Consider the following 57,671-nt stretch of genomic DNA (forward strand, 5'->3'; position numbering starts at 1 on the left):
GGGCACGGCGACGACCGCGGCACCGGCCGACTTCAGCCCGTCCGCGAGCGCCTTGCCCTTGGCGCCGCCGAGGTGGCCGACGATCAGGTTGACCTCGGGGTCCGGGTCCTTCGCGTACGCCAGCAGCGTGGCGATCAGGTCCTTGCGCGCGTCCTGCCCGGACCGCAGCACGAGCACGCGCCGGCCGCCGAACAGGGACGGGCTCAGCATCTCCGCGACCTCGCCCGGCATCAGCGTGCCGCCCTCGTACTCCCGCACGTCGGCGCCCGGGTCCACCGCCCGCGCGGCCTGGACGGCCTGTGCGACGGCGCGGGCCGACAGCAGCTCCTCGTCACCCAGGACGAGCGTCAACGCAGGAGGATTCGCGGCAGTCACGCGGGACATCGTCGCACGCGGCACCGGGGCACCGCCCTCGGTCACTCTAACGGGGTCCGGGCCGCTCACGGCGTCCCCCGGACGACGACCGCGAGCCCGTCGCGGGTCCGGATCGCGGCGAGATCGCCCTGCTCGTCGGTACGCAACACGCGCGCGCCGTCCCTGCTCAGCCTGGCCAGCAGCGCCAGGTTGGGATGCCCGTAGTCGTTGTCCTCGCCGACCGAGACGAGCACCACGGCCGGGTCGGCCGCCGCCAGGAAGTCCAGGCTCTGATAGGCCGAGCCGTGGTGCGCCAGTTTGAGCACGTCCGCCCGCAGCGCTCCCCCGGCCCGCACCAGCGCGTCCTGCTCCTCGTTCTCCGCGTCGCCCATCAGGAGGATCCGCACGCCGGCCACGGTGGCGCGCAGCACCAGCGAGTTGTTGTTCGGATCGGAGCGGGTGCCGCGCAGCTCCTCCGGCGGCCCGATCACCTCCACGGACAGCTCGCGCGCGGCCCAGCGCCATCCGGCGGTCGCGGCGAGGACCGGCGTGCCGTGCCGGGCCGCCTCCGCGTGCACCAGCTCGTGGCCGGCGGCCGGCTCCGGCCAGGCCGTGGTGACGACCGCGTCGACCCGCCGACCGCGGAACACGCCGGCGACGCCGCCGATGTGGTCCTGGTGGAAGTGGCTGACCGCGAGCAGCGGCACGTGGTGGATGCCGAGGTCGCGCAGGCATCGGTCGACCGGCGCGGGCTCGGGTCCGGCGTCGACGACCACGGCCTGGCCGCCGCCGAGCGGGAGCACGGTCGCGTCGCCCTGCCCGACCGCGCAGCCGGCCACCACCCAGCCGGCCGGTGGCCACCCGGACGCGACCAGCCGCACCGGCAGCGCGCCGACGACCGCGGCGGCGGTGAGCACGGCGACCGCCCGCCGCACCAGCGGGCGGCGGAACGCGAGCAGCAGCGCGACCGTGAGCGCGGCCAGCAGCAGCCCGCCGCCGACGCCGCCGGGCCAGGGCACGGTGCCGGACGGCACGCGTGCGCCGAACCGGGCGACCAGCACCAGCCAGCGCGCCGGCCAGCCGCCGAGCCACGCGGTGAGCTCGGCCGCGTCCGGCCAGACCGGGGAGACCACCGCGGTGATCACGCCGAGCACGGTGGCCGGCGCGACCGCGGGCGCGGCGAGCAGGTTCGCCGGCACGGCGACCAGGCTGATCGCACCGGACAGCCCCGCGATCACCGGCCCGCAGGCGATCTGGGCGGCGGCCGGCACGGCCAGCGCCTCCGCCAGCCCGCCCGGCACGCCGGCGCGCCGCAGCCCGTCCCGCCACCGGCTCGCGAACGCCAGCAGCCCGCCGGTGGCCAGCACGGACAGCGCGAATCCGGCGTCGCCGGCCAGCTCCGGGTCCGCCACCACCAGCACCACCACGGTGGTGGCCAGCGCCGGGACCGCGCTGCGCGGCCGCGACGTGGCCAGCGCGATCAGCGCGATCGCGCCCATCACGCCGGCCCGGACCACGCTCGGCGACGGCCGGGCCAGGATCACGAACCCGACCAGCGCGCACGCGGCCAGCGCGACGGAGAGCGCCGGCCCGGCCCGGAGCCGGCGCAGGGCGAACAGCACGCACCCGATGACGATCGCGATGTTCGCCCCGCTGACCGCGCACAGGTGCGTCATTCCCGTGGTGCGAAAATCCTCCTCCACGGCCGGGTCGAGTCGGCTGGTGTCGCCGACGACCAGGCCCGGCAGCAGTCCGCCGGGCTCGGCCGGCAGGACGGCGCAGGCGCGTTGCAGCCCGGCCCGGAGCGTGCCGGCCGCGCGCTGCGCCCAGGAGGCCTCGCCGTGCGGGGCCGGCTCGGCGTCGACCGCGAGGACGGCCGCGGTGAGGTCGCCGCCGCGCGCGGGCATCAGCCGGCCCTCGGCCTGGACCCGCTGGCCGGGCAGCAGTCCGCGCCAGCGGTCGCCGCTGCCGAGCACCAGCACGCGCACGTCCACGCGGTGCCCGGCCGCCGCGCCCTCCGGCGCCACCCAGGTGAGGCGCGCCGGGACCAGCCAGGTCGGGGCGCGCCCGGTCGCGGCCGACAGCGGCCGGGGATCGTCCCGCACGGTCAGCCGGGCCGTCACCGGCGCACGCTCCCGGGCCAGGCCGGCGAGCGGCTCCGCGTCCCGGATCGCGACGCGCGCGGCCGTGACCGCCGCGCCGCAGGCGACGCCCAGCAGCAGGCCGGCGACGATCCAGCGCGCCCCGCCGAGCCGCCGCCCGGCGAACCGGACGACCGCGGCCAGCAGCGCCGCCAGGCCGGCGACCGCGATCGACGGCCACACCGGCAGGTGCAGCGCGGCGAGCCCGGCCAGCCACGTCCCCACGGCCACGCCGCCGAGCCGCAGGTCGAGCGGGGCCTCCGGGGAGCTCACACCGTCACCAGGTCTTTCAGCTGCTCGTAGCGGCTGTCACCGATGCCCTCGACCTCGCGCAGGTCGCTCACCGCGCGGAAGCCGCCCAGTTTGTCCCGGTGGTCGAGGATTCGCTGCGCCAGCACCGGCCCCACGCCCGGCAGCCCGTCCAGGTCGGCCAGCGTCGCGGTGTTCAGATTCAGCGGTGCACCGGGCGCATCGGCCGCGGCCGGCGGCGGAGCGGCACCCGGGACGCCCGGCGGCGCGCTCACCCCGACCAGGATCAGCTCACCGTCCGTCACCTTCCGTGCAAGGTTGAGCAGCGCCGGATCGACGCCCGGCAGCACGCCGCCGGCGGCCTCGATCGCGTCCGCCACCCGGGCGCCCGGCGGCAGCCGCACCATGCCGGGCCGCCGCACCTTGCCCGCCACCGCCACCACCACCTCGGCGGCGGTGGCGGCGCCCTCGGCGGACGGGTCGGCGGTGACCGGGACCGGCGGTGCGACCACCGCCTCCGCCCGTGGCCGGGCCTGCCAGGCCACCACGGCCGCGCCCAGCGCCACGACCAGCACCACCGCCGCGATCACCCGCACGCCGCGGGCGCCCGGGTCCCACCGCCCGAACCGGCCGCCCGGCCCGAACGGATCACTGCGTCGCTGCTGCCGTTCCTCGTCGTCCACGCGGGCACCGTACGGCCGGAATGGTCCATGAAAATCGATGGCCATCGACTCTGTGGACACCGAACCCGCCTGTGGACGGCCCCCTGATGGTGGACGGTTGCTGCTACCATCCCGGCCCGGCTGGTGATCACGAGACGTGACCGCCGAAGGCATGACGAGACCGAGGTGAACCCAGGTGTTCTTCTGGCGCCGCACCACCGGCAAAGCGCCGCTGACCAGGGAAGACCTGGCCGAGCGGGTGGTACGCCGGCTCCGCCGGCACGGCATCCGGGACGCCCGATTCGACCCCGGCTCGTTCGCCGTCCAGTACGAGGGCGCGGTCCTGTACCTGGAGAACCTCTACGTGGAGATCTGCGCCGCACCCGTGCCGCAGCAGCGCGCCCGGGTGAAGGCGTTCGTGGACGCGCTGATCCGGCTGCCCGCGACGCCCGACGACTGGGACCGGGCGCGGACGATGCTGCGCCCGGTGCTGCGCGGCGCGGCGCCGATGGCCGTCGACCACAGCGCGCCGATCACCCGCCCCGCGCTGCCGTTCCTGGCCGAACTGCTGGTCATCGACCTGCCCGCGTCGATGGCCTACGTGACCGCGGACCACCTGCGCACCTGGGGCGTCTCCGCGGACGAGGCCTACGCCGCCGCCCGGTCGAACCTGCGGGCCGGCGCCGTGGCGCCACCGAAGCCGGGCGAGAGCCTGCCGACGATACTGCACTTCGTGGACGAGGGCGACTCGTACTGCGCCTCGTTCCCGCTGGTCGACGGCTGGCTGGCCGGCCTCGCCGCGCGGCTCGGCGGCAAGCGCCCGGTGGCGTTCCTGCCGGACCGGACGACCGTGGTGGTGACCACCGACGACCCGGACACGCTGCTGGCCACGTTCCCGCTGGTGGAGGCCGAGTTCCTGGAGTCCGCGCGGTCCACGTCGCCGATGGCCTACGTGAGCGACGACCTCGGCCGCACCGTGCCCTACGAGGCGCCGCCCGGCCACCCGTTGCACCACGCGGTCCGGCGCGCCGAGCGACTGCTGGCGCTGCGCGAATACGACCGGCAGCACCGCACCGCCGACGGCCTGCCCGGCACCCCGCTGCCGCTGCGGATGGCACAGCGCCCGGACGGCTCCACGTTCACCTACGCGCTCTGGTCCGGCGAGTCACCCGCGCTGATGCCGGTCGCCGACCTGGTCGCGATCGCGGACGGCGACGGCGGCACATTCTTCGTCCCGTGGGCCGAACTGGCCCTCCGCGACCTGTTCACACCGCTGGACGGCCTGACACCACCCCGCCACCTCGCCAGCGCCTTCCCGGACGAGGCCACCCGCACGGAACTCAAGGGCTGCGAAATACAGCCATAAGATCTTGTTTCCCGCTTCCGGCGTGGTGGCGATCCGCATGCTCCCGCGGGCACCGGTCGTCGCTGGCGCTCCTCCCTGCCGGTCCCGCGGGCGGCCGGTGCACCACCCACGCCGCGGCCTCCGTTCCGGCGGGAACACCACCTGGTGGCGAGCGTTCCGCCCACCGCCGCCGGACCGGCTTGCCGGCGGTGTGATTCCGCGCGCCACGCAAGCCGACCCGCCACGATCGCCGCGTGATCTCCCCGGCCACGCCGGAACCGGCTCCGACGCCGCGAGCGGAGCGGAGCGCCAGCGGAGTCGTAGCCCGCGGCGAGGTTTGCCCGCGGGAGCATGCGGAACCGGGTCACGCCGGAAGCGGGAAAATCGGGGTCCGGGGGTGGCACAGCGCCCGCGGAAGCGGGAGGGAAGGGCCGCTAGTTGTGGTTCGGTGGGACGTCGGGGATGAGGACCTCGCCGTAGGAGGGGTTGTTGGAGGCCGCGAGCGCCAGCAGGGCGTGCACGTGGGCGGCCGCGATGTGGTTGGCGTTGGCCTGGAGGTGGGCGGGGTTGCCCTCGTCGCCGGGCTTGGCCTGGGTCACCCACGCGGTTCGGTCGGCCTCGTAGCCGGCGCGGCCCAGCAGCTTCTCGGCCACGCGGTAGTGTTCGTCGCCCGTCATGGGAACCATGCTCACGTCCCCGGGTTGCAGATGGCGGCGAATTCCGCAAATCACCGCCGGTGCATCACGGTGCAGATGGCGCCGGGGCCGAGGTGGGCGCCGACCACCGCGCCGATCTCGGTGACGTGTCTCTCGCGCAGGCGGGGGCCGAGCCGGGCGGCGATGCGGGACAGCAGTTCGGCGGCCCGGTCGGGCGCGGCCAGGTGGTGCACGGCCAGGTCCGCGTCGCCGTCGCCGGCGGCGTCCACGGTCAGGTCGGCGAGCCGGGCCAGCGCGCGCCCGGCCGTGCGCACCTTGTCCCGCACCACGATGGCGCCGTCCGAGACGCGCAGGATGGGCTTGACCGACAGCGCGGTGCCGACCAGCGCGGACGCTGCCCCGATCCGCCCGCCGCGGCGCAAAAAGTCGAGCGTGTCCACGTAGAACAGCGAGGTGGTGCGCTCGACCGACGTCTGCGCGGCCTTGGCGGCCTCGTCGAGGTCCGCGCAGCCGGCGGCGGCGAGCGCGGCGAAGCCGGTGGCCATGCCGGCCGACCGGGAGTCGATCACGCGGACCGCGTCGCCGAACGGCGCGGCGGCCAACTGGGCGGCCTCGACCGTGCCGGAGAGCCGGGCGGAGAGGTGCACGGAGACGACGCCGGTGGCGCCGCCGTCCAGCAGCCGGCGGTACGCCTCCGCGAAGCGCTCCGGCGCCGGCCGGGAGGTGGTGACCGGGACTCGCCGGTCGCGCAGCATCCGGGCCAGCTCGTCCGGCGGCAAACCGGGCACTTCGGGCAGCTCACGGTCGCCGACCACGACGTGCAACGGCACGACCGTGAGCCCGTCCGTGTCCGGCAGGTACGCCGTGGAGTCCGTGACGACCGCGACTGACATGCCGGGCACGGTAACGCATGCGGGCCGATCAGGCCGGTTTCACGGACTCCACCTGGAGCGGCGTGCCCTGCTGGCAGGTGCTCATCAGGTCCTGGGCGAGCGTGCCGGTGACGGTCACCCGGGCCCCGACCCGGGCCATCGTCTGGTCGCCGCCGATCAGCAGGTACGACGCGCGGCCGTCCGAGATCAGCCGGCAGCCGGGCTCGACGCCGGCGGTCACCTCGCCGGTCACGGTGATCTCCAGCGGCTTGCCCGACTTGCCGGTCATATCCGGCGGCGTCTCGATCGGCAGCCCCGGCTCGGCCGGCCCACCGGGCACCGCCGAGGGTCCGGAGTCCGCGGCGCTGGGCGAGACCGAGGCCGCGGGTGAGACCGAGACCGCGGGTGAGACCGAGACCGCGGGCGAGGCCGACGGCGCCCCGGACTCGGTCGACGACGGGGAGGACGCGCATGCCGCCACCGAGAGCAGGGCGGCGGCCGCGACGAGAAGGGAGAACCGGCGCATGGTCATGATGAGTGGGACGTTACCGGCCCGCGCCGGGTTCCGCTCAGACCGGCGCGGGGATCGCCTTCTCCGGCCACGGCCCCACGTTGTGCGCGCGCAACTGCCAGCCCCGGTTCGGCGTGTCGACCAGCTCGGTCCAGTGACAGTTCTGCAGCGGGCGGATCGCCGACATCACGTCCGACGGCCAGCCCAGCACGTCACCGAAGCCCTGCCGCGCGGCGCCGCCGTGCGTGGCGACCACGACGACCTCACCGGGGTGCCGCTCGGCGATCTCGCGTAGCGACTCGCCGACCCGCTTGCCGACGTCGTCGTTGCGCTCGACCTCGGCGCCGACGTCCGGATCGCCGCCGCGCCACCGCGCGAACGCCTCCGGGTGGGCCTCGGCGATCTCCGGGTCGGTCAGGCCCTGGAACAGCCCGTAGTGCCGCTCCCGCAGTCGCGGGTCCTCGGTCACGGGCAGTTTCACCAGCGTGGCCAGCGCGTCCGCGGTGTGCCGGGCGCGCAGCAGATCGCTGGAGTAGATCGCGGACGGCTCCAGACCGGCGATGAGTCGCGCGGCGGTGGCGGCCTGCGAACGGCCGAGATCGTTCAGCGGCACGTCGGTCTGCCCCTGGACGCGGCCCGCCGCGTTCCAGTCGGTGTTGCCGTGCCGCCAGATGATCAGTCTGGTCACGCCGCGGAACCCGCGCCCGCCTCGGCGTCGACCAGGTCGCGGTCGACGAACGGGACGATCGGGCAGTCCTTCCACAGGCGGTCGAGCGCGTAGAACTCGCGCTCCTCGGAGTGCTGGACGTGCACGATGATGTCGTTGAAGTCCAGCAGGACCCAACGACCGGATCGTTCACCCTCCTTGCGGACCGGCTTCGCCTTCTCCGGCAGCTTGAGCAGCTCCTCCTCGATCGCGTCCACGATCGCGAGCACCTGCCGCTCGTTCGGCGCGGAGGCGATCACGAAGGCGTCGGTGATGACGAGCTGGTCGCCGACGTCGATGACGACGACGTCCTCGGCCTTCTTGTCGGCGGCGGCTTGAGCGGCGGTCAGGGCCAGCTCGAGGGCGCGCTCGGGTACCGTCACCCGGGCTCCTTCCATGGGTACAGCAACAACCGTTCCAGGGTCTCACAACCGAGGGTCGATCGTCTCCTCACTTCATCCCCAGATCGGACAGAGGGGGACAAACTACCCAGCGTACAGGCCTCGTTTGGCGATGTACTGCACCACACCGTCCGGGACCAGGTACCAGACCGGCTTGCCGGCCACCACGCGCGCGCGGCAGGCGGTCGACGAGATCGCCATCGCCGGCACCTCGACCAGGCTGACCGCGTCCTCCGGCAGGTGCTCGTTCGACAGCTCGAACCCCGGTCGGGTGACGCCGACGAACCGGGCCAGCGCGAACATCCGCTCCGCGTCCTTCCAGGAGAGCATCTTCGCCACCGCGTCCGCGCCGGTGATGAAGAACAGCTCCGCCTCCGGCCCGTAGATCGCACGCAGGTCACGCAGCGTGTCGACGGTGTAGGTCGGACCGGGCCGGTCGATGTCGACGCGGCTGACCGTGAAGCGCGGGTTGGACGCGGTCGCGATCACGGTCATCAGGTAGCGGTCCTCGGCCGGGGTGACCGCCTGCCGCCCCTTCTGCCAGGGCTGCCCGGTCGGGACGAAGACCACCTCGTCCAGCCCGTACCGGTCCGCGACCTCGCTGGCCGCGACCAGGTGACCGTTGTGGATCGGGTCGAACGTGCCGCCCATGATGCCGATCCGCCGCCCAGGTTCCGCCACTGAATGATCTTCCCTCGCGACACGCCGTCCGGCAAACCGTCCAGGACCTTCGAGATCAAAGGCAGCGAGGGTACGGACGGCGTCCGCACCCTCGTCGCCGGAAATCCTTCGTCAGAGGCCTCGCGACCGGAGCGCGCGGCGCATGTCGTCATCCGCGTCCGTCACCGCGCGGCGTACCGCCGGATGCAGGTCCTCGCGCGCGAGCAGGCGCGCCGACGCCGCCCGCGTCTCCGGCGACACCGCGTACGCCGGGAAGGTCAGCGCGGCCAGCCGCTCCGCCGACCACCCGGACCGCAGCGGCGCCGCCTCCGGGATCTCCGCGAAGTAGCGCTCCACGTACGGCGCGGTCAGCTCGCTCTGCTCCGGCTGCCAGAAGCCCTGCCCGTACGCCACCAGCATGCGGTTGGAGAGCGTCTCGTCCGTGTAGAGCCGCTGCCAGGCCCGCTCCTTCGCCGCCGGGTCGGGCAGCGCGGCCGTGCACGTGCCGGCCCACAGCTCGCCGGCCGCGCTGCGGTCCCGCTCGGACTCCGCCTCGATCTCCGCCGCGCCGGCCTCGCCCAGCACCACCAGCGCGGCCAGCAGGCGCCAGCGCAGGTCCGCGTCGACCGCCAGCCCTTCCGGAACACCGCGGCCGGCCAGCCAGTCCCGCAGCCGGGCCGTGTCCCGGGTGGAGCCGATCAGGCTGCGCGCGGCCGCCAGTTGCAGCGAGTGGCCGGGCGGCGCGGCGGCCAGCAGCCGGTCGCAGGCGGTCGCGACCAGCAGCAGCGCGTCCTCCCGGGCCGCCGCGTCCAGGTAGCGGTCGACCAGCCGGCCGGTGAGCAGCAGCACGTCCTCCACGATGATCACCTCGCGCTCGGCCGGCAGCGCCGCGAGCACCAGCGAGACCAGGTCCGCGACCGGGCGGTCCGCGTCCTGCACCGCGTCGATCGTCGCGCTCCAGATCACCGCGCGGGTAAGCGAGTCCTCCAGGCCGGGCAGCACCAGCGGCACCGCGGACGCGGAGGCGTCGTCGAGCCGCACCTTCGCGTACGTCAGGTCGCCGTCGTTGAGCAGCAGCAGGTCGGCCGCGCGCGCCCCGGCGAGCCGGTCGAGCACGGTGCGGCCGCCGTCGGTCTCCGGCGTCAGGTCGGTCTCGAACCGCTCGCGGCACACCACCTCCGCGCCGACCCGGTCGTAGAGCCCGACCCGGATCCGGTGCGGGCGCAGCGTCGGGTGGTCCGGCGGCGCGGTCTGCCGGACGGCGACCTCGGCCCAGGTGCCGTCCGGGCCCGGCGTGATCTCCGGGGTGAGCGTGTTGACCTGGGGGCGGCGCAGCCACAGGTCCGCCCAGCCGGTCAGGTCCCGGCCGGCCGCGCGGCTCAGCGCGTCCAGCAGGTCGGCCAGCGTGGCGTTGCCGAACGCGTGCGCCCGGAAGTAGTCGCGCAGGCCGGTCAGGAACGCCTCGTCGCCGAGGAACGCGACCAGCTGGCGCAGCACGGCCGCGCCCTTCGCGTACGAGATGCCGTCGAAGTTGAGCAACGCGAGCGCGGAGTCCTCCAGCTCGGCTGGCGCCACCGGGTGCGTGGACGGACGCTGGTCGGCCGCGTAGCCCCAGCCCTTGCGCCGCATGCCGAACGTGGTCCAGGTCTGCCGGTCGGTCACCTCGGCGATCACCCGGTAGCCCATGTGCTCGGCGAACGACTCGTTCAGCCACAGGTCGTCCCACCAGCGCATGGTCACCAGGTCGCCGAACCACATGTGCGCCATCTCATGCGCGATCACGGTGGCGCGCAGCTCGTGCTCGGTCTCCGTGACCGCGGAGCGGAACACGTAGTCGTCGCGGAACGTGACCAGGCCCGGGTTCTCCATCGCGCCGGCGTTGAACTCGGGCACGAACGCCTGGTCGTACTTGCCGAACGGGTAGCGCACCCCGAACAGCTCGTGGAACCGGTCCAGGCAGCGGGCCGTGACGTCCAGGATCTCGGCCGCGTCCTTGTCCAGGTCGCCGGCGAGCGAGGCCCGGCAGTACAGCCCCAGCGGGATGCCGTCGTGCTCGCCGGTGACCAGGTGGTACGGGCCCGCGATCAGCGAGAAGAAGTAGGTGGCCAGCGGCCGCGTCGTGGCGAAGGTCCAGAGCCCGTCCTGGCGAGCGGCCTCCGCACCGTTCGCCGCGACGAGCCAGCCCTCCGGCGCGCGCACGGTGAGCGTGAACGGCGCCTTCAGGTCGGGCTGGTCGAACGAGGCGAACACCTTCTCCGACTCGTCCAGGAAGGAGCCACCGTAGAGGTACACCTCGCCGTCCGCCGGGTCCACGAACCGGTGCAGTCCGTCGCCGGTGTTCGTGTACGCCATCTCGGCCTCGACGGTCAGCACGTTCTCCGCGTCGCCGGTGAGCAGCGCGGCCAGCGGCAGCCGGTTGCCGTCCAGCGTGGCCACGTCCAGGTCGGTGCCGTTGAGCCGGGCGGAGAGGAGCCGGTGCGGCTTCACCTCCGCGAAGGTCGGTCCGGGCGACGCGGCCCGGAATCGGATGGTGGTGCTCGATCGGAACAGCTCCGGACCACCCGTGAGGTCAAGGTGGATCTCGTAGCCGTCGACGGTCAGCAGTGCGGCGCGTTCCACGGCCTCCGCACGAGTCAGGCTGCGCATCGGACCATCCTCCCCGCTCCGGCCCCGGCGGCAACTCCGGGTAACCTGTATCCCGCGATGTGACGTGGCGCACGCGGGCCCGGTCACATCCGTCGAGCACCGATCCCCCGCAATCCCAGAACCCAGGGAGACCTCATGACCACGCCTCACCCCAAGGGCGACTTCGACCTCTCCCGCGCGGTGTGGCAGTCGGCCGGGCCGGGCGAGGGCGGCGACGGAAGCTCCGTCGAGGTCGCCTTCGTCGACGACCTGATCGGCATGCGCAACGGCGCCGACCCGGACGGTCCCGTCCTGGTGTTCACCCAGGCCGAGTGGGACGCGTTCGTCGAGGGCGCCAAGGACGGCGAGTTCGACCTGGAGTGACCCGGCCCGGGCCGCTCAGGCGATCCCGCAGGTCGCGCCGTTGACGGTGCACAGCCGGGGCGGCGCGTCCTCACCCGTGCGGTTGAACTGCAGCCGCAGCGAGACGGACGCGCCCGCGCTCAGCGGCACGGTGCTGATGAACGTGTAGAGCGCGCCGTCCCGGCTCATCGTCGCCTGCGGCGCGGACTCCACCCAGAACGTGTGCAGCTCGCCCACGTTGTCCTCGAACTCGATCTGCAGCGACCAGTGCCGTACCCCCGTGGTGGGGTTGGTTATCAGCACCTCGGCGATGAACGAGTCGCCGTAGGAGTTCAGCACGCGATAGGTGCCGGAGGCGTCGGTCAGTTGCCGGCCGGGCGCCTCCGTGCCCGCGATCAGTGAGGTCTCGCCCACGCCGCTCGGCGTCGGGACGCCGAGACCCGGCACCCGGGACAGCTCCGGCGAGCCCGGGCCCGGGTCGGACGGCGTGACCGGCTCATCGGCGCCGGACGGCGTGGCGGCCTGCTGCGCGGCGTCGAACGGCACCAGCGTCAGCGCGGCCACCAGCAGCCCGGTCACCACCACGACCACGCCCAGGACCGGCACCCACGGCACCGACCGGACCCGACCGACCAGCGCCGTCCGCCGCCCACCGTGCCTCGCCGGCATGCGCTCCCCATCCACGTGTTCCGTCACGACCGAGTGAGGGTAGCCGGACGGGAGCCCGGATGAACATGGCGCGTCCCGGATCGAGCCTCGATCGTGGACGGTCGCCGGCGCGTGCCTATGGCCGCGCCTCGATCAGGTCGAGCAGCTCGGGCAGCCCGTCCACGCCCCGCCCGCAGCGGCGCAGCCGGAGCACCAGCGTGGCCGCGGTCAGCACCGGAGGACCGTCCGGCAGGTCCGGGTCGAGCCGCTCGCGTGCCCACGCCTCGACGTCGTCCCAGCTGAAGAACCGTTCCCGGCCCGCGGGCCGCATCGGCATCGGGGACGGCGCGCCCGGCTCCCCCAGCGTGCCGGTCAGCCAGGTGCGGAACCACTCGGCGGGCCGCCCCAGCCGGGCCGCCGCCTCCGGGACCGTGACCTGGTCGCGCGGCTCCACCCGGATCGGCCGCAGCCCGACCCGCTCCAGGTCGTGCGCGGCCGAGACGATCGCGGTGGCGAGCCGCGGCGCCGACCGGTCGAACCACACCACGCCCACCTGCTCCTCCGGCGCGACCTCGACCGCGGGCGCGTCCGGCAGGCCGACCAGCGCGACCGCCTGCGCCTCGGTGGGCGGCGTGTCCACCACCATGCGGAACTGGAACACCGGCATCATCGGCCGCTCCCGCCCCGCCGGCCCGCACGCGCCCGGTGCGTGACGTGGTTGTCCAGGAAGATCATGAGCCGGGTGCCGTGCCGCGCCGGATCGTCCGCCCGGACCGGGACCGAGATCCGCCGGGCACCGGTCGCACACTCGACCCACCCCCAGAGCGGTCCCTGCCCGGCCCGGATCGTGACCAGCCCGGCCCGCCGGCACGCGGCCAGCGCGGCCTCGATGTCGGGGATGGGATGAACAACCGTGACGTTCACCATGTGTCTCCCTCCGGCGGGCGACGCGCCCGCCCGGTAGCCGATGAGCCCGACCGCACCGCGCGGGTCCGGCCGTACCGGACGCGACCCTCGCCCCCGGCACGCACCACCTTCCACCCGCCACCGCCCCTCCCGGAGGAGCCACCGACAGGGGCCGGCACACCACACCACCGCTGGCCCCCCTTTTCTGGCCCCTCCCCGCCGGCGGCCGGCACGGACGGCACCGGCGGGCGGCACCCGCGACGGCCGGCACCGCGGGGCCGGCCCGAGCGGGCCGGACCGGTCGGCGCGGAGCGGGTCAGAGCGCGTCGTCGAGCAGGATCTCGCGCAGGTCGGCGGGGGTCACCAGGTAGACGCCGAGCACGCGCACGCGCGCCGCCCGGCACACCTCGTAGGTGGCGTGGAACCAGGCCCGGTCGGAGGCGCTCACCGCGCCGGAACCGGGCCGGGTCAGCACCATCAGCACGCCCCCGCCGGGCGGCTCGCCGGCGAGCGTGGCCGCGAACGCGGCGACCGTCCCACGCGGGCCGTCACCGTCCGCGAACGGCGGTGGCGCGTCGACCGGGCAGTGCACGCGCACGCGGTTGTCGCGGTCGCAGAGCACGAAACGCACTCCGTATCGCGCCCGGTCGGCACGGGTGAGCACCCGGGTGAGGTGCTCGTCGATCGCCGCCGGGGTGTCCAGGCGCGTCTCGTCCATAGTCGACCATCGTTTCACCGCCGGACGGTCGTCGCCATCCCCCGATAGCGCGCGCTTCGGGCCGTCATTCCCCGATAAATCAGGCCAGAACAGGCAGGCGCTTCTCGAAGCAGACGCTGCGCGGGTTGCCGAGGTATTCGCCGTACGCCCCGATCGGGCGGTAGCCCGCGCTGCGGTAGAGCGACATGGCCACCGGCAGGTAACCGCCGGTCTCCAGGCGCACCACGCTGTACCCGGCGCGGGCCGCCAGCTCCTCCAGCTCGGCCAGGATGGCCCGGGAGTAGCCGCGGCCGCGGAACTCCGGCCGCACGTACATCCGCTTGATCTCGGCGGTGTCCGGGTCGCGCGTGACCACCGCGCCGCACGCCACCGCGTGCCCGTTGACGATCCCCACCAGGTACGTCGCGCCCGCGCGCGCCGGATAGCCGACCTCGTCGGCACCGCTCACCGAGGCCAGCTCCCGCTGCTGCTCGCGGATGAGCGCGTGGAGCTCGGGGTCGGTGCCGGTACGGGGCTCGATCAACATGGTCCGAGGTTAGTCACGCCCGTTTTCTACTAGGTTTCGCGAACATGGCCCGGTGTTGTGGTGATCACTACCACTCACCCTCGGCATCCGCCGCCTTCTCCGACTCCAGGGTCGCGATCCAGGCGGACTCCTCCGGGACCACCGTGTGTACCCGGCGGGCCTTGCGCGCCGCGAGCCGGTCGGCCGCGGTGGGCCGGTGGTTCTTCTCCTCCAGGCGCAGGTCGGTGCCGCGCGGGCCGGCCAGGTACTCGCCGACGTCCGGCTGCCACTCGAACTCCCAGGTGGCGATGCGCACCACGTCGCCCGGGGCGGCACCGGCCTTGGCCAGCGCCTCCTCGACGCCGAGCCGGTTGAGCCGGTCCGCCAGGTAGCCGACCGCCTCGTCGTTGTCGAAGTTCGTCTGGCGCACCCAGCGCTCCGGGCGCGGGCCGCGGACGATCCAGACCGTCTCCTCGGCCTCGGGGTCCGGCTCACCCTCGCGGGTGACCGTGAAGCCGCTGTCGTCCACCGCGACCGGCCTGATCACGATCCGTGACGGCTCGGCCGGCGCGACCGCCACCCGGTTCTCCTCGACCAGCTTCGCCAGCGCGAACGTCAGCTCGCGCAGTCCCTCGCGGGTCACGGTGCTGACCTCGAACACGGTCAGCCCGCGCGCCTCCAGCTCCGGCCGGACGATCTCGGCGAGGTCGCGCGCGTCCGGCACGTCGATCTTGTTGAGCACCACCACGCGCGGCCGGTCCGCCAAGCCGCCGTACTGGGTCAGCTCCGCCTCCAGCGCGTCGATGTCGCTCAGCGGGTCGCGCTCGGTCTCCAGCGCCGCGCAGTCGATCACGTGGGCCAGCACCGCGCACCGCTCGATGTGCCGGAGGAACTCCAGGCCCAGGCCCTTGCCGGTGGCCGCGCCGGGGATCAGGCCGGGCACGTCCGCCATGGTGAACACGCGCTCGCCGGCCTGGACCACGCCCAGGTTCGGCACCAGCGTGGTGAACGGGTAGTCCGCGATCTTCGGCTTGGCCGCGGAGACCACCGAGATCAGCGACGACTTACCGGCCGAGGGGAATCCCACCAGGCCCACGTCGGCGACGCTCTTGAGCTCCAGCACCACGTCCAGCGTGTCGCCGGGCTCGCCCAGCTCCGCGAAGCCGGGCACCTTGCGCCGCGAGTTCGCCAGCGCCGCGTTGCCCCGGCCGCCGCGCCCGCCGCGCGCCGCCTCGAACGTGGCCTCCGCGCCGATCAGGTCGGCCAGCACCTCACCGTCCGGGGAGAGCACCACCGTGCCGTCCGGCACCTTCAGCACCAGGTCGCCGCCGTTCGCGCCGTCCCGGTTGCCGCCCGCGCCGCCGCCGCCGTTCTTCGCCTTGATGTGCGGCCGGAAGTGGAAGTCCAGCAGCGTGTGCACCTGCGGGTCGACGACCAGGCGGACGCTGCCGCCGTGCCCGCCGTTGCCGCCGTCCGGGCCGCCGAGCGGCTTGAACTTCTCCCGGTGCACCGAGACGCAGCCGTGGCCGCCGTTCCCCGCCTGCAGGTGCAGTACCACGCGGTCGACAAACGTCGCCACTTCCAGCCCCTTAAAGATCAAAAACATCCGGGGGTACGCCGAGAGGCGCGCCCGGGTAACTCAAGGATGCACCGTGCCGGTTCTATTCCGGTTCGTGCGCATACAACCCAGAAAGAAAGCGGGCCGGGGCACGCAGCCCCGGCCCGCTTTCGGAAAAGTCGAGATCAGGCCTCGACCGGCACGATGCTGACCGTCTTGCGGCCACGCGTGGTGCCGAACTGGACCGACCCGTGGGCCAGCGCGAACAGCGTGTCGTCGCCGCCGCGGCCGACCAGCTCGCCCGGGTGGAACTTGGTGCCGCGCTGACGGACCAGGATCTCGCCCGCCTTCACGACCTGACCACCGAAGCGCTTCACGCCCAGCCGCTGCGCCGCGGAGTCGCGACCGTTACGCGAGCTGGAAGCACCCTTTTTGTGAGCCATGAGCTGCCGCCCCTACTTCCCGCTGGAGATTCCGGTCACCTTGACGCGGGTCAGCGGCTGACGGTGCCCCTGGCGCTTGTGGTAGCCGGTCTTGTTCTTGAACTTGTGGATCCGGATCTTCGGGCCCTTGGTGTGCTCGGCGATCTCGCCGGACACCGCAACCTTGGCAAGCTGCGCCGCGTCGGTCACCAGGTCATCGCCGTCAACGAGGAGCAGCGCCGCGAGCTTCACCGCGTCGCCGGGCTCACCCACGAGCTTCTCGACCTCGATCACGTCGCCCTCGGCGACCTTGTACTGCTTGCCGCCGGTCTTGACGATCGCGTACATGAGACGCGGACTCCCTGTCGTTGACAAGCGGCGCGCAGAATGACGACGCAACCGCTGGCGGATGGTTCAGTGCTCGCGCCGTGCCAGTGAACGGGAGATGACCTCCGAATGGCGCACGCGAACGCGGCGCACGAAGGTGCGCCAACGGCAAGGGTACGCCATCAGCCCCCGGCCTCCCAACTCGGGTGCCGGGACCGGCCTGGTCAGCCGCCGCAGAGCTCGTCCAGCATCGCCTGGAGCTGCTCCACCTGGCCGCCGCCGATCGCGTTCAGGTCCGCGGTCATGGTGCCCACCTGGGACGCCATGTTGGTCAGCACCGCCTTCAGCCGGGCGTCCGTGGCCGAGCCCGCCTGCGCGCGCAGCGACGCCTCCCAGTCGTCCAGCGCCTTCTCCGCCGCGGCCTGGGCCGTCCGCCCCTCCGGGGTGTCCGGGCCGGCCTGGGCGAGCTTGGACAGTTGACCGACGTACTCCGTCACCGCGGTGGAGCTGTCCTTCGTCACGGTGTCGCAGACCGCCTGCGCGTTGCCGCCGGCCGGGCCGCTGCCCGCCGGGATCGGCACCGAGCCGGCCGGCGCACCGGTCGCGGGCGCGGCGGTGCCGGTGGCGCCCGGCGCGGGCGTGGACGCGCTCGTCGGCGCGGACACGGCGGCGGACGGCGCGCCGGTCGCCGGCTCCTCCTCGCCGGACGAGCACGCGGCGGAGAACAGCAGCACGGACGCGAGCGCGAGCGCCGCGGCGGCGGAACGGGGGCGGGTCATGGGGGTGCTCCTGGGTTGGGGCCGTCGACCGCCGTCGACCCTAGCGCGTGCGGGCCGCCCTCGCGCGGGCACACCGGCAGGCCCGGACCGCGCACGGTCCGGGCCTGCGACGGTATGCCGTCAGGGGCGGGTACGGCGGCGGGTGCCGCGGCGCGTCCGGCGTCGCCCGCCGGCACCGCCCTCGGCGTCGTCGTCCTCGCCGAGCGCGTCCGGGTCCTCGGCACCGGCCAGCCGCGCCGGCTCGCCGTCGTCCTCGTCGCCGTCGTCCTCGTCGTAGGCCGAGTTCTCGTACCGGGAGAGGTCGTAGCCCATGGTGTCGTCGTAGCTCGCGGCCTCGTACGCCGACAGTGACGGCGCCGGGGCGGCCTGCTGCACGATCCCGGACACCCCGCTGGGCGCGGGCGAGATCGGCTCGATCTCGTCCTCCGGCGCGGTCTCCGGCTCGGCCAGCACCGCCTGCGCGGTCGCGGACTCGGCCACCACCAGCTCGGCCGCCGCCTTCCGCCCGCGCCGACGGCCCTCGGACCGGCTCTCCGCGCGCCCGGACTCCTGGCGCGGCGGTGCGGCCGAGGCCACGGCCTTGACCCGGTCGTTCGCGCCGTGGCTGTGACCGTTGCCGTTGCCGTTCCTCGGCTTCTCGCCCACCGGCTCGGTGTGGACGATCAGGCCGCGGCCCTTGCAGTGATCGCAGGTCTCGCTGAACGCCTCCAGCAGGCCCGCGCCGATCCGCTTCCGGGTCATCTGCACCAGCCCGAGCGAGGTGATCTCGGTGACCTGGTGCTTGGTCCGGTCCCGGCCCAGGCACTCGGTCAGCCGGCGCAGCACCAGCTCGCGGTTGCTCTCCAGCACCATGTCGATGAAGTCGATGACCACGATGCCGCCGAGGTCACGCAGCCGCAGCTGACGCACGATCTCCTCGGCCGCCTCCAGGTTGTTGCGGGTGACCGTCTCCTCCAGGTTGCCGCCCGCGCCCGTGTACTTACCGGTGTTGACGTCGACCACGGTCATCGCCTCGGTGCGGTCGATCACCAGGTGGCCGCCGGACGGGAGGAAGACCTTGCGGTCCAGGCCCTTGAGGATCTGCTCGTCGATCCGCTTGTCCGCGAAGATGTCGCCGGTGCCGGTGTAGCGGTGCAGGCGGTCGACCAGGTCCGGGGAGACGTGGGTGAGGTAGTCCTCCACCATGTGGTAGGCGTCCTCGCCCTGCACGGTGACCTCGCGGAAGTCCTCGTTGAAGAGGTCGCGGACCACCCGTACCAGCAGGTCGGGCTCCTCGTAGAGCGCGACCGGCGCGCCGCCCTCCGCGGCCCGGGCCTGGATGTCCTCCCACTGCGCCTGGAGCCGCTTGACGTCGCGGGCCAGTTCGTCCTCGCTGGCGCCCTCGGCCGCGGTGCGCACGATCACGCCGGCACCGTCCGGGACCAGCTTCTTCAGCACGTCGCGGAGCCGCTTGCGCTCGTTGTCCGGCAGCTTGCGGCTGATGCCCGACGCGTTGCCGTGCGGCACGTAGACCAGGTGCCGGCCGGAGAGCGCGATGTGGCTGGTCAGCCGCGCGCCCTTGTGCCCGATCGGGTCCTTGGTCACCTGCACCAGCACGGAGTCGCCGGAGCGCAGCGCCTGCTCGATCGAGCGGGCGCGGCCCTCCAGGCCGGTCGCGTCCCAGTTGACCTCGCCGGCGTAGAGCACGGCGTTGCGGCCGCGCCCGATGTCCACGAACGCCGCCTCCATGCTGGGCAGCACGTTCTGCACCTTGCCGAGGTACACGTTGCCGGCCATGGTCCCGGCGGAACCGCGGCTGACGTAGTGCTCGACCAGGATGCCGTCCTCCAGCACCGCGATCTGCGTACGGTCGCCCTTCTGCCGGACCACCATGGCCCGGTCGACGGCCTCGCGGCGGGCCAGGAACTCGGCCTCGGACAGGATCGGCGGCCGGGTCCGGCGCTGCTCACGGCCGTCCCGGCGGCGCTGGCGCTTCGCCTCCAGCCGGGTCGAGCCGGAGACGCCCTGCACCTCGTCGGCGACGGCGCGCGGCTCACGGATGCGCACGACCGTGTGGACGCCCGCCTCGTCGGCCTCGTCCGCGTCGCCCGAGCCCTTGCGGCGCCGGCGGCGGCGACGGCGGGTCATCGGCTCGCCGCCGTCCTCGTCCTCGTCGTCCTCCGGCTCGGCCACCGGCGCGTCGGCCTCGACCGGCTCGTCGCCGTTGAGCTCGTCGTCGGCGGTGCCCCGGCCACGGCCACGGCCACGGCGGCCACGGCGGCGACGGCGGCGGCCCGCGTCGTCGTCGTCCGACTCGCCGTCCAGCTCGTCCTCGACGTCGTCCGCGGTCTCGTCCGTCTCGTCCAGGTCCGCGTCGGCGGCCCGGCCGCGGACCTCGGTGACCTCGTCCTCCTCCGGCTCCGCGACCTCGGCGCTCGCGCCCCGGCGGCGACGGCGGCGGCGCGTGGTCTCGACCGGCTCCGCCTCCTCGTCCTCCGCGACCGGCGCGGCGACCGGCTCGGCCGGGGGGACCAGCACGGCGGCCGGCGGCTCGGCGCGCCGGGTGACCGGCACCACCGGCTCCGGCTCGGGCGCCATGAACAGCACCGGCGGCGGCACCGCGGCGCGCCGGCGGCGGGTGCGCGGCTCGGCCTCGGCCGGCTCCCCGGCCTCGGCCGGCTCCCCGGTCGCGGCGGCGACCGGCGTGACGGTGCCGGACTCGTCCTCCGGCTCGTCGTCCAGCGGGACCACCACGATCGGCAGCTGCTCGTCGGGCGCGGGGGCGGCGGTCTTGCGGGTACGCGTACGCGTGCGGGTCGCCTTGACCGGCGCGACGGGCGGCTCGTCGCCCTCCAGCGCGATCGGCACCGGGCTGATCTCCGGGTTCACGCCCGCCTGCGTCTCCGGGTGCGACTCGGCGCCCACGTGCTCCTCCGCGGCCGGCTCGGCGGCGGCGAGCGCCGGGGCCGCGGTCTTGCGGGTGCGGGTGCGGCGCGCGGGGGCGGCGGGCGCGTCCTCGCCCTCGCCCTCGGCGGCGGGGACGGCGGCCTTGCGGGTCCGGGTCCGGGTGCGGGTCGCCTTGACCGGCGCGGCCGAGGTCTCGGCGGCGGCGACGATCGCGACGGCCTCGGGGGAGATCGGGCCGTCGGTCCCGGCGTCCTGCACGGCGCCGGGTCCGGCCTCGAACGCGCCGGCGGCGGCCGCGGACTCGACGGTCTCGGCGCTCACGCCGGCCTCGGCGGTCCCATCCGGGACGCCGGGCGCGATCACGGCAGCGGGTGCCTCGGACCCGGCGATGTCCGCATCCGCGGAGACGCCGGCATCCGCCGGAACGTCGGGCTCGGCCGGCGGCTCACTCACCACCACCGGCGAGATGACCTCCGTCACCCCCAGCGGCGCGCTCGCGCCGCCGATCGGGTCGGCCGGCCCGGCCTCGCCGGAGGACGCGGCGCTGGTCACCGCCGCGTCCGCCGCGGCGGGCTCCACCCGCACCGGACCCGGGTCGGCGTCCTCCATCGGCGCCGGTCCCGCGTCCAGCGGCATCGGCCCGGACGCGTCCACGCCGATCAGCGACTCGATCGGCACGGACTCACCGACCGCCGGGGCGATTTCGTCGTCCGCCGGGACGGTCTCGTCCTCGGCCGTGTCCTCGATCACCGGCACGGCCTGCACCGGGGTGGTCTCGCCGAGCACCTCGGCGGCGGTGCCGGCCGGCGCGGGGGAATCCACCGGTGCCGGGCGGTCCGGCTCCTGCGTGTCTGGGATGTCCGGATCTGCCGGAGCATCGGGGTTGGTGCTGTCGACGGTGTTCTCGGCCGGCGTGGAACCGGTCCGCTCACCGCCCTCTGGCTCTTGGTCGAGCATGGGCGTTCTCCAGTTCTGGCGGCCCCGGGCGCGGGTGAGCGCTGCCACGCAGGGTCGCCGCAAAAGTGTTCCGGTGTCGCGCCGCGCGACCCTCCCGCCGCCGTCCGATGGCCGGGAGAACCGTAAGGCGCGAACTACCGAAGTCTGCCGACGAGTGCTGACCGGAAAACCCGGCTAGCTCCCACCGATGGTTGCCCCGTCGCGGTCCGCTGCCAGCGGGTCGACGATCTCCCCCTGCGCGGTCAGCATGCCCTGCGCCAGCCGGGTCGCCCTCGGCGGCACCGGCGGCTCCAGGTCGGCCACCACGCGGAGGCCGGACAGGACGTCATCGGGTCGCACGGACGGGGTGACCTGCCGCACGACAAGGTCCAGTATCGCACACGGTGCGGCCCCGACCCCGGAAGGTGCGCCCTCCTCCGATTTCACCTCGATGCGGGTGACCGGCGTACGGGCGTCGAGCTGCCGACGGCCCTGCTTGGTGAGGCGTTCGACACTCACCTCCGGCGCGTCGCGGAACGCGGTGACGGCCCGGTCGAGCGTCTCCGGCGTGATCCCGGGCAGCTCGATCCGCCAGTGCGAGGCGTCGATCCGGTCGGCGAGGCTGCCGGGGCCGGCCTCGACCGCGTCGAGCACGTCCAGGCCGGGCGAGAGCGCGGCGTCCAGCGCGGCGCGTACCGTCTCCGGATCGGTGCGCGCCTGGAGGCCGATCTCCAGGTACTCCGCCTCGCTGGCCACGCCGGTCGGCGCCGCGGAGGCGTACGAGATCTTGGGGTGGGGCGTGAAGCCCTGGGAGAAGGCGATGGGGATGCCCGCGCGGCGCAGGGCCCGCTCGAACGCGCGCGCGAAGTCCCGGTGCGAGGTGAACCGGAGCGGGCCGCGCTTGGCATAACGGATCCGGATCCGCTGCACAACGGGTGCCTGGCCCCCCTCTGGCTGTGGCTTCGGAGGAATCGTGGTGCTCCTTTGTCCTCTGGTGGGTCCCGCCCATCTTCCCGTAACCGCCGACGCGACGCGACTCGCCGTCGCCATCCGCCTACGCAGCCCGTTGAACCGGGCATGAAGGCTCTGATGCTGGCCGGCGGGCGGGGCACCCGGCTGCGGCCGCTCACGCACACGTCCGCGAAGCAGTTGTTCCCGGTCGCGAACAAGCCGGTGATCTTCTACGGGCTGGAGGCGGTGCGCGAGGCGGGCATCACCGAGGTCGGCGTGATCACCGGCGAGACCGGCGCGGAGGTGCGGGCCGCGCTGGGCGACGGGTCCCGGTTCGGCCTGCGGATCACGTACATCCCGCAGGACGCGCCGCGCGGGCTCGCCCACTGCGTGCTGATCGCCCGGGAGTTCCTCGGCGACGACGACTTCGTCATGTACCTCGGCGACAACTTCCTGCTCGGCGGCGTGCAGGAGTTGGTCTCCGCGTTCCGGGCCGGCGACTACGAGGCGCAGATCCTGCTCGCGGCCGTGGACGACCCGCGCTCGTACGGCGTGGCCACGCTGGGCCGCAGCGGCGAGATCGTGGGCCTGACCGAGAAGCCAGCCGAGCCGGAGAGCGACCTGGCGATCGTCGGCGTCTACCTGTTCAGCCCCGCGATCCACGAGGCGGTGCGCGCGATCGGCCCGTCCGCGCGCGGCGAGCTGGAGATCACGGACGCGGTGCAGTGGCTGATCGCGCACGGCCACCGCGTGCACTCCCACCTGGTCAGCGGCTACTGGAAGGACACCGGCCGGGCGCGGGACATCCTGGAGTGCAACCGGATGGTGCTGGAGTCGGTCGAGCCGCGGCTGGACGGCACGGTGGCCGGCCGTACCGAGATCATCGGCCGGGTGGTGCTGGAGGCCGGCGCCGTGGTGGAGGACTCGGTGCTGCGCGGCCCCATCGTGATCGGCACCGGCACCAAGATCCTCCGGTCGTACGTGGGCCCGTTCACCTCGATCGCGGACAACTGCATGCTGGAGGACGCGGAGATCGAGTACTCGATCGTCTTCGACAACGCCTCGGTCCGCGGCGTCTCCCGGATCGGCGAGTCGATCATCGGGCGGGACGCGCGGGTGCTGCCCGCACCGCGTACCCCCGCGGCCCATCAACTGATCGTGGGCGACCACAGCACCGTCCGGCTGCGCGCCTGATGCGCGGCGCCGACATCCGCTCGTCCGCCGCGGTCGAGGAGCGGCACTGGTGGTACCGCGAGCGCCGCGCGCTGCTCGCCCGCGAGCTTCGACGGCTGCGCAACGATCCACCCCAGCGCCAGGCCATCGAGATCGGCGCCGCCGGTGGCGGAAACTGCCTGGTCATGCGCGATTTCGGCTACCGGGTGCTGGCCACCGAGCAGCTGCCGGAGGGCGTGGAGATCGCGCGCGCCCGCGGCCTGGACGCGATCCGGGCGGACGCGCGCGATCTGCCGGTCGAGTCCGGCGGTCACGATCTGCTGGTCGCGTTCGACGTGCTGGAGCACATCGCGGAGGACGACCTCGCCGCCGCCGAGATCCACCGGGTGCTCCGTCCCGGCGGGACCGCGCTCATCGCCGTACCCGCGGACATGCGGCTGTGGTCGTCCTTCGACGACCTCAGCGGCCACGTCCGCCGCTACGACCGCGCCGGCCTGCGCGCACTGATCGAGGGAGCCGGCCTGCGCGTCGACGCGCTGTGGAGCTGGAACGTGCTGCTCCGCCCCGCCGTCGCGCTGCGCCGCACCGCCACCGCCCGCCCGAGCGAGACCGCGCTCCGGCACGACGTGACCGCCGTTCCGCCCCTGCTCAACACGCTGCTCGGCGCCGTCGTCCGCCTCGAACGCCACCTTCCCACCGGTGGGCTTCCCGGGGTCTCGCTGTTCCTACGGGCCCATAAACCCTTCTGAAGGCGGATCTCCCGCTTCCGGCGTGCCCACTCCCGTCCGCTCCCGCGGGCACCGGTCGTCGCCGGCGCTCCTCCCTGCCAGATCCGTGCACTCACCAAACCCCACAGCGCCCACCCGCCGCCCGACGCCGGCTCGATCGGCCCGCGGCACGCGGGCGCGTCCATCGCACGTCCCCACGGCCCCTCGATCGGGTGGCCGGCAGCACGTGCGCGCCCAGCGTCCGAAATATGCCCTATAGGAGCCACCGTCCAGTGGCCATGGATACATGGTCGCTGTTCAGGGGGCTCGGAACGGCGACCACGTATCCGTCGCGGACGTCACGCCGGGGCGTTCATGCCGGTGAGCGGGGGCAGCGCGCCGACCTGCTGGAAGACCTCCATCAGGTTCAGCTCGTCCCAGTGCTCGGCGAACATGCCGTCCCGGACGCGCCAGATGTCGATGCTGCGCATCTCGACCGTCGCGCCGCTGGCCGGGATGCCGAGCAGGTCCCCGGTGTGGGTGCCTCGATAGGTGAAGCGGCCCACGACGCGATCGCCGGAGACGACCAGATCCTCCATCGTGACGCGCGCGTCCGGCAGCCCGGTGAGGAAGGCCGTCCAGAACGAGCGGTTCGCCTCCCGCCCGTCCGGGACGACGGCGTTGTGGTTGATGTAGTCCTCGGCGACGAAGCGGTCCACCAGGTCCGGATCGTGCGAATTGATCATCTCGACGAACAGGTCGGCGAGCCGGTGCGCGGACGTGGTCATGTCGGTGTCTCCTCAGGTGAAGCGGTGGTTAGCGCCGCTAGCGCTAGCAACGCTAACCCTTCGGCATCGACGCGTCAATAGCACCGCTAAATTCGCTAGCAGTGCTAGAGTGGGGCATGACCATCGAGGAGCGCCGGCAGCGCGAGCGCATCGCCCGGCAACGGCTCATCACCGCGACGGCACGCGCGCTGGCCGAGCGCGAGGGCTGGGACGCGGTCACCACGCGCCGGCTATCCGCCGAGATCGAGTACAGCCAGCCGGTGCTGTACAAGCACTTCCGGTCGATGGAGGAGATCGTCGAGGCGGTCGCGCTGGAGGGCTTCGGCGAGCTGGCCGCGTCGCTGCGTGAGGCCCGCCGCGACACCACCTCGCCCGACGACGAGCTCGGCCGCGCCGCCGCCGCGTTCAGCGGCTTCGCCGCGAAGAACCCCGCGCTGTACGACGCGATGTTCGTCCGCTCCACCCGCCTCCGCTTCGCGGCCGGGGACGCCCCCACCCCGCTGACCGAAGCCTTCACCGCACTGCGCGACGCCGTCGCCACCGTCACCGCCCCCCGCGACGCCGACACGCTCACCGAGGTCCTCTGGGCTGCCCTGCACGGCCTGGTCATGCTGGACCGCCACGGCCGCCTCCGTCCGGACCACCGCACCGCACGCCTCGACGCCCTGGTCGCACGCTTCCGCCCCGCCACCTCCTGAGCCCGGCGCGGGAGCCGGTTCCGGCCGGCGGGACGTGGCACCGGGCCGGGTTCCGAGGTGCGGCCAACACCGGCATCACCGGTACGCAGGTCCGAAGGGCTCGCACCCGGTGAACCGGCACAGACGGTCGGCGTTATCCCGACCGCGACGGCCCGTGCTCCGAAGACGTCCGCTCGCACCGGGCGAACACCGGCACAGACCGCCGGGCGGAGGCCGGGAGCGGTGCCAGGCCGGCACCCGGGCCGGTGAGGGGCGGAGCTAGTCGGCGGAGGTGACCCGGTAGGAGGCGGCGGACGGCGGGAGTTCGTAGACGTCGCAGAGGCCGGAGGTGAAGCGGGGGATGGCGTAGCGGGAGAGTTCGGGTGGGGGTGTGCTGGTGCGGCGGTCGACGAGGAGCCAGCGGACGCCGTGGTCGGCGGCGAGGCGGCCGACGCTGACGGCGGAGGGCATCTGGAACGCGGCGTCGTTGAGGTTGATCAGGGAGCGGTCCCAGAAGTCGACGCGGTTGACCACCGTGCCGGTGCGGGCGGCCTCGGTGTGCGCGGTCACGGTGTAGCCCCAGCCGTTGAGCAGCACGCGGCGCTCCGTGTAGGCGGACACCCAGAAGGTGCGGTTGTCGCACACCCACTCGCGCAGCGCGCGGCAGTGCGCGTTCGTGGCCACCAGGTCGCCGGGGGCGGAATGGTCGCGCAACCAGCGGCCGGCCTCGATGGCACCCGCCGGCAGCGCGGGGCGCACCTCGGCCGGCTCCGCCTCCATCGGCACGTCGCGCCAGCCGTCGCGGACGGCGGCGACGATGGGCGAGGCGTAGCCGGCGACCGCGCCGGGGGCCACCATGCCCAGCATGGTCAGCCAGACCGCGAACCAGGCGCGGCGGGCCGGCCGCACCCGCTGCCGGAGCCGGGCGAGGCCCCAGACCAGCAGCCAGACCGCGACGCCGGCGACGGCCAGCACGCCGAGCGGCGCCAGCACCGCGCCGAAGCCCTGGTTGTCGCGGGGTGCCCCGATCAGGTCGTGGCCGGCCCAGATCGCGCCGGCGCCCGCCGCGAAGGAGAAGAACCCCAGGACCCGGCCACCGGCGGTACGTCGCCGCGCGGTGGCCACGACCAGCCCGGCGACCGCGAGGCAGCCCAGGTACGGCCGCGCCGAGTTGACGAAGTAGAGCTGGCTGGCGCCCGGATGCTCGAACGTGAGCGCGGCACCGAACCCGGCCGCCACGACGCCCAGGCAGATCAGCACGCCCGGGTCGACCAGCCGGCGCGGGCGCAGCAGCATCGCCCAGGCGCCGCCGACCATGCTCATCCAGAGCAGCAGCACCAGCGTGGCCAGGGTGAACGCGGGCCACCAGCCGACTTCGGCGACGCGGGTCAGGCCGAGGTGGATCAGGCCCTCCCCCAGCACGCCGGGCGCGGGCGCGGCCGCGCCCTCGACCGCGGTGCCGCCGGTCGCGGCCGTGACGCCGATCGGCGCGAGTGTGGCCGGGTCCACGTCCTGGCCGCCGAACGGCACGCCGTCCATCGCGGAGTACCGGGTCGGCACGGGCGGCCCGCCCTCGGTGCCGGGCGGCAGCGTGGCGGTGCCGGCGATGTGCCCGAGCTCGGAGTTGAGCGCGGTGGAGAGCGGGCGGACGCTGAGCCCGCCGGCCGAGTCGGAGAAGAGCACGAGCTGCGCGAACACCAGCGTGACCGTGGTCAGGCCGGTGGCGGCGAGCGCGGCCCGGGGCGGGCGCAGCTCGCCGATCCAGCGCACGGTCACGGCCAGCACCAGACCGGCCAGCAGCAGCGGCTGGTAGGTCGCCTTGGCGCCGGTGATCACCGCGAGCAGCAGGATCAGCATCGCCCACCGGCCGGCGCCGACGGCGTCGCGGAGCAGCTCGATCAGCAGCAGCACGGCCGCGATCGCGAGCATCGCACCGAACGTCTGGGTGGGGCTGAGCCAGAGCGCGTCCAGGATCGAGCCCTGCGGCACGGACGCGGGCACGTCCCGGTACGGGTTGAACGGCGCCCCGACCAGCGGCAGCAGCGCCGCGAGCGGGCCGGTCCACCACGGCACCCGGGCGCGGAACTCGCCGACCAGGGTGGTGGCGAGCACGGCGGTGCCGACCACGAAGACCAGCGCCATCGGCAGCAGGCTCAGCCGCAGCAGCAGCACCTGGAGCTCGATGCCGGTCCCCCAGCTGGTCGCGGCCAGGTCCGCGTAGACGAACCAGTGGTAGTGCAGCGGCTCGCCGACCAGGTACGGGATCCGCGGCGGCGCGTGGTTCTTCAGCTCACCGGCGAGCGCCAGGTGGAACGGCATGTCCACATAGGGCGAGCCGGCCGACGGCCAGTCCAGCCCGTGCGCGCGGAAGAACGTGGCCGCGGTCCAGCCGAGCACCAGCAGGCAGACCACCGCCACCCCCCACGCCCAGCGGCGCGGCACCGGCGCGCCCGCCCCCCGCCAGAACCGGCGCAGCGGCCGGACCAGGACGAACGCGAGCAGGATCGCGACCGGCAGCGCCGGCGCGAGCCGCGGCTGGCCGGCCCAGCGCGCGGCCACGTACCCGATGATCTCCAGTGAGTAGCCGATCGCGGCGCCGCCGGCCACGTCCGCGGGCAGCGCGCCGGCGCCGCCGCGCAGCGCCCGCCACACCAGCGTGCCGGGGAGCAGCACGGCCAGGCCCAGGTACGCCGAGAACGCCGCGATGTCGCGCGCGCTCACCCCGTACCAGCGAAGGATCGTGATCGTGATGGCGGCCGTGACCGCCGCGGGCAGGAAGCGGACGACGAGACCGGCTCCGCGGGCGAACCGGCCCCGGCGCGGCAGCGCGGCGGCCGGCTCCGCGGAGTCCGCGCGGGTGAGCGTGGCGGTCACCGGAACGACCAGCCGCGGTGCAGCTGATAGGTGATCACCGGTGCGGCCACGATGACCAGCGCCTGCGCGGGCAGCACCGGCAGGCCCGCGCGCTCCACCAGCAGCGGCAGCCCGACCAGCGTGCAGGCCAGGCTGCCGAGCGAGACCAGGTAGAACCGGAGCAGTCCGGCGGCCCGGGAGCCGGTCGCGCCGAAGATCCGCCGGTAGACCGGGTAGGTGAGCACGGCGGTCGCCGCGTTCGCGAGCACGGCCAGCAGCAGGTACGGCGCCCGCCCGCCGGACAGCAGCCAGCCCGCGGAGAAGAGGCCGTAGTAGACGACCGCGCCGAGTCCCCCGGCGAGAACGTAGTGAGCGCGTCGGTCGTTGAGCACGGGGCGGAGCAGTCGCCTCTGCGCGGTGCAAGTCACGCGTGTTCAACGATCCACCGAGGAAGACGGTGGCCCAGGTGGAGGGGTGTGGATGCGGATCTCGGTCGTCGTGCCCTGCTACCGCTCGGCCGGGACGCTGCCGGCGCTGGTGTCGCAGCTCGGCGAGGTGCTGACCGGGCACGAGGTGGTGCTGGTGGTGGACGACGACGGCGGCACCGAGACCTGGGAGACCGCCTCCGCGCTGGCCCGGCACCGCCCGGAGGTGCGCGCGATCCGGCTGGCCCGCAACGTCGGCCAGCACGGCGCGCTGCTGGCCGGCCTGCGCGCGGCCCGGCACGAGGTGATCGTGACGATGGACGACGACCTCCAGCATCCGCCCGCGGAGATCCCGCGCCTGGTGGCCGCGCTGACCGATGACGTGGACCTGGTCTACGGGCTGCCCGTCACCGAGGAGCACGGCCTGCTCCGCGACGCCGCGTCCCGGCTGGTCAAGGCGGGGCTGGCCGGGGCCATGGGGGTGCGTAACGCCCGGCTGGTCGGTGCGTTCCGGGCGTTCCGGGCGTTCCTGGTGCGCGGGCTGGACGGCGTGCGCGGGCCCGGGACCGCGATCGACGTGGGACTGTCCTGGGGCACCACCCGGGTGGCCGGCGTCCGGGTGCGGATCGCGCCGCGCGCGGCCGGGCGGTCCGGGTACACGCCGGGCCGGCTGCTGCGGCACGCCGCGGACATGACGTTCGGCTACTCGACCGCGCCGCTGCGCCTGGTGACGTACGCCGGGTTCCTGGTCGGGCTCGGCGGGCTGGGCCTGCTCGCGCGGCTGATCTGGGCGTACGCGACCGGCGAGACGCGGATCGCCGGGTTCACCACGATCGCGTCGATGGTCGCGTTCTCCTCGTCCGCCGTGATGATCGCGGTCGGCGTGCTCGGCGAGTACATCGCGCGTATCCACACCACGGGCAGCGGCCGGCCCGGCTACGTGATCCGCGAACAGGTGGAGGGCCCGGTCCATGCTCCGTCCCGCTGAGCCGCGCGACCTCGAGGACGTGCGCCGCTGGCGCAACCACCCCGAGGTGCGCGCGCAGTTCCTCTACCGCGACGTGATCACGCCGGAGGTGCATCGCGCCTGGTGGTCACGGGTCTCATCGGACCCCGGGCGGCGAGTGCTGATCTACGAGCACGACGGCGGGCCGGCCGGCGCGGTCACGTTCCAGGATCACGACCCGGTCGGCCGGACCGCCGAATGGGGTTTCTTCCTGGACCTCGACGGGCTGCGCCCGCGCGGCGCGCTGTTCGGCGCCTGGGTCGGCCTGGAGCAGGCCGCGATCCGCTACGCGCGGGACGAGCTGCGGCTGGCCGTGCTCGGCGCCCGCACGCTCGCCGCCAACCGCCCGGTGCTGGCACTGCACCGCCGCAACGGCTTCGTCGAGGTGCCGGAACGGCACTACCGCACCGACATCGACGGCACCCCGACGGACGTACTCTGGCTGGAGCTGCGCTCCTAGGGAGGCCGAGCCGATGACCGAGACCCGGGCAGGTCGCTGGATCGTCCTGGTCACCGCGCTGGCGCAGGCCGCTTCCCCGGCCGTCGCCGGCTTCGACCAGGGCAGACCTCACGATCCCCGCGTGCTGGACCGGCCCTCGGCACCGCTGCTGGGCGCGCTGCTCTGCGGCGCGGTGCTCAGCGTGATCGCCCTGGTGGCGGCGGCGTGCCGCACGCTCCCGGCGCGGCTGGCCGCGGGCCTGACCGGCGTCTGGGCACTGCTGGGCGTGACGCTGTCCACCGTGGCGGCCGGCGCCACCGCGCTGGCCGCGCTGGCGGTGCTCGGCGGCGTCGCGGTGGCGGTCACCACGCTGGTCGCGGCCCTGCCCGCCCACGGCGGTCGAGGGCCGGGGCTCAGGCCGGCCGGTACGACGTGACCGCGTCGACGACCTGGTCGAGTTCGGCCGCGGTCATGCCGGCGAAGAGCGGGAGGCGGACCAGGCGGTCGGCGATGTCCTCGGTGACCGGGCAGCCGCCGGGGGCGACGCGGCCGTAGCGGCGGCCGGCCGGGGCGGCGTGCAGCGGCTGGTAGTGGAACGTGGCCTGGATGCCACGGTGGCCGAGGTGGCGGATGAACTCCTGCCGGTCGATCAGGTCGCGCATCAGCAGCGCGTAGAGGTGCGCGGGGTGCTCGCGGCCGACCGGCACCACCGGGCGCTCGACGCCGTGCTCGGCGGCCCAGGCGGCCAGGCGGGTGTCGTAGGCGGACCAGACCGCGTGCCGGCGGCGCTGGATGTCGTCGAACGCCTCCAGTTGCGCGGTGAGGAACGCGGCCAGCAGGTCCGCGGGAAGGTAGGACGAGCCGACGTCGACCCAGCGGTACTTGTCCACCATGCCGCGGAAGAACTGGCTGCGGTTCGTGCCCTTCTCCCGGACGATCTCCGCGCGGGTGAAGTAGCTGAGGTCGTTGAAGACCAGCGCGCCGCCCTCCCCGCACTGCACGTTCTTGGTGACGTGGAAGCTCTGCGTGGCCAGCGCGCCGAACGAGCCGAGCGGCCGGCCGTAGTAGGTCCCGCCCAGCCCGTGCGCGTTGTCCTCGATCACGGTCAGTCCGTGCCGGGCCGCGATCGCCGCGATCGACGACATCTCGCAGCCCACGCCGCCGTAGTGGACGACCACGATCGCGCGGGTGCGCGACGTGATCGCCTCCTCGACGCACCGCTCGTCCAGGTTGAGCGTGTCCGGCCGGCAGTCCACGAAGACCGGGACCGCGCCGCGCAGTGCGAACGCGTTCGCGGTGGAGACGAACGTGAACGACGGCACGATGACCTCGTCGCCGGGCCGCAGGTCCAGCAGGATCGCGGCCATCTCCAGCGCGTGTGTGCAGGAGGTGGCGAGCAGCGCCTCCGGGGCGTCGACGAGGCGGGTCAGCAGGCCGGTGGCGCGCGCGGTGAACGGTCCGTCACCGGAGAGCGCACCGAGCCCGATCGCCTCGCCGACGTACTCCCGTTCCAGGCCGCACAGGTACGGCCGGTTGAACGGGATTCCGGTCAGGGTGGTGGTGGTCGCGGTCACCCGAACGACATTAATACCCCTATTTCGGCAAAATGCCACCCGAAACGGTCTTGTCCTCCCTCAGTGTGCGTGCACTCGCGGGCCGGACGTGTTCAGCGGGGTCAACGGCAGCAGCTTCTTACCGGTCGGGCCGATCTGGATCTCGGTGTCCATGCTCGGGCAGACACCGCAGTCGAAGCACGGCGTCCACCGGCAGTCGTCCTGCTCGTACTCGCTGAGCGCGTCCTGCCAGTCCTGCCACAGCCACTCCTTGTCCAGGCCCGAGTCCAGGTGGTCCCAGGGCAGGACCTCGGTCTCGTCGCGCTCCCGGACCGTGAACCAGTCGAGGTCCACGCCGAACGCCGGCAGCACCTCGGCCGCGGAGTCCACCCAGCGCTGGAACGAGAAGTGCTCGTTCCACCCGTCGAACCGGCCGCCCTTCTCCCAGACCCGCCGGATCACCGCGCCGACCCGCCGGTCACCGCGGGACAGCAGGCCCTCGATCAGCGACGGCTCGCCGTCGTGGTACCGGTAGCCGATCGCGCGGCCCAGCGACCGATCGCTGTTGATCGCCTGCTTGAGCATCCGCAGCCGGTTGTCGATCACCTCGGGCCGGTCCATCGGCGCCCACTGGAACGGCGTGTGCGGCTTCGGCACGAACCCGCCGATGCTCACGGTGCAGCGGATGTCCTTCGACCCGGTCGCGGCGCGGCCCGCCTTGATCACCTCGTGCGCGAGCCGGGCGATCTGCAGCACGTCCTCGTCCTGCTCGGTCGGCAGCCCGCACATGAAGTACAGCTTCACCTGCCGCCAGCCGTTGGTGTACGCCGTGACGACCGTGCGGATCAGGTCCTCCTCGCTGACCATTTTGTTGATCACGCGGCGGATTCGCTCCGAGCCGCCCTCCGGGGCGAACGTCAGGCCGGTGCGCCGCCCGTTGCGGGACAGCTCCTGCGCCAGCTCGATGTTGAACGCGTCCACCCGGGTCGACGGCAGCGACAGCGACACGTTCGTGCCCTCGTACTGCTCGGCCAGGCCGGAGCACATGTCGCCGATCTCGGTGTGGTCCGCGCTGGACAGCGACAGCAGGCCGACCTCGGAGTAACCGGAGAACTCCAGGCCCTGGCGCACCATCTGGCCCACGGTCTCGATCGAGCGCTCGCGCACCGGTCGGGTGATCATGCCGGCCTGGCAGAAGCGGCAGCCGCGCGTGCAGCCGCGGAAGATCTCCACCGCGTACCGCTCGTGCACGGACTCGGCCAGCGGCACGATCGGCTTCTTCGGGTACGGCCACTGGTCCAGGTCCATGGTCGTGCGCTTGTTCACCCGGAACGGCACGTCCGCCCGGTTCGGCACGACCCGCTGGATCCGCCCGTCCGGCAGGTAGTCGACGTCGTAGAAGCGCGGCACGTACACGCTCTCGGTGCGCGCCAGGCGCAGCAGGATCTCGTCCCGGCCGCCGGGCGCGCCCTCCGCCTTCCACCGCCGGACGATCTCGGTGATCTCGAGGACCGCCTCCTCGCCGTCGCCCAGCACGGCCGCGTCGATGAAGTCCGCGATCGGCTCCGGGTTGAACGCGGCGTGACCGCCGGCCACGACGATCGGGTGTGCGTCCGTGCGGTCCTCGGAGTCCAGCGGGATGCCGGCCAGGTCCAGCGCGGTCAGCAGGTTCGTGTAACCCAGTTCGGTGGCGAACGAGAGCCCGAGCAGGTCGAACGCGCCGACCGGCCGGTGCGCGTCCACCGTGAACTGGGAGACGCCGTGCTCGCGCATCAGCGCCTCGAGGTCCGGCCACACCGCGTAGGTGCGCTCGGCCAGCACGTCCGGCTGCTCGTTGAGCACCTCGTAGAGGATCTGGACGCCCTGGTTCGGCACGCCCACCTCGTAGGCGTCCGGGTACATCAGCGCCCAGCGCACGGTCGCGGAGTCCCAGTCCTTGACGACCGCGCCGAGCTCGCCGCCGACGTATTGAATCGGCTTGCTGACCAGCGGCAGCAGTTGTTCGAGCTGGGGCCAGACCGATACGGCGTCCCTCGAACCAGCGGTGCTCATGAAACCTCCCGGGATCAACCAACCAGGGTACGCGGCCACGGTGAGCACTCCGCGACCCGGACCGCCGCACCGAAACCGTCACGGAGCGTGCTGGACCGGCGGGGATAACCTCGCTTGTGAGGGCACGCGCACGGCCCACGACCCTGAAACGGCGAGGAGACAGCGACGATGGCGGAAGACCGGCCGGACCGCCACCCGGAGCCCGAGCCGCCGGCCGCCGCCGGCTCCGAGGCCGCACCATCACACCCGTCCGGGGGTACGGACGGAAGCGCCGCCACCGGACCGGACGGCACCGCGACGATGCCGGCGCCGGACCGGCCGGCCACGGACGACGACACCGCGAGCCAGGACACCGCGCGCACGCCGGCCGCCGCCGCCGGCGAGGGTGAGGCGGCCGCGGACGGGACCGAGACGCTCCCGGCCGAGCAGCCGCGGCCGGCGCCGTGGCGGGGTGCGGCCGTCGTGCCGCCGCCCGGGCCGAAGAAGCGCCGCCGGTTCGGGTTCGGGCGCGACCGGGCCGAGGAGCAGCCGGACCGGCCGCTCGACCCGACGCTGGACCTGCCCGCGCCAGTGGACCCGTGGGAGGGCACGGCCGACTGGGACGAGCACGTGCCGGACCAGCACTACGAGTACCCGCCGCCGCCCCCGACCCGGATCGACCGGGCGGACCTGCCGCGCACCACGGTCGAGCCGCCGGCCCGGCAGCCCGGTCCTCCCCCGCAGCCGCCGCGGTCCCACCAGCCACAGCCGCCACCGTCCCAGCCGCCACCGTCCCAGCCGCCACGGTCCCAGCCGCCGCGGGCGCCGCAGCCGCCGCCGCAGTACGCGCCGCCGTCGTACACCCGGCCGCAGCAACCGCCGCCACCGCCACCGCCCGCGCAGAGCCGGCCGGTGCCGCCCCCCGCGCCCGCGAAGAAGCGGAAGAAGGACCGCAAGCAGGCCGCGCGCCCGCAGCTGCCGGCCCGCCCGCCGGGTTACCCGCCGCCCGGCTATCCGCCGCCGGGGGGCTACCCGCCGCCGCAGATGCGCCGGCGTCGGCGCCGCCGCTGGCCGATGGTGCTGCTCACCATGCTGTTACTCACCGTGGCCTGCTGCTGCGGCGTGCCCGCCTACTTCGGCACGCCGCTGTGGCAGCAGTACCCGGCGAAGGCGTCGCTGCCGGAGGCGATAGCGGACCTGTCGCTGCGCAGCGGCGCGGAGGCGGACGAGACGTCGCAGTCGCTGGAGGCGGAGATGCGCGGCGCGCACCTGCTGGCCGAGAGCACGTTCGCGGGCGTCTACGGCGATGCCGGCGGCAAGCAGGTGACCGTCTTCGGCGTGACCGGGTTCCGCTGGTCGCCGGAGACCGACCTGGAGGCCGAGATGACGCGGCTGACCGAGGTGTACGGGCTGTCCGGCGTCGAGCCGGTGGACGCCGGCGACAGCGGTGGCTTCCAGCGCTGCGGCACCGGAGAGGCGGACGGCGCCACCGTGGTGGTGTGCGGCTGGGCCGACCACGGCAGCCTCGGCACCGCGGTCTTCACCCGCCGCTCGGTCGCGGACAGCGCGGCGCTGCTGGACCGCATCCGGGGCGCCGTGATCACCCGGGAGCAGATCACGGTCTGACGCGTGGAAGCGGCCGCACGTGCAAGTTGCATGTGAGCTGAACCACAAACATAAACGGTGCGTCACCGGGGGGCCGGGCGGGCGGCGGGGAAAGAATTCGTCGCATGCGGCGCTGGCTGTTCGGAGACCACCTGGGGCCGCACTTTCTGGACCATCCGGACCAGCCGGTGCTGATGGTGGAGTCCCGGGCGGTCTTCGAGCGCCGCGCGTTCCACCGGCAGAAGGCGCACCTGATGCTCTCCGCGATGCGACACCGGGCCGCCGAGCTGGGCGATCGCGTGCTCTACCGGAAGACTCGGACGTATCGGGAGGCGCTGCGCCTGGCCGGCGAGCCGGTCGACGTGTGCGCGCCGACCACGCTGCGCGCCCGCCGGCTCGTCGGCGGGCTGGACGGCGTCACGGTGCTGCCGCCGCGCGGATACGTGACGGGCCACGACGAGTTCGTCGGGTGGGCGGACGCGCGCCGCGGCACGCTGCGTATGGAGGAGTTCTACCGGTACGCGCGGCACCGGCACGACGTGCTGATGGAGCCGGACGGGACTCCCGCCGGCGGGAAGTGGAACCTGGACGCGGACAACCGCAACCCGCCGCCGCGCGGCGTGACCCGGCTCGACGTGCCGCCCCCGCCGGAGATCGTCGAGGACGAGATCGACGCCGAGGTCCGCGCGGACCTGGACCGGTGGGCGGCCGAGGGCGTCGAGTTCACCGGCCGGGACGGGCCGCGGATCTTCCCGGCCACCCGCGGGGAGGCGCTGGACCGGCTGCGGCACTTCGTCACGTACCGGCTGCCGCGCTTCGGCCCGCACGAGGACGCGATGCTCTCCGGCGACCCGTTCATGGCGCACAGCCTGCTCTCGTCCAGCTTCAACCTGGGGCTGCTCGACCCGATGGAGGCGGTGCGCCGCGCGGAGGCGGCGTACCGGGCGGGCTCGGTGCCGCTGGCCAGCGCGGAGGGCTTCATCCGGCAGCTGATCGGCTGGCGCGACTACGTCTGGCACCTCTACTGGTACTTCGACGCCGGATACCGCTCGGTCAACGAGCTCTCCGCGCGCAACCGGCTACCCGCCTGGTTCGCGAACCTGGACGCGGACGCCGTGGAGGCGGCCTGCCTGTCGGACGTGCTGGCCGGGGTACGCGATCGCGGCTACGCGCATCACATCCCGCGCCTGATGGTGCTGGGCAACTACGCGCTGCAACGCGGCTGGCGACCGGCCGACATGGCCGACTGGTTCCACCGCAACTTCATCGACGGCTTCGAGTGGGTGATGGTGGCGAACGTGGTCGGCATGAGCCAGTACGCCGACCTCGGCCGGATAACCACCAAGCCGTACGCCGCGGGCGGCAACTACATCAACCGGATGAGCGACTACTGCGGCGGCTGCCGCTACGACCCCCGAGTCCGCCTCGGCGACAACGCCTGCCCGTTCACCGCCGGCTACTGGTCCTTCCTGCACCGCACGCGCGAACGCCTCTCCGGCAACGTCCGGATGATGCGCTCACTCCAGCAACTCGACCGGATCGACGACATCGACGCCGTCGTCGCCCAGGAGCAGGCCCGCGGCTCCGACGCCCCCTGACCGGCCACCACGCGACCGGCAGGCAGCCCGGCTGCCGCCCCGACCACCCACCCCTGACCGGAGTAAACGCTCCGCCTCCTCGGCCGGCCGGTGCCCGCTGCGAGCATGCGGACCGCAACCCCGCCGGAAGCGGGAACATGATTTCCTAAGAGGTCTTCGGCGGTGCGTAGTTCGGGACGTACTCCTGGCCGGTCAGCTTCTGGATCTCGGCCATGACCTCGTCCGTTATCGCGCGCAGGCCGAGCGTGTCGGTGGCGCGGCCGGTGAAGTCCATCGGCTTGCCGAAGCGGATCACCGCGCCGCTCGGCCGGAACTTCGGCAGTCGCTGGCCGATCGGCTGCATCCGGTCGGTGCCGAGCACGCCCACCGGGATGACCGGCACGCCGGCCATGGTGGCGAGGCGGGCGACGCCGGTGCGCCCCTTGTAGAGGCGGCCGTCCGGGGAGCGGGTGCCCTCCGGGTAGACGACCACCTGGCCGCCGCTCTGGAGCACCGGGATGGCCGCGTCGAACGCGGCGAGCGCGGCGCGTCCGCCGGCCCGCTCGACCGGGATCGCGCCGAGCGCCTGGAGCAGGTGCTTGACGAAGAGGCCGCGCGGGCCGGTGCCCTTGAAGTACTCCGACTTGGCCCAGAACGCGAGGTGGCGCGGGACGACGACCGCGGAGAGCACCTCGTCCGCGACGGAGAGGTGGTTGCTGGCGAAGATGAGGCCGCCGGAGTCCGGGATGTTCTCGCGGCCCTCGACCTCCGGCTGCCAGATCAGGTTCAGGAGCGGACCGACCGTGACCTTCCCGAACGAATAGAGCGGTGGCAACCCTCGACCCTCCTGCGACGTGAGCCCCGGAGCCGGGGCGATCACACGGTAGCCGACGGATGCCGAAAAGAAAGCACCCCGTACCGCCTGGTGAGGGCGGCACGGGGTGCTAAGGAACACACGGTCAGCGGACGACCTGGACGACGACCTCCTCGCCGTCGCCGACCTCGCCGGTGAACCCGGTGACGCCGGCCGCGAAGGCCACGTCGTCGGCCAGCACCTCGCCGGCCACGAAGTCGCGGTACGCCCGGACCGCGGCGACCACCTCGTCGGACGCGGAGAGGGTGACCGTGATCCGGTCGGAGACGTTCAGGTCCGCGTCGCGGCGGGCCTGCTGGACCACCCGCACCACGTCCCGGGCCAGGCCCTCCGCGGCCAGCTCCGGCGTGACCGCGGTGTCGAGCACGACCACGCCGCCGTTCGGCAGCGTCGCCGAGTTCTCCACGTCCACCGCGACCAGTTTCAGCTCGTACTCGCCGTCCTGGAGGGTGACGCCGGCCGCGACCGGCGCGCCGTCCACCAACTGCCAGTCGCCGCTCTTGACCGCCTTGATGACCTGCTGGACCGCGCCGCCGACGCGCGGGCCGAGCGCGCGCGGCACGACCGTGAGCACCTGCCGGCAGTAGTCCTCCACCTGCGTGGTGAACACGACCTCCTTCACGTTGACCTCGTCCGCGATGAGCGCGGTGAAGTCGCCGAGCGAGTCCGCGTCCGGCGTGGCCACGGTCAGCTTCGGCAGCGGCAGCCGGACGCGCAGCGCGCGGGCCTTGCGCAGCGACAGCGCGCCGGAGCAGACGTCCCGGACCGAGTCCATGGCCGCGACCAGCGCGTGGTCGGCTGGGAACTCCTCCGCGGACGGCCAGTCGGTCAGGTGCACCGAGCGCCCGCCGGTCAGGCCGCGCCAGATCTCCTCGCTGGTCAGCGGCGCGAGCGGCGCCACCACCCGGGCGAGCGTCTCCAGCACGGTGTAGAGCGTGTCGAACGCGTCGCGGTCGCCCTCCCAGAACCGGTCGCGGGACCGGCGCACGTACCAGTTGGTCAGCGCGTCCAGGTAGTTGCGGACGGTCGCGCAGGCGCCGGAGATGTCGTAGTCGTCCAGCTGCCGCTGCACGGCCGTGACCAGCTCACCGGTCTTGGCCAGGACGTAGCGGTCGAGGACGTTCGCCGAGTCGGTCCTCCGCCTCGCCTCGTAGCCCTCCGCGTTCGCGTAGAGCGAGAAGAAGTACCAGACGTTCCACAGCGGCAGCAGCACCTGGCGGACCGCGTCGCGGATCGCGACCTCGGTGACCGCCATGTCGCCGCCGCGCAGCACCGGCGAGGACATCAGCATCCACCGCATCGCGTCCGACCCGTGCGAGTCGAACACCTTGTAGACGTCCGGGTAGTTCCGCAGGCTCTTGGACATCTTGCGCCCGTCCTCGCCGAGCAGGATGCCGTGGCTGAGGCAGTTGCGGAACGCCGGCCGGTCGAACAGCGCGGTGGCCAGCACGTGCATGGTGTAGAACCAGCCGCGGGTCTGGCCGATGTACTCCACGATGAAGTCGCCCGGGTAGTGGTGGTCGAACCACTCCGCGTTCTCGAACGGGTAGTGCACCTGCGCGAACGGCATCGAGCCGGACTCGAACCAGCAGTCCAGCACCTCCGGCACCCGGCGCATGGTGGACTTCCCGGTCGGGTCGTCCGGGTTGGGCCGGGTCAGCTCGTCCACGAACGGCCGGTGCAGGTCGGTGACGCGCACGCCGAAGTCGCGCTCCAGCTCCTCGTAGGAGCCGTAGACGTCGACCCGCGGGTACTGCGGGTCGTCCGACTTCCAGACCGGGATCGGCGAGCCCCAGAACCGGTTGCGGCTGATCGACCAGTCGCGCGCGTTCGCCAGCCACTTGCCGAACGAGCCGTCCTTGATGTGCGACGGCGTCCAGTTGATCTGCTGGTTCAGCTCGACCATCCGGTCCCGGAACGTGGAGACCGCCACGAACCAGGACGAGACCGCCTTGTAGACCAGCGGGGTCTCGCACCGCCAGCAGTGCGGGTACGAGTGCGTGTACGTGTCCTGCCGCAGCAGCACGCCCCGGTCCTTGAGCAGCCGGATGACCGGCTTGTTCACGTCGAAGACCTGCTCGCCCCGGAAGTCCGGGACCAGCGCGGTGAACCGGGTGTGGTCGTCCACGGTCACGATGGTCGGGATGCCGGCCGCGTTGCAGGCGTTCTGGTCGTCCTCGCCGAACGCGGGCGCCATGTGCACCACGCCGGTGCCGTCCTCGGTGGTGACGAAGTCCGCGCCGAGCACCTGGAACGCGTTCGGCCCGGCCTGCTCGACCAGATAGTCGAACAGCGGCGTGTACCGCTTCCCGACCAGCTCGGCGCCCCGCACGGTGCCGACCTGCTCGAAGCCCTCCAGTTCCCTGGCGTACGCCGCGACCCGCGACTCGCCGAGCAGATAGCGCGACCCGTCCTTCTCCAGCACCGCGTACGTGATGTCCGGGCCGACCGCGAGCGCCAGGTTCGACGGCAGCGTCCACGGCGTGGTGGTCCAGACGCCGATCTTCTCGCCGGAGTCGAGCTGGAACCAGACCGTGACGGACGGGTCCTGCCGGTCCCGGTAGACGTCGTCCATCCGGGTCTCGGTGTTCGACAGCGGCGTCTCACAGCGCCAGCAGTACGCCAGCACCCGGAAGCCCTCGTAGACCAGGCCCTTGTCGTGCAGCGTCTTGAAGGCCCACATCACGGACTCCATGTAGTCCGGGTCGAGGGTCTTGTAGTCGTTCTCGAAATCCACCCAGCGGGCCTGGCGCGTGACGTACCGCTCCCACTCGTTGGTGTACTTCAGCACCGACGTGCGGCAGGCGTCGTTGAACGTCTGCACGCCCAGGTCCAGGATCTCGGCCTTGGTGGAGATGCCGAGCTGCTTCTCCGCCTCGACCTCCGCGGGCAGGCCGTGGGTGTCCCAGCCGAACCGCCGCTCCACCCGCCGGCCACGCATCGTCTGGTAGCGCGGGACCAGGTCCTTGACGTAGCCGGTGAAGAGGTGGCCGTAGTGCGGGAGGCCGTTGGCGAACGGTGGGCCGTCGTAGAAGACGTATTCGTTCTTGCCGTCATCCCCGGCCGGCCTGGCCTCGACGGAGGCCTCGAAGGTCTTGTCGGACGCCCAGTAGTCCAGGACGCCGCGCTCGACCGCCGGCAGGTCCGGGCTGGCCGGCACGCCGGGCGTCGCAGCGTTCTTGGGGTACGCCATCGGTGGTCACTTCCTACTCGCAGCCTGCTCACTCAAGGTCTGCGAGGACGAGCCAAGGCCCGCGGTACCACCCCGCTTGACGACCGAGGATCCGGTCGCCCGCTCATTGCCGGCTGTGACGGGCCGTCCCGTCCGGTTCTACTCGGCCCCCAGAGGGGGCTTTTCTTCCGGAGGCTCCCCGGTGATGGCCGGATCGACGCCTTGCTGCCCTCCAGAGTACCCACCCTCCCCCGCCGGCCTCATCCGAGTTACCGGTGGTTCGGCCGGACCCGAATTCGTTTCTCGCCGTGCCCCGCACGCTCTAGGTTCGGGCGCATGGAGAACGCGATCGAGGCTGAGGGGCTGCGGCGTACCTACCGCAGCCGCACGGGGTGGCTGAGACCGAGGACCACCGAGGTGCACGCGGTGCGCGGCGTGGACCTGACGGTGGGCCGGGGCGAGCTGTTCGGCCTGCTCGGGCCGAACGGGGCCGGCAAGACCACCACCATCAAGATGCTGAACACGCTGCTCATCCCGTCCTCCGGTACCGCCCGGATCTGCGGTTTCGACGTCGAGCGGCAGACCCGTGAGGTGCGCAGGCGGATCGGGTACGTGTTCGGCGGCGACCGGGGCCTCTACGAGCGCCTCTCCGCGCTGGACAACCTGCGGTACTTCGCGGAGCTGTACGGCGTGCCCGCGCGCGAGCAAAAGCGCCGGATCGCCGAGCTGCTGGAGCTGGTCAAGCTGACCGGCCGGGAGCGGGAGCGGGTGGAGGGGTATTCGCGCGGCATGCGCCAGCGGCTGCACATCGCGCGCGGTCTGCTCCACTCCCCCGAGGTGATCTTTCTGGACGAGCCGTCGATCGGCGTGGACCCGGTGGCCGCCCGCGAGCTGCGCGCCACCGTGGCGAACCTGGCCGCGACCGGCACCACCGTGCTGCTGACCACGCACTACATGGCCGAGGCGGACGAGCTCTGCGACCGGATCGCGGTGATCTCGGACGGGGAGATCCAGGCGCTGGGCACGCCCGCGGAGCTGCGCCACCGGGCGGACGGGCGGCGCGTGCTGGAGATCGAGGCCTACGGCGTACCCGCGGACGCTCTTGAAGATCTTCAAAACCTCCCGGGGGTACGCGAGGCGGCGGTCGAGGAGCGCGGCCAGGTGCAGGTGCTGACCGTGCAGTCGGACGCGGACGTGGACGTGCAGCAGGACGTGCTGCGCCGGCTGGACGGGGTGCGCCTGGGCCGGGTCACGTCCCGCGAGCCCACGCTGGAGGACGCGTACGTGGCGATCATCGCGGCGGCCGGCAAGCGGGAGCCGGTGATCGTGTGAGAAGCCTGCGCATGCTGGTGCTCGGGATGCTGTTCCACATGAAGCACGTGTCCCGGTCGCCGTTCGACCTCGCGGTGTTCGTGGTGGTGCCGGTGGTGCAGGCCACGCTCGCGGTGTACCTGTTCCGCGCGTCCGCGGAGCCGCAGAAGCTGCTTCAGGCCGCGGTCGGCGCCGGGATGATGGGCGTCTGGTCGTCCGTGCTGTTCGGCGCCGGCGGCGCGATCCAGTCCCAGCGCTGGCAGGGCACGCTGGAGATGCTGATGCTGGCGCCCCGGCGGCCCGTCATGATCTTCCTGCCGATCACGCTGGCCCAGGGCGCGATCGGCAGCTACGCGCTGCTGGCCACGCTCGTCTGGGCCCGCGTGCTCTACGGCATCCGGCTGGACTTCGCGCGCCCGTGGGCGTTCCTGGTCACCGCGCCGGTCACGGTGCTGTCGCTGGGCGCGTTCGGCATCCTGCTGGCGTCGCTGTTCGTGCTGCTGCGCCACGCGAACGCACTGCAGAACGCGCTGGAGTACCCGGTCTGGCTGCTCTCCGGCATGCTGCTGCCGATCTCGTCGCTGCCCGCGTGGACCGGCCCGCTCGCGGCCGTGCTCCCGACCACCTGGGGTGCGCGGGCGATGCGCGAGGCGACCGCGGGCGGCGCGGTCTGGCCGTCGCTCGCCTGGTGCGCCGGGATCAGCGCGATCTGCCTCGCGCTCGGCGCACTGTCCCTGGTCCACGTGGAGCGGCGGGCCCGCGCGGCGGCCACGCTGGCGCTGGCATGAGCGAGCGAATCATCGGCTCAGCACCGACCACAACGAAACCGCGGCGCGAAGGAGAGTCCGGCATGAGGGGCACGCTCCGGCTGCTCGGGATGGGCAGCGTGATCGCGTACCGGGCGCTGTTCAACTGGACGACGCCGCCGGTCTTCATCGGGTCGCTGCTGGTCGGGCCGCTCTTCCAGCTGATCTTCTTCGCCTACGTGGGCCGGCAGCTGTCGGTCGGCGACGACCGGTTCTACATCGTCGGCAACGCGGTGCTGGCCGCCGCGTGGACGTGCGTGTTCGGCGGCACGATGGCGATCGGCAACGAGCGCCGCTTCGGCACGCTCGGCCACGTGCTGCTGTCCCCGCGCAGCCGCACGCTGATCTTCCTGGGCCGGGCCACGCCGTACGCGCTGAACGGCCTGTTCGTGGCCGCGGTGATCCTGGCCCTCGGCGCGGGCCTGCTCGGGCTGCACATCCCGGCGTCCGCGATCCCGCTGCTGGCGCTCTGCCTGGCCGCGGGCGCGGTGGCGTCCGCGTTCTTCGGGCTGACGCTGGGCGCGCTCGGGCTGCGGTTCCGCGACATCTGGGTGATCTCGAACGTGACGTCCGCGCTGATGGTGCTGCTCACCGGCGTGAACGTGCCGCTCGACCAGCTGCCGCCGGTCCTGCGCGCGATCGGGACGGTGCTGCCGATCACGCACTCGGCCGCGGCGGCCCGGGACGCGGCGGGCGGTGCGCCGATCGCCGCGGTGGCGCCGGACCTGCTGATCGAGGCCGGCATCGCGCTCGCGTACGCCGCGCTCGCCGCCGTGCTGCTGCGGATCTTCGAGGCGGAGTCGCGGCGGCGCGCCTCACTGGACACGCTGTGAGAGCCGGGGCGCCGCGCGGCGCCCCGGCTCACCTCGGTCACGGCTTCGGCAGCGTCCTGCGGAACAGCGACTTCCCGTCGATGTCGCGCAGGTCCACCGTGAACGCGCCGGTCCGCGCGTCGATGTTGACCTCGCCGAAGTGCTGGAACCCGGCGTACGGCGACGTGTTCGCGGCCGGCGGCGCGTTCACGAAGACCGCCTCCGGGCCGAACGTGCCGTCCAGCGCGTTCGGCCCGAACGCGCCCGCGTGCGCCGGGCCGGAGACGAACTCCCAGAACGGCGTGAAGTCCTGCACCGCGGCCCGCGCCGGGTCGTAGTGGTGCGCGGCCGTGTAGTGCACGTCCGCGGTCAGGAACACGATGCCGCTGACCTTCGCCCGGTGCGCCTCGCGGAGCACGGTGGCGAACTCCAGCTCGCGGCCGAGCGGCGCGCCCGGGTCGCCCTGGGCCACGCCCTCCTGAGCCGCCGCGCCGTCCGGCACGACCAGGCCGATCGGCAGGTCGTTGGCGATCACCTTCCAGGTGGCCCGGGACCGCTTGAGGCCGTCGATCAGCCACCGCCGCTGCGCCGCGCCGAGCAGGCCGCGGTTCGGGTCGGCGTAGGTGTTGCCGTCGTTGGGGTCCTTGAGCGTGCGCATGTCCAGCACGAACACGTCCAGCATCGGGCCGTACGACAGCTTGCGGTAGATCGGGCCGGACAGGTCGGGCAGCGGCAGGTACTCGAAGTACGCCTGCCGGGAGCGGCGGGCCAGCACGTCCACCCGCTTCTCCGTGTACCGGGCGTCGTCCAGGATCTCGCCCGGGTACCAGTTGTTGGTGACCTCGTGGTCGTCCCACTGGTTGATCTGCGGCACCTCTGCCACGAACCGCCGGTACGGGTCGTCCAGCAGGTTGTAGGCGAACTGGCCGCGGTACTCGTCCAGCGTCTCGGCCACCTTGGACTTCGCCTCGGTCACCACGTTCGTCCACACGGTCCCGTCCGGCAGCGTCACGCTGGCGCTGATCGGGTTGTCCGCGTACACGGTGTCGCCGCTGTGCAGGAAGAAGTCGGGCCGGCGGTCGCGCATCGCGGAGAAGATCTTCATGCCGCCGAACGCCGGGTTGATGCCCCAGCCCTGACCGGCCACGTCACCGGTCCACACGAACCGGATGTCGTCGCGCCCGGTCGGCGCCGTGGTCAGCGAGCCGGTCAGCGGCGCGCTCGCCTGCCGGTCGCCCTCCACCCGCACCCGGTAGTAGACCTTGGAGCCGGACGGCAGGTCACGCAGCCGCACCTTGCCGGTGAAGTCCGAGCCCGCGGTCAGCACCGGCCCGCGCAGCACCCGCGCGCCCCGGAAGTCCGGCCGCCGGCTGACCTCCACCAGCATCCGCCCGGCCCGGTCCGAGCGGGTCCAGACGATCGCGGAGTTCGCGGTCGCGTCGCCGCTCTGCACGCCGTGCGTCAGCACCGGCCGTCCGCCCGGGTGGAACGCGGGGGCCGCGCTCGCGCCGCCCGCCAGCAGTTGCCCGCCGATAAGTCCCGCACCCGCGCCGAACCCGGCCCGGATGAGTCCACGCCTGTCGATAGTCATGCACGTGGTCTATCCGCCGAACCTTGCGCATCGTTGACCAACCGCGAAATCCCGCGCGAAACCCGCCGCAACCCGGGCAAGACCCGCTTCGCGGATATCGATATTCCCACTCCCGGCCTGCCCGGGTCCCGCATGCTCCCGCGGGCACCGGTCGTCGCTGGCGCTCCTCCCTGTCAGATCCGTGGCCGGTCGCGAGAAAACCCCGCCCGGGTTCTCGCCGAGGGGTTGCCGGACCCCGCGGATCTGACGGGAAGCCCGGCCGCCGCAATGCCACTCAGCTTAAGTCGATCATGGCTTTGACTCGCGTCCTCGGCCGATGCCCGCCCGGCACCCGGGCCTCACGGCCAGGAGGCCGCATCACTCACCAGTGGACCACCCGGCGGTTCCGCGAGAACGGCACACCGCCGCGCCGCGCATCCCCCGGCCGCGACAGCCACCGTCGATCTTGAGTACAGCCCGGCCCGGCCCGGGTGTCTCGCGGTGGGCGTCGGCGACTAAAGATACGTAGAGCACGTTATCGGCGGCTCTTGACGTGCTCTGTGTATCAGTAACCAGTCGATCATGCGGTGGATCACGGGCCGCGAGCCACCAGAGCGTGCCGAGAGCCGCGCGGGCCGGAAGTGGCCCACGCGGCTTTCGCGCGGCGGGAAATGCGGCGGGAAATCAGGCCTGGCCCGGGAACCAGAGGTCGATCTCGCGCTTGGCGCTCTCCGGGGAGTCGGAGGCGTGGACCAGGTTCTCGCGGTTGGAGAGCGAGAAGTCACCGCGGATGGTGCCGGCGGCGGCCTTGCGGCCGTCGGTGGAGCCGATCAGCGCGCGGGTGACCGTGATCGCCTCGTCGCCGGAGAGGACCAGCGCGACCAGCGGGCCGGACGTGACGAACGCGCGCAGCGGCGGGTACCACGGCTGCTCGGTGTGCTCGGCGTAGTGCGCGTCCGCGGCGGCGCCGTCGATCGTGCGCAGCTCCATCGCGTCGATCGTGAGGCCCTTGCGCTCGAACCGTCCGAGCAGCTCACCGACGAGACCGCGGCGGACCGCGTCGGGCTTGAGGAGAACGAGCGTGCGCTCGGCCGGGGTGGTGGTGGACACCGAACTGCCTCCTGGGATGGATCACCGCGTTCCCGATGGAACCGGCGTGACGTTGGGTACTCAGACTAATAGCCGCAGGTTGCGGGGCAGCCGTCACCCAGCGGATGACCTGGCCCTTCCCATCCCCCTCCGAACCGGCCTAGCCTGGTTTTCAACACTCCCAGGAGGTCCACTGTGGCGAACGGTACCCGACCGATCGCGCCGATCCGCAAGGTGAGCGCGGCCGTCCTCGGCACCATCGCGGTGTTCATCATGCTGTTCGGCGCGGGGATGGCGAGCTGGCCGATCGCGGCGCTCGGCATCGCGCTGCTCGTGCTCGCCATCAGCCTGCTGGTGACGAACGTGATGCGTCGCGGCCCGCGCGCGCTGGTCCAGGGCACCGCCGAGGTCCGCAGCATCTCCGAGGCGCCGATCGGTCAGCAGTACGGCCGGGCCGAGATGCAGGTGCGGATCGACGCGCCCGGACTGCCCATCGCGGACGTGCGCATCCGCGACCCGCGCGTGCCGGTCAGCAAGTGGCCCGACCCGGGCGCGCTGCTGCCGGTCGTGGTGGCGATGGACGACATGCGGTACGCGCGGATCCAGTGGGACGACGTGCTCACCCACGCGGAGGCCGCGGCCGGCATGGGCGAGGCCACGTTCCTGGGACAGCCCGACGACGTGGACGACCTGCTGCGCGAGGCGGAGCAGACGCCGTGGGACCGGCGCGCGGAGGACAACCCGGGCGGGACGCCGCTCTACACCGACGAGGCGTACGCGCCCGATCCGTACGCGGCCGACTCCTACCCGCCGGAGCCGCCCCCGTCCGACGGTGGCGGCACCCCGGCCGGCGCCGACATCCCACACGGCCGCACCCCGCAGGACGAGCGGCCCAACCCGGTGGTGATCCGCGAGACGCCCGGCGGCGCGATAGTGCTGGAGGGCAGCTTCGTCGCCAAGGACGACACCGGCGTCTCCCCGCTGCCGCACCGCGCCCGCCGGCCCCGCCCGCACCGTACCGACGCCGCGTCCGCCGGTCACCCCACCGGCACCGCGCTCGCGGATCCGCCGCCCGCACCGGGCGCCCGGTCCGCGCCCGCCTGGGACGACGACGACCGCGACCCGGACACCGACATCCCGCTGGAGGGCGCCTGGTCCTCGCCGCCGCCCACCGCGCCCGAGCAGGACGAGGACGACGACCGGCCCTCGGTGGGCGTGACGGACGCGGGCCGCGCCCGGATCTCCGGCCTGGACGTGCCGGACGGCGACTACTCCGCACGGCGGCGCTCGGCGTCGGAGCTGGACCCGGACATGGGCTCGGCGTATTCGCCGCGTGGCTCCGCGTCGACGGCGCCGCCGTCGGCCGGCTATTCACCGCGGGTGGCCGGCGACGCGGCCCCGGACCCGGGCGAGGGCTACTCGCCGCGGTCGCCGCGCGGCGAGGGCCGTTCCGCCGCCCGCCCGCGCAGCACGGACGACGATGCGGAGGATGACACACGCGCCTCGTCCTCCGCGGCCCGGAACCGGCGGGCCGATGAGGAGGACGTAGCGGCACCGTCGCCGTACGTCGACGACGAGGCCTACGCCGACCATGAGACTCCGGATGAGCCGTCGCGGGGATCCGGGCTCCGGACGGCGGCCGCGGCGGCGGCCGGCGCCGCCGTGGGCGCGGTCGCGGCGTCCCGGTTCCGCAACCGGCGGGAACGGGAACCGGAGGGCGGCGACCACGAGGCGGAGGACGCTCCCGAGGAGCGGCCGTCCGCACGGGACCGCTTCGCGTCCGAACCGGACGATGAGCCGCGGTCGGAGTGGGCGCGACCGGTCGAGGAACCCGCGGCCGACCCGGACGCGGGCGGTGCCCGGCCGGGCGATCCGGTGTCCCGGCGGATCACGGGACCGGCCGATGTCGCCGTCGACGGACCGCTGGTCGCGGCGCCCTCCGCGGCGCGGGGAGCCGAGGACGCGGCGGGACGTGCCGAACGGGAGACGGCCGACGCCGGGGACGTGCCGGGTGACGAGGCTCCGGCTTCCGGCCGGGGCGCGGACCTGGATGATCGGTCCGCCGCGCGGACCGGTCCCGGCCCGGCGGACGCCCGCCGTCCCCCGGAGGGAGGCCCGGTCAAGGGCTTCATCGCGGGGGTGAAGGGCCTCATCAACCGGCTGACCGGTCCGGGCGATGCCCGTGACGACGGTCCGGCCGCTCGCAAGCTGGCCACCGCGCCTCGGCCGTCCGCCGCGGCCACCGCACCGGTCGACGACGAACTCGACATCCCGATCGACGAACGGCCGGCGGCGCCCCGCCCGCGGCCGGCACCCGGCGAGCGGCGGCCGTCACCGGGCGGGCGGGTCGCGCCGCCGCCGGAGCGTGCCGCACCGGACCGAGAGCCGCTCGACGACCTGGACATCCCGATCGACGGCGAGCCACCGGCCGACCGGCGGCCCGAAACGGCACGACCCGACAGCACGGCCGGGCCGGATACCGACGCCTCGACGAGCACCGGGAAGTCCGCGGGCACCGCAGCCGCCGCGGCAGCCGGTGCCGCCGCCGGTGCAGCCGCTGCGGCCCGGGGCTTCACGGCACCCGACCGCGAGTCCGGCGCGTCCCCAGAACCCCGTCGCGAGTCCGGCGCGTCTGCCGAACCCCGTCGCGAGTCCGGCCCGTCTGCCGAATCCGATCGCGACCGGGCCAGGTCCGAGGACCGCGAGGCCGACGCGTTCTTCGCGGAGTTCGGCACCACGTTCGACCGCGGCGACCGCACGTCATCCGGCGCGGCCGAGGACGCGTCCACCGGCGACACGGCCGTTGACCCGGACCGCCGGCCCTCGGGCGTCCGGCCGATCCCGACCGACCGCGCCACCCCGCCCGGCGTGCGGCCGATCCCGACCGACGGTGCCACCGTGCCCGGCGTGCGACCCGTCGCGGGTGCGGAGACCAAGACCGCCACCGCAGGTCGCGCGGCTGAGGCGGAAACCACGGATCGTCCCTCCCCTCAAGGGCGTTCCGCCGCCGCGGATGCCGAGGCGACGACGCCTGCCGACGACGACATCGATCTGTCGCTCCACGACGATGTCGACATCCCGCTCGACGACGGCCCTCAGTCGCCGCCCACCGGCCGTGTCGTGCCCGGCGGACGCGTGGCTCCCGGCTCGGATCCCGTTCCGCTCACCGATCCGTCGGTCTCCACGGCCGACACCGCTGACGGTCCGGCCCCCGGCGGCGGAACCGGTGCCGGCCCGGTCCACACGGCACCCGTGGCCAGCAGCGAAGAGTCCTCGGCGGGCGCCGCGCCCGCGCCGCCGAGCGGTCGCCCGGTGGACCGGGACGAGCGCGCCACGGACGTCGCCGCGGCTCCGGCGGGGACTTCTCCGGTCTCCCCCTCCACCGCGACCGGCACGGACGCCCCGGGCACCCGGGACGACGCCGTCGATGTCTCCGAACTGCCCCGCCGCCGACGCACCGACCCGCGCGACCGGGACACCACGGCCGGTCGCGGCAGCGTGCGGGACCGCATCGCGTGGGCCAGCACGCCGCGGCCCGCCGACTCCGCCGACCCGGATCGACAGTCCGGGACAGTCCGCCCCACCAGCGCGGATCGCCCGCCGGGCACCGACCACCCCACCAGCGCGGATCGGCCGTCCGGCACCGACCACGCCACCAGCGTGGATCGCCCATCGGGCACCGGCCACGCCACCAGCGTGGATCGGCCCGGCAGCCCGGACCACCCGTCGAGCGCCGAGCGCCCTTCCAGCACGACCGCGTCTCCGTGGGTGACCGGTGCCGCCGCGGCCGCGGGTGCCGCGCTGGGTGCGGCCGCCGCCTCGCGTCCCGCGGAGGCCGCGCGGCCCACCGACCCGGCATGGTCCGATGATCCCCGGCGCCCCGCCGCGCCGCGCCAGCCGGCCGAGCCTCGGCACCCCGCCGACGCGCAGCGCCCCGCCGACGCGCAGCGCCCCGCCGACGCGCAGCGCCCCGCCGAGGCGCCGCGGCCCGGTGAGTCGGCGTGGTCCACGCCGCCTGGAGCGGCTCGGCGTACTCCCCCGCCGGCCGGCACCGGCCGTACCATCCCGGCCAGTCCGATGCCCTATGACCTGACCGCGCCCGATCCCGGGCAGGCCGACTCCCCGGGCGCCGGGGACGGCCCGTCCGCGCGCTTCGTGCCGCCGGGCGCGGCCGGCCACGAGGCCGAGGCCGGGCCGAGCGCACCGGTCACGTCCGAACCTACCGAGGACCCGCGGCCGGCCGGTCCGGGCGACGGCGCGGACGTCGACCACGCCTCGGCCACGGCCCCGCCGACCGCCCACCCTGGCCGCCCGGTCGGGCCCACCGTGCCGGACCGGTCCACCGACCTCTCCCGGCCCGGCGAGGAGTCGGACCCCACCCAATCGACGGCCGCGAATCCGCGGGCTCAGCGGCCGGCCGGGAACAAGATCGGCCGCCCGCGGCTGCCGAAGCGGACCACCACGATCGAGATGACCCTCATCTCCCCGCACTCCCTGCCACCGCTGGAGACCGAGGCACCCGCGGCGGACGCCCCGCCCCACGAGGATGCGGACACCATCTCTCGTGACGTGAGCAGTGAGAATCCCGAGACAACCACCGACGACGCCGCTCCCGCGCCCGAGCCGGAAGGCACCGATCCCGCCGCGGACACCCGCCCCGGCGAGACCACGGAGACCGCCGGGACCGGGCCGATGTCCGACGACGGCGACCTCGGGCCGGTGCTCGGCGCCCAGGTCGTGCCCGGCCCGTGGAGCACCGGTGACCTCCCGCCGGCCGCCCTGCTCGCCTCGCCCGGCGGCCACGCCGCGCCCGCATCCGACGGCGAGGACGACGCCACGGAGCCCGCGGTCCCCGAGACCGGCACGGCGGGTGAAACCGGCGACCGCACCGTCAACGGCGCCCACGCCGCGCCGGAGTCCGAGCTGGACGCCGGCCGCGTGTCCGGGATCGGCACGGTCGGCTGGCGGGACGTCGACCCGGCCACCGCCCCCGATCGGCCGCTCAGCCGGGGCGCGCACCGCGCGCCGGACGAGGTCCCGGCCCGGTCCCGGTTCGCGGACGAGCCCGACGTCGCCGCGCTGGACGATCTGATCACGGCGTACCCGAGCGCCCGCCCCGGCGCGACCGGCGGCATCCACGGCGTGGGCATCACGATCCTGGTCACCGAGCTGGACCGGTCGATCGAGTTCTACCGGGACGTGCTCGGCTTCCACGAGATCGACCGCGGCGAGCGGAACGTGTTCCTGGCCTCCGGGGACACCCGGCTGGTGTTGCGCACCGTCTCCGAGTCGCTGCCGGTCAACGTACGCACGGTGCACCTCAACCTGGAGGTCGGCGACGTGCAGGCGGTGTACGAGGCGTTGCGCCGCAAGGGCGTCTCGTTCGTGCACGAACCCCGGGCGGTGAATCGCGGCGAGAAGCTGGAGCTGTGGGCGGCCGCGTTCTCCGACCCGGACGGAAATGGCATTACGGTGTCCCAATGGAGGACCGCCCCGCCCGTTTGACCCGATTCGTCCCGGCGGCCGCGCTGTGGGCGGCGTTCGTGGCCGCCGCGGTCGTCTCCTCGGTTCTCGTCCTGCACCGCCCGCCCGACGACCGCCTGTCCGACCTGCACATCTACTACGGTGCGGCGGAGGCGGTCCGGGCGGGCGACGCGCTGTACGGGTACGTGGCGGAGAACGGCGGCCCGTTCACGTACCCTCCGTTCGCCGCGGTCCTGTTCCTGACGCTGACCTGGGCCCCGGAGCCGGCGCTGCGCCTGGTCTGGCTGGCCGGCACGGCCGCGGTGGTGGCCGCGCTCGGCCTGGTCACGGCCCGCCTGGTCCGTCCCGGGTCGCGGCTCACCGGCCCGCTGGCGCCCGGCATCGCGCTCACCGTGCTGGTCACCGCGTCCGCGCAGAGCAACCTGCGGTTCGGGCAGGTCAGCGTGTTCCTGGTGCTGATGGCGCTGGCCGACGCCGCGGGCCTGACGCCCGCCCGCCACCGGGGCGTGCTGATCGGTGTCGCGGCCGCGATCAAGCTGACCCCGCTGCTGTTCGTGCTCCATCTGCTGGCGTCGAGGCAGACCCTTCCGGCGGTACGCGCGATCGCCACGTTCCTCGGCTGCGGCGTGCTGGGCGCGCTCGCGCTGCCGGCGGACAGCCTGACGTACTGGTCCGGCACGGTCGTGCGCACGTCCCGGATCGGCGACCTGGCCTCCACCGGCAACCAGTCGATCAACGGCGTGCTGCTGCGCGCGGACGTGCCCGGTCACCTGCTCACGCCGCTCTGGTTCGCGCTGGCCGCCGCGGTCTGCGCGGTGGCGCTGTGGCGGGCCCGCCGCGCGTGGGCGGCCGGTGAGGCGGGCCGGGCCGCGGTGCTGGTCGGCTGCGCGACCGTGGCCGCGTCACCGGTCTCCTGGACGCACCACCAGGTGTGGCCGGCCCTGGCCGCGATCATGCTGCTCGCCGCGCCCGGCCGCCGGAGTCATCGGATCGGCGGTGCGGTGCTGCTGCTCACCGCCGTGGTCTCGCTGGGCGCGCTGTGCCGCGCCGCCGGTGCGTACCCCGGCGTGCAGTTCCTGGGTGACAACGCGCGGGCCCTGGCCACGGTGGCCGTGTGTCTGGCGGGTCTCGGGCTCGCCCGTGCCGTGGCCGGCGGGCCGCCCGCCGTCCCGCACCCGCGGACGGCCACCGCGCCGGCCGGCGCCCGCCGCTAGGACAGGATCGTTCGGCGTACGTGCAGCGCGTACAGCCAGACCAGGCCGAAGATGACGCCGAGCACGGCCAGCGCGTAGTGCAGGAAGCCGCCGGCGAGCAGCGCGATCTGGATGGCGCTGCCGCCGTGCCAGGCCCAGGGCCGCCGCATCAGCCCGGCCAGCCCGATCGCGGCGACGGTCAGCGTGATGACCAGCCCGATCGCGACCGGGCCGAGCTCGCCGCCGAGCAGCCGGATCGGCTGGATCGCCAGCAGCAGGACCACGGCCTCCATGATCAGCGTGCCGGCGCCCAGCCCGCGTACCGCGCCCTCGGGGTTCCGCAGCCCGGAGGGCTTCTTCTCCGGGGTACTCATCGCTTCAGCAGCGCCCGCGCGTCCGCGACCGTCACCATCGAGCCGGTGATCAGCACGCCGACGCCACTCATGCCGCCCTCGGTGTCGGACTCGGCCAGCTCGACCGCGCGCTCGATCGCGTCCGGCATCTCCGGCAGCACGTGCACCCGGTCCTCGCCGAAGATCTCGTCCGCGATGGTGGCGAGCTGCTCCGGGGGCATGCAGCGCGGCGACGAGTTGCGGGTGATGATCAGCTCGGAGACGGCCGGTTCGAGCAGTTCCAGCACGCCGGCCACGTCCTTGTCGCCGAGCATGGCGACGACGCCGACCAGGTTGCGGAACATGAACTCGTCCTCGACGGCCTTGACCGTGGCCGCCATGCCGTGCGGGTTGTGCGCGCCGTCGACCAGGATGGTGGGCGCGTGCCGGACCCGTTCCAGGCGGCCGGGCGAGTCCACCCTCGCGAACCCCTCGCGGACGATCTCGATGTCCAGCTGCTTGGCGCTGCCGGCGCCGAGGAACGCCTCCACGGCCGCGAGCGCGACCGCCGCGTTCTGCGCCTGGTGCTCGCCGTGCAGCGGGAGGAAGATCTCGTCGTACCGGGCGCCGAGGCCCTGGAGGTTGAGCATCTGGCCGCCGAGCGCGACGGCGCGCTCGATCACGCCGAACTCGCCGCCCTCCCGCGCGATGGTCGCGCCGACCTCCGCGCACCGCTCCAGCAGCGGGCCGGCCGCCTCCTCGTCCTGCACGGCCGTGATGACGGTCGCGCCGGCGTGGATGATGCCGGACTTGGCCAGCGCGATGTCCTCGATCGTGTCGCCCAGCCACTCCTGGTGGTCCAGGCCGATCGGCGTGATCACGCAGACCCCGGCCTGGATGACGTTGGTGGCGTCCTCCGCGCCGCCGAGCCCGACCTCGACCACGGCCACGTCCACCGGCGCGTCCGCGAACGTCGCGAACGCCAGCGCGGTGGTCATGTCGAAGTAGGTCAGCGGCTCCGCGGACCGGGCGTCGACCAGCTCGGCCAGCGGCTCGATCTCGGTGTAGACGGCCGCGAACCGCTCCTCGGAGACCGGCTCGCCGTCCAGGCTGATCCGCTCGCGCACCGACTCCAGGTGCGGGCTGGTGTACCGGCCGGTGTGCAGCCCGTACGCGCGCAGCAGCGAGTCGATCATCCGGGCCGTCGACGTCTTGCCGTTCGTGCCGGTCAGGTGGATCGACGGGTACGCCCGCTGCGGGCTCCCGAGCACGTCGAGCAGATCCTCGATCTTGCCGAGGTCGAATTCCATCCGGGTGAAGCCGCGCTGATCGAGCGCGGCCACCGCCTCTTGATAACTGCTCATGCCGACTTCCGGTCTCGTTTCGCGGCTCTGCCACGCAGACGCGACAGAGGGCCTCCGCCGCGCGTGGCGCGCGGCGGAGGATGAAGCTTCAGCTCGCGGGCAGCGCCTCGAGCGCGGCCGCGATCCGGGCCAAGTCTGCCTCGGCCGCGGCGAGACGGTCCTTGATCTTCGCCACTACGGCCTCCGGTGCCTTGCCGACGAACGCCTCGTTGCCGAGTTTCGCCTGGCACTGGGCCTGTTCCTTGGCCGCGGCGGCCCGGTCCTTCTCCAGCCGCGCCCGCTCCGCCTTCACGTCGATGGTGCCGCGCGTGTCCAGCTCCACGGTCACGTCGCCGGAGACCGCCAGCGTCGCGGACGCCGCGAACCCGTCCCCGGCCGGGTCGAGCCGGGCCAGCGAGCGAATCAGCGACTCGTGCGCCGCGATCCCGGCCGCGTCCAGCCCGGCCAGCCGCGCCGTGACCCGCTGGGTCGGCTTCACGCCCTGGTCGGAGCGGAACCGCCGGATCTCGGTGACCACCCGCTGGAGCGTCGCCACCTCGGTCTCGGCCGCGTCGTCGACCAGCGCCGGGACCGCGACCGGCCACGCGGCCCGCACGATCGTCTCGCCGCCGGTCAGCGCCACCCACAGCTCCTCGGTCACGAACGGCATGATCGGGTGCAGCAGCTTCAGCAGGTTGTCCAGCACCTCGCCGAGCACCCGCCGGGCGGCCTCCGCCGCCGGACCGCCGGCCTGGAGCACCGGCTTGGCCAGCTCGACGTACCAGTCGCAGACGTCGTCCCAGGCGAAGTGGTAGAGCGCGTCGCAGACCTTGGCGAACTCGAACGCGTCGAAGTGCTCGTCGACCTCCGCGATGACGTGGTGCAGCCGGGACAGGATCCACCGGTCCACGGTCGAGAGCTCGGCCGGCAGGCCGCCCGCCACCGTCGCGCCGTTGAGCAGCGCGAACCGGGTCGCGTTCCACAGCTTGTTCGCGAAGTTGCGCGAGCCCTGCGTCCACTCCTCGGAGACCGCCACGTCCGAGCCCGGGTTGGCCCCGCGGGCCAGCGCGAAGCGGGTCGCGTCCGCACCGAACCGGTCGATCCAGTCCAGCGGGTCGACCACGTTGCCGAACGACTTCGACATCTTCTTGCCGTACTGGTCGCGGACCATGCCGTGCAGCGCGACCACGTCGAACGGCTGCTTGCCGTCCATCGCGTACAGCCCGAACATCATCATCCGGGCGACCCAGAAGAACAGGATGTCGTAGCCGGTGACCAGGACGGACGTCGGGTAGAACTTCTCCAGCTCGGGAGTGCGCTCCGGCCAGCCGAGCGTGGAGAACGGCCACAGGCCCGACGAGAACCAGGTGTCGAGCACGTCCTCGTCCTGGGTCCAGCCGTCGCCGGCCGGCGGCTCCTCGTCCGGGCCGACGCAGACGATCTCGCCGTTCGGCCCGTACCAGACCGGGATGCGGTGGCCCCACCACAGCTGACGCGAGATGCACCAGTCGTGCATGTTGTCGACCCAGGCGAAGTAGCGCTTGGCCAGCTCCGGCGGCTCGATCCGGACCCGGCCGTCACGCACCGCGTCGCCGGCCGCCTGCGCGAGCGGCGTGGTGTTCACGAACCACTGCAGCGACAGGCGCGGCTCCACGGTGGTCTTACACCGAGAACAATGACCCACCGCGTGTACGTACGGGCGCTTCTCCGCCACGATGCGGCCCTCGGCGCGCAGCGCGGCCACGATCGCCGGGCGCGCCTCGAACCGGTCCAGGCCCTCGAACGGGCCGTGCGCGGAGATCACGCCACGCTCGTCCATGATGGTCAGGCTCGGCAGCTGGTGCCGCTGGCCGATCTCGAAGTCGTTCGGGTCGTGGGCCGGCGTGACCTTCACCGCGCCGGTGCCGAAGCTCGGGTCGACGTGCTCGTCCGCCACGATCGGGATGCGCCGGCCGGTGAGCGGCAGCTCCACCTCCGTACCCACGAGGTGCCTGTACCGCTCGTCGTCCGGGTGCACCGCGACCGCGGTGTCGCCGAGCATGGTCTCGGCGCGCGTGGTGGCGACCACGATCGCGTTCTCGCCGTCGCCGTAGCGGATCGACACGAGCTCGCCGTCGTCGTCGCTGTGCTCGACCTCGATGTCGGAGAGCGCGGTGAGGCAGCGCGGGCACCAGTTGATGATCCGGTTCGCCCGGTAGATCAGGCCGTCGTCGTACAGCTTCTTGAAGATGGTCTGGACCGCGCGGGACAGGCCCTCGTCCATGGTGAACCGCTCGCGGCTCCAGTCGACGGAGTCGCCGAGCCGGCGCATCTGGCCGAGGATCGCGCCGCCGGACTCCGCCTTCCACTGCCAGACCCGCTCGACGAACGTCTCCCGGCCCAGGTCGTGGCGGGACTGCCCGGTCGCGGCGAGCTGGCGCTCCACCACGTTCTGCGTGGCGATGCCGGCGTGGTCCATGCCGGGCAGCCACAGCGTCTCGAAGCCCTGCATCCGCTTGCGGCGAATGATCGAGTCCTGGATGGTGTGGTCGAGCGCGTGGCCGACGTGCAGCGAGCCGGTCACGTTCGGCGGGGGGATCACGATGGCGAACGGCGGCCGGTCGCTCGCCGGATCGGCCGCGAAGTAGCCGTTGGATACCCACGTCTCGTACCGCCGCTGCTCTACCTCGG

Annotated in this window: 48 protein-coding genes (2 of these 48 running past the window's edge); 15 read left to right on the plus strand and 33 right to left on the minus strand. The window is 73.6% G+C overall.

Annotated features, from left to right (window positions below):
• The 3 genes in view from holA to J2S41_RS26910 are tightly spaced (at most 56 nt apart) and all read right to left on the minus strand, a layout consistent with a single transcriptional unit that may run on beyond the window.
• Positions 1–384: the start of a DNA polymerase III subunit delta gene (gene holA, locus J2S41_RS26900; protein ID WP_310371648.1), read on the minus strand. It extends 600 nt beyond the left edge of the window; the window shows 384 of its 984 coding nt (coding positions 1–384); it begins with the start codon at positions 382–384; its stop codon lies off the left edge, out of view.
• 56 nt (positions 385–440) lie between these two features.
• Positions 441–2,768 (minus strand): ComEC/Rec2 family competence protein, encoded by a 2,328-nt coding sequence (locus J2S41_RS26905; protein WP_310371650.1) that lies wholly within the window; start codon positions 2,766–2,768, stop codon positions 441–443.
• A complete protein-coding gene (locus tag J2S41_RS26910) occupies positions 2,765–3,580 on the minus strand; it encodes a ComEA family DNA-binding protein (protein ID WP_374728168.1) in 816 nt (271 codons plus the stop codon). Before J2S41_RS26910 ends, J2S41_RS26905 begins: the two co-directional genes overlap by 4 nt.
• Positions 3,581–3,602: 22 nt before the next feature.
• On the opposite strand from J2S41_RS26910, the gene J2S41_RS26915 reads away from it, so the two are divergent.
• Positions 3,603–4,772: a DUF1444 domain-containing protein gene (locus J2S41_RS26915; protein ID WP_310371652.1), complete on the plus strand. Its 1,170-nt coding sequence runs from the start codon at positions 3,603–3,605 to the stop codon at positions 4,770–4,772.
• 413 nt (positions 4,773–5,185) lie between these two features.
• Here J2S41_RS26915 and J2S41_RS26920 read toward each other — a convergent pair whose 3' ends face one another.
• From J2S41_RS26920 to pepN, 7 genes are all read right to left on the minus strand, one after another.
• Positions 5,186–5,428 carry a hypothetical protein gene (locus tag J2S41_RS26920; protein ID WP_310371654.1) on the minus strand — a complete coding sequence of 81 codons (243 nt, stop codon included), beginning with the start codon at positions 5,426–5,428 and terminating at the stop codon, positions 5,186–5,188.
• Positions 5,429–5,478: 50 nt separating this feature from the next.
• Positions 5,479–6,300: a DegV family protein gene (locus J2S41_RS26925; RefSeq protein ID WP_310371656.1), complete on the minus strand. Its 822-nt coding sequence runs from the start codon at positions 6,298–6,300 to the stop codon at positions 5,479–5,481.
• Positions 6,301–6,328: 28 nt separating this feature from the next.
• Positions 6,329–6,811, minus strand: a complete 483-nt coding sequence (locus J2S41_RS26930) for a hypothetical protein (protein ID WP_310371658.1) — start codon at positions 6,809–6,811, stop codon at positions 6,329–6,331.
• Positions 6,812–6,848: 37 nt separating this feature from the next.
• Complete coding sequence (locus tag J2S41_RS26935; RefSeq protein WP_310371661.1) at positions 6,849–7,478, minus strand: histidine phosphatase family protein; 630 nt, start codon at positions 7,476–7,478, stop codon at positions 6,849–6,851.
• Entirely contained in the window at positions 7,475–7,879 is a 405-nt protein-coding gene (gene rsfS / locus J2S41_RS26940; protein ID WP_310371662.1) for a ribosome silencing factor, read from the minus strand. Before rsfS ends, J2S41_RS26935 begins: the two co-directional genes overlap by 4 nt.
• 102 nt (positions 7,880–7,981) lie before the next feature.
• Positions 7,982–8,578, minus strand: coding sequence for a nicotinate-nucleotide adenylyltransferase (nadD, locus tag J2S41_RS26945; RefSeq protein WP_310371664.1), 597 nt, complete (start codon positions 8,576–8,578; stop codon positions 7,982–7,984).
• Between the two features lie 111 nt (positions 8,579–8,689).
• Positions 8,690–11,203: an aminopeptidase N gene (pepN, locus tag J2S41_RS26950; protein ID WP_310371666.1), complete on the minus strand. Its 2,514-nt coding sequence runs from the start codon at positions 11,201–11,203 to the stop codon at positions 8,690–8,692.
• A gap of 135 nt (positions 11,204–11,338) precedes the next feature.
• On the opposite strand from pepN, the gene J2S41_RS26955 reads away from it, so the two are divergent.
• Positions 11,339–11,566, plus strand: a complete 228-nt coding sequence (locus tag J2S41_RS26955; protein ID WP_033340074.1) for a DUF397 domain-containing protein — start codon at positions 11,339–11,341, stop codon at positions 11,564–11,566.
• A 15-nt stretch (positions 11,567–11,581) separates the two neighbouring features.
• Here J2S41_RS26955 and J2S41_RS26960 read toward each other — a convergent pair whose 3' ends face one another.
• The 11 genes from J2S41_RS26960 to J2S41_RS27010 all read right to left on the minus strand — a co-directional run bounded on the left by J2S41_RS26960 (position 11,582) and on the right by J2S41_RS27010 (position 22,160).
• Positions 11,582–12,160, minus strand: coding sequence for a cellulose binding domain-containing protein (locus J2S41_RS26960; protein ID WP_310371669.1), 579 nt, complete (start codon positions 12,158–12,160; stop codon positions 11,582–11,584).
• A gap of 169 nt (positions 12,161–12,329) precedes the next feature.
• Positions 12,330–12,863: a hypothetical protein gene (locus J2S41_RS26965; protein WP_310371671.1), complete on the minus strand. Its 534-nt coding sequence runs from the start codon at positions 12,861–12,863 to the stop codon at positions 12,330–12,332.
• Entirely contained in the window at positions 12,860–13,120 is a 261-nt protein-coding gene (locus J2S41_RS26970; protein ID WP_310371673.1) for a hypothetical protein, read from the minus strand. The genes J2S41_RS26965 and J2S41_RS26970 overlap by 4 nt, the downstream gene beginning before the upstream one ends.
• Positions 13,121–13,415: 295 nt before the next feature.
• Complete coding sequence (locus J2S41_RS26975; RefSeq protein WP_310371675.1) at positions 13,416–13,817, minus strand: hypothetical protein; 402 nt, start codon at positions 13,815–13,817, stop codon at positions 13,416–13,418.
• A gap of 79 nt (positions 13,818–13,896) precedes the next feature.
• On the minus strand, positions 13,897–14,343 hold the full coding sequence (locus tag J2S41_RS26980; RefSeq protein WP_310371677.1) for a GNAT family N-acetyltransferase: 447 nt from the start codon (positions 14,341–14,343) through the stop codon (positions 13,897–13,899).
• Between the two features lie 67 nt (positions 14,344–14,410).
• Positions 14,411–15,901, minus strand: a complete 1,491-nt coding sequence (obgE, locus tag J2S41_RS26985; protein WP_310371679.1) for a GTPase ObgE — start codon at positions 15,899–15,901, stop codon at positions 14,411–14,413.
• 164 nt (positions 15,902–16,065) lie between these two features.
• Entirely contained in the window at positions 16,066–16,323 is a 258-nt protein-coding gene (gene rpmA, locus J2S41_RS26990) for a 50S ribosomal protein L27 (protein WP_310371680.1), read from the minus strand.
• 12 nt (positions 16,324–16,335) lie between these two features.
• On the minus strand, positions 16,336–16,650 hold the full coding sequence (gene rplU / locus J2S41_RS26995; protein ID WP_310371682.1) for a 50S ribosomal protein L21: 315 nt from the start codon (positions 16,648–16,650) through the stop codon (positions 16,336–16,338).
• A gap of 203 nt (positions 16,651–16,853) precedes the next feature.
• Positions 16,854–17,408 (minus strand): hypothetical protein, encoded by a 555-nt coding sequence (locus tag J2S41_RS27000; protein ID WP_310371684.1) that lies wholly within the window; start codon positions 17,406–17,408, stop codon positions 16,854–16,856.
• A 120-nt stretch (positions 17,409–17,528) separates the two neighbouring features.
• Complete coding sequence (locus J2S41_RS27005; RefSeq protein ID WP_310371687.1) at positions 17,529–21,251, minus strand: Rne/Rng family ribonuclease; 3,723 nt, start codon at positions 21,249–21,251, stop codon at positions 17,529–17,531.
• Positions 21,252–21,425: 174 nt separating this feature from the next.
• A complete protein-coding gene (locus J2S41_RS27010) occupies positions 21,426–22,160 on the minus strand; it encodes a TIGR03936 family radical SAM-associated protein (RefSeq protein ID WP_310371688.1) in 735 nt (244 codons plus the stop codon).
• Between the two features lie 147 nt (positions 22,161–22,307).
• Between J2S41_RS27010 and J2S41_RS27015 the strand changes: the two genes are divergently transcribed.
• Together J2S41_RS27015 and J2S41_RS27020 are read left to right on the plus strand one after the other, a co-directional pair.
• The gene (locus J2S41_RS27015) at positions 22,308–23,375 is read left to right on the plus strand and encodes a glucose-1-phosphate thymidylyltransferase (RefSeq protein ID WP_310371690.1); all 1,068 of its coding nucleotides are present in this window, start codon (positions 22,308–22,310) and stop codon (positions 23,373–23,375) included.
• Positions 23,375–24,103, plus strand: coding sequence for a class I SAM-dependent methyltransferase (locus J2S41_RS27020; protein ID WP_310371692.1), 729 nt, complete (start codon positions 23,375–23,377; stop codon positions 24,101–24,103). The genes J2S41_RS27015 and J2S41_RS27020 overlap by 1 nt, the downstream gene beginning before the upstream one ends.
• Positions 24,104–24,420: 317 nt before the next feature.
• On the opposite strand, the gene J2S41_RS27025 is transcribed toward J2S41_RS27020, so the two are convergent.
• Positions 24,421–24,849: an ester cyclase gene (locus tag J2S41_RS27025; protein ID WP_310371695.1), complete on the minus strand. Its 429-nt coding sequence runs from the start codon at positions 24,847–24,849 to the stop codon at positions 24,421–24,423.
• A gap of 116 nt (positions 24,850–24,965) precedes the next feature.
• Between J2S41_RS27025 and J2S41_RS27030 the strand changes: the two genes are divergently transcribed.
• Positions 24,966–25,547 (plus strand): TetR/AcrR family transcriptional regulator, encoded by a 582-nt coding sequence (locus tag J2S41_RS27030; RefSeq protein WP_310371697.1) that lies wholly within the window; start codon positions 24,966–24,968, stop codon positions 25,545–25,547.
• A gap of 258 nt (positions 25,548–25,805) precedes the next feature.
• Here the strand turns inward: J2S41_RS27030 and J2S41_RS27035 are convergent, their stop codons facing one another.
• Together J2S41_RS27035 and J2S41_RS27040 are read right to left on the minus strand one after the other, a co-directional pair.
• The gene (locus J2S41_RS27035) at positions 25,806–28,400 is read right to left on the minus strand and encodes a hypothetical protein (protein ID WP_310371699.1); all 2,595 of its coding nucleotides are present in this window, start codon (positions 28,398–28,400) and stop codon (positions 25,806–25,808) included.
• Positions 28,397–28,771 (minus strand): GtrA family protein, encoded by a 375-nt coding sequence (locus J2S41_RS27040; protein WP_310371701.1) that lies wholly within the window; start codon positions 28,769–28,771, stop codon positions 28,397–28,399. The genes J2S41_RS27035 and J2S41_RS27040 overlap by 4 nt, the downstream gene beginning before the upstream one ends.
• Before the next feature lie 88 nt (positions 28,772–28,859).
• Between J2S41_RS27040 and J2S41_RS27045 the strand changes: the two genes are divergently transcribed.
• From J2S41_RS27045 to J2S41_RS27055, 3 genes are read left to right on the plus strand one after another with little or no spacing between them, the layout of a single operon-like run.
• Entirely contained in the window at positions 28,860–29,792 is a 933-nt protein-coding gene (locus J2S41_RS27045; protein WP_310371703.1) for a glycosyltransferase, read from the plus strand.
• Positions 29,776–30,270 (plus strand): GNAT family N-acetyltransferase, encoded by a 495-nt coding sequence (locus J2S41_RS27050; protein WP_310371704.1) that lies wholly within the window; start codon positions 29,776–29,778, stop codon positions 30,268–30,270. Before J2S41_RS27045 ends, J2S41_RS27050 begins: the two co-directional genes overlap by 17 nt.
• A gap of 13 nt (positions 30,271–30,283) precedes the next feature.
• Positions 30,284–30,685, plus strand: a complete 402-nt coding sequence (locus J2S41_RS27055; protein ID WP_310371705.1) for a hypothetical protein — start codon at positions 30,284–30,286, stop codon at positions 30,683–30,685.
• Here the strand turns inward: J2S41_RS27055 and rffA are convergent.
• Positions 30,663–31,823, minus strand: a complete 1,161-nt coding sequence (gene rffA, locus J2S41_RS27060; protein WP_310371707.1) for a dTDP-4-amino-4,6-dideoxygalactose transaminase — start codon at positions 31,821–31,823, stop codon at positions 30,663–30,665. The genes J2S41_RS27055 and rffA overlap by 23 nt on opposite strands.
• Before the next feature lie 60 nt (positions 31,824–31,883).
• Positions 31,884–33,854: a TIGR03960 family B12-binding radical SAM protein gene (locus J2S41_RS27065; protein WP_310371708.1), complete on the minus strand. Its 1,971-nt coding sequence runs from the start codon at positions 33,852–33,854 to the stop codon at positions 31,884–31,886.
• A 168-nt stretch (positions 33,855–34,022) separates the two neighbouring features.
• Here J2S41_RS27065 and J2S41_RS27070 point away from each other — a divergent pair, with 168 nt between their 5' ends.
• Together J2S41_RS27070 and J2S41_RS27075 are read left to right on the plus strand one after the other, a co-directional pair.
• A complete protein-coding gene (locus tag J2S41_RS27070; protein WP_310371710.1) occupies positions 34,023–35,459 on the plus strand; it encodes a hypothetical protein in 1,437 nt (478 codons plus the stop codon).
• A 104-nt stretch (positions 35,460–35,563) separates the two neighbouring features.
• Positions 35,564–37,036, plus strand: coding sequence for a cryptochrome/photolyase family protein (locus J2S41_RS27075; protein ID WP_310371712.1), 1,473 nt, complete (start codon positions 35,564–35,566; stop codon positions 37,034–37,036).
• 145 nt (positions 37,037–37,181) lie between these two features.
• Here J2S41_RS27075 and J2S41_RS27080 read toward each other — a convergent pair whose 3' ends face one another.
• The gene (locus tag J2S41_RS27080) at positions 37,182–37,850 is read right to left on the minus strand and encodes a lysophospholipid acyltransferase family protein (RefSeq protein ID WP_310371714.1); all 669 of its coding nucleotides are present in this window, start codon (positions 37,848–37,850) and stop codon (positions 37,182–37,184) included.
• Positions 37,851–37,974: 124 nt separating this feature from the next.
• The gene (gene ileS / locus J2S41_RS27085; protein ID WP_310371716.1) at positions 37,975–41,082 is read right to left on the minus strand and encodes an isoleucine--tRNA ligase; all 3,108 of its coding nucleotides are present in this window, start codon (positions 41,080–41,082) and stop codon (positions 37,975–37,977) included.
• A 315-nt stretch (positions 41,083–41,397) separates the two neighbouring features.
• On the opposite strand from ileS, the gene J2S41_RS27090 reads away from it, so the two are divergent.
• The 3 genes from J2S41_RS27090 (at position 41,398) to J2S41_RS27100 (ending at position 44,011) form a co-directional block, all read left to right on the plus strand.
• The gene (locus J2S41_RS27090) at positions 41,398–42,393 is read left to right on the plus strand and encodes an ABC transporter ATP-binding protein (RefSeq protein WP_310371718.1); all 996 of its coding nucleotides are present in this window, start codon (positions 41,398–41,400) and stop codon (positions 42,391–42,393) included.
• An 11-nt stretch (positions 42,394–42,404) separates the two neighbouring features.
• Positions 42,405–43,160, plus strand: a complete 756-nt coding sequence (locus tag J2S41_RS27095) for an ABC transporter permease (RefSeq protein WP_310371719.1) — start codon at positions 42,405–42,407, stop codon at positions 43,158–43,160.
• A gap of 62 nt (positions 43,161–43,222) precedes the next feature.
• The gene (locus J2S41_RS27100; RefSeq protein WP_310371720.1) at positions 43,223–44,011 is read left to right on the plus strand and encodes an ABC transporter permease; all 789 of its coding nucleotides are present in this window, start codon (positions 43,223–43,225) and stop codon (positions 44,009–44,011) included.
• Positions 44,012–44,048: 37 nt separating this feature from the next.
• Here J2S41_RS27100 and J2S41_RS27105 read toward each other — a convergent pair whose 3' ends face one another.
• Positions 44,049–45,581 carry an alkaline phosphatase D family protein gene (locus J2S41_RS27105; protein WP_310371721.1) on the minus strand — a complete coding sequence of 511 codons (1,533 nt, stop codon included), beginning with the start codon at positions 45,579–45,581 and terminating at the stop codon, positions 44,049–44,051.
• Positions 45,582–46,244: 663 nt separating this feature from the next.
• Positions 46,245–46,670: a nucleoside-diphosphate kinase gene (gene ndk / locus J2S41_RS27110; protein ID WP_310371722.1), complete on the minus strand. Its 426-nt coding sequence runs from the start codon at positions 46,668–46,670 to the stop codon at positions 46,245–46,247.
• A 174-nt stretch (positions 46,671–46,844) separates the two neighbouring features.
• On the opposite strand from ndk, the gene J2S41_RS27115 reads away from it, so the two are divergent.
• Together J2S41_RS27115 and J2S41_RS27120 are read left to right on the plus strand one after the other, a co-directional pair.
• Positions 46,845–52,154, plus strand: coding sequence for a VOC family protein (locus J2S41_RS27115; RefSeq protein WP_310371724.1), 5,310 nt, complete (start codon positions 46,845–46,847; stop codon positions 52,152–52,154).
• Positions 52,130–53,347 carry a glycosyltransferase 87 family protein gene (locus tag J2S41_RS27120; RefSeq protein WP_310371726.1) on the plus strand — a complete coding sequence of 406 codons (1,218 nt, stop codon included), beginning with the start codon at positions 52,130–52,132 and terminating at the stop codon, positions 53,345–53,347. Before J2S41_RS27115 ends, J2S41_RS27120 begins: the two co-directional genes overlap by 25 nt.
• Here J2S41_RS27120 and J2S41_RS27125 read toward each other — a convergent pair.
• From J2S41_RS27125 to J2S41_RS27135, 3 genes are all read right to left on the minus strand, one after another.
• On the minus strand, positions 53,344–53,700 hold the full coding sequence (locus J2S41_RS27125) for a DUF4233 domain-containing protein (RefSeq protein WP_310371728.1): 357 nt from the start codon (positions 53,698–53,700) through the stop codon (positions 53,344–53,346). The two genes, J2S41_RS27120 and J2S41_RS27125, sit on opposite strands and share 4 nt — an antisense overlap.
• A complete protein-coding gene (locus tag J2S41_RS27130) occupies positions 53,697–55,022 on the minus strand; it encodes a bifunctional folylpolyglutamate synthase/dihydrofolate synthase (RefSeq protein ID WP_310371730.1) in 1,326 nt (441 codons plus the stop codon). Before J2S41_RS27130 ends, J2S41_RS27125 begins: the two co-directional genes overlap by 4 nt.
• An 88-nt stretch (positions 55,023–55,110) precedes the next feature.
• Positions 55,111–57,671 carry the 3' portion of a valine--tRNA ligase gene (locus tag J2S41_RS27135; RefSeq protein ID WP_310371731.1) on the minus strand. The gene runs 64 nt beyond the window's last position, so only the last 2,561 of its 2,625 coding nucleotides appear in the window; its start codon lies beyond the right edge, outside the window; the stop codon is at positions 55,111–55,113.

Source organism: Catenuloplanes atrovinosus (genome assembly GCF_031458235.1).
Classification (GTDB): domain Bacteria; phylum Actinomycetota; class Actinomycetes; order Mycobacteriales; family Micromonosporaceae; genus Catenuloplanes; species Catenuloplanes atrovinosus.

What these genes read in the sequence shown, in the direction of transcription:
- J2S41_RS27095 (WP_310371719.1), top strand. Translation starts at nt 42,405, where the DNA reads ATGCTGGTGCTCGGGATGCTGTTCCACATGAAGCACGTGTCCCGGTCG.
- J2S41_RS27075 (WP_310371712.1), top strand. Translation starts at nt 35,564, where the DNA reads ATGCGGCGCTGGCTGTTCGGAGACCACCTGGGGCCGCACTTTCTGGAC.
- J2S41_RS27120 (WP_310371726.1), top strand. Translation starts at nt 52,130, where the DNA reads ATGGAGGACCGCCCCGCCCGTTTGACCCGATTCGTCCCGGCGGCCGCG.
- J2S41_RS26970 (WP_310371673.1), bottom strand. Translation starts at nt 13,120, where the DNA reads ATGGTGAACGTCACGGTTGTTCATCCCATCCCCGACATCGAGGCCGCG.
- J2S41_RS27090 (WP_310371718.1), top strand. Translation starts at nt 41,398, where the DNA reads ATGGAGAACGCGATCGAGGCTGAGGGGCTGCGGCGTACCTACCGCAGC.
- J2S41_RS27130 (WP_310371730.1), bottom strand. Translation starts at nt 55,022, where the DNA reads ATGAGCAGTTATCAAGAGGCGGTGGCCGCGCTCGATCAGCGCGGCTTC.
- ileS (WP_310371716.1), bottom strand. Translation starts at nt 41,082, where the DNA reads ATGGCGTACCCCAAGAACGCTGCGACGCCCGGCGTGCCGGCCAGCCCG.
- J2S41_RS26925 (WP_310371656.1), bottom strand. Translation starts at nt 6,300, where the DNA reads ATGTCAGTCGCGGTCGTCACGGACTCCACGGCGTACCTGCCGGACACG.
- J2S41_RS26965 (WP_310371671.1), bottom strand. Translation starts at nt 12,863, where the DNA reads ATGATGCCGGTGTTCCAGTTCCGCATGGTGGTGGACACGCCGCCCACC.
- J2S41_RS26930 (WP_310371658.1), bottom strand. Translation starts at nt 6,811, where the DNA reads ATGACCATGCGCCGGTTCTCCCTTCTCGTCGCGGCCGCCGCCCTGCTC.
- J2S41_RS27050 (WP_310371704.1), top strand. Translation starts at nt 29,776, where the DNA reads ATGCTCCGTCCCGCTGAGCCGCGCGACCTCGAGGACGTGCGCCGCTGG.
- J2S41_RS27030 (WP_310371697.1), top strand. Translation starts at nt 24,966, where the DNA reads ATGACCATCGAGGAGCGCCGGCAGCGCGAGCGCATCGCCCGGCAACGG.
- J2S41_RS27070 (WP_310371710.1), top strand. Translation starts at nt 34,023, where the DNA reads ATGGCGGAAGACCGGCCGGACCGCCACCCGGAGCCCGAGCCGCCGGCC.
- J2S41_RS27100 (WP_310371720.1), top strand. Translation starts at nt 43,223, where the DNA reads ATGAGGGGCACGCTCCGGCTGCTCGGGATGGGCAGCGTGATCGCGTAC.
- J2S41_RS27025 (WP_310371695.1), bottom strand. Translation starts at nt 24,849, where the DNA reads ATGACCACGTCCGCGCACCGGCTCGCCGACCTGTTCGTCGAGATGATC.
- J2S41_RS26920 (WP_310371654.1), bottom strand. Translation starts at nt 5,428, where the DNA reads ATGACGGGCGACGAACACTACCGCGTGGCCGAGAAGCTGCTGGGCCGC.
- J2S41_RS27125 (WP_310371728.1), bottom strand. Translation starts at nt 53,700, where the DNA reads ATGAGTACCCCGGAGAAGAAGCCCTCCGGGCTGCGGAACCCCGAGGGC.
- pepN (WP_310371666.1), bottom strand. Translation starts at nt 11,203, where the DNA reads ATGCGCAGCCTGACTCGTGCGGAGGCCGTGGAACGCGCCGCACTGCTG.
- J2S41_RS27020 (WP_310371692.1), top strand. Translation starts at nt 23,375, where the DNA reads ATGCGCGGCGCCGACATCCGCTCGTCCGCCGCGGTCGAGGAGCGGCAC.
- J2S41_RS27000 (WP_310371684.1), bottom strand. Translation starts at nt 17,408, where the DNA reads ATGACCCGCCCCCGTTCCGCCGCCGCGGCGCTCGCGCTCGCGTCCGTG.
- J2S41_RS27015 (WP_310371690.1), top strand. Translation starts at nt 22,308, where the DNA reads ATGAAGGCTCTGATGCTGGCCGGCGGGCGGGGCACCCGGCTGCGGCCG.
- J2S41_RS27005 (WP_310371687.1), bottom strand. Translation starts at nt 21,251, where the DNA reads ATGCTCGACCAAGAGCCAGAGGGCGGTGAGCGGACCGGTTCCACGCCG.
- J2S41_RS27105 (WP_310371721.1), bottom strand. Translation starts at nt 45,581, where the DNA reads ATGACTATCGACAGGCGTGGACTCATCCGGGCCGGGTTCGGCGCGGGT.
- J2S41_RS27055 (WP_310371705.1), top strand. Translation starts at nt 30,284, where the DNA reads ATGACCGAGACCCGGGCAGGTCGCTGGATCGTCCTGGTCACCGCGCTG.
- rpmA (WP_310371680.1), bottom strand. Translation starts at nt 16,323, where the DNA reads ATGGCTCACAAAAAGGGTGCTTCCAGCTCGCGTAACGGTCGCGACTCC.
- rplU (WP_310371682.1), bottom strand. Translation starts at nt 16,650, where the DNA reads ATGTACGCGATCGTCAAGACCGGCGGCAAGCAGTACAAGGTCGCCGAG.
- J2S41_RS27065 (WP_310371708.1), bottom strand. Translation starts at nt 33,854, where the DNA reads ATGAGCACCGCTGGTTCGAGGGACGCCGTATCGGTCTGGCCCCAGCTC.
- J2S41_RS27045 (WP_310371703.1), top strand. Translation starts at nt 28,860, where the DNA reads ATGCGGATCTCGGTCGTCGTGCCCTGCTACCGCTCGGCCGGGACGCTG.
- J2S41_RS26910 (WP_374728168.1), bottom strand. Translation starts at nt 3,580, where the DNA reads ATGCCTTCGGCGGTCACGTCTCGTGATCACCAGCCGGGCCGGGATGGT.
- J2S41_RS26980 (WP_310371677.1), bottom strand. Translation starts at nt 14,343, where the DNA reads ATGTTGATCGAGCCCCGTACCGGCACCGACCCCGAGCTCCACGCGCTC.
- J2S41_RS26955 (WP_033340074.1), top strand. Translation starts at nt 11,339, where the DNA reads ATGACCACGCCTCACCCCAAGGGCGACTTCGACCTCTCCCGCGCGGTG.
- J2S41_RS26975 (WP_310371675.1), bottom strand. Translation starts at nt 13,817, where the DNA reads ATGGACGAGACGCGCCTGGACACCCCGGCGGCGATCGACGAGCACCTC.